At 62.0% G+C, this 57,671-nt stretch carries 46 protein-coding genes and 2 pseudogenes (2 of these 48 cut by a window edge); 21 read left to right on the plus strand and 27 right to left on the minus strand.

The genetic code is table 11. The features are described from left to right. Both exaA and ACF8EA_RS13330 read left to right on the plus strand, forming a co-directional pair. On the plus strand, positions 1–1,283 hold the 3' portion of the coding sequence (exaA, locus tag ACF8EA_RS13325; protein WP_367250412.1) for a quinoprotein ethanol dehydrogenase. Its footprint begins 613 nt before the window's first position; the window shows 1,283 of its 1,896 coding nt (coding positions 614–1,896); the start codon falls outside the window, past its left edge; it ends in the stop codon at positions 1,281–1,283. Between the two features lie 66 nt (positions 1,284–1,349). Next, the gene (locus tag ACF8EA_RS13330; RefSeq protein WP_392522271.1) at positions 1,350–2,009 is read left to right on the plus strand and encodes a pentapeptide repeat-containing protein; all 660 of its coding nucleotides are present in this window, start codon (positions 1,350–1,352) and stop codon (positions 2,007–2,009) included. 295 nt (positions 2,010–2,304) lie between these two features. Here the strand turns inward: ACF8EA_RS13330 and ACF8EA_RS13335 are convergent, their stop codons facing one another. Continuing rightward, complete coding sequence (locus tag ACF8EA_RS13335) at positions 2,305–2,943, minus strand: response regulator transcription factor (RefSeq protein ID WP_003254098.1); 639 nt, start codon at positions 2,941–2,943, stop codon at positions 2,305–2,307. Then, positions 2,943–4,217 carry a histidine kinase gene (locus ACF8EA_RS13340; RefSeq protein WP_103444559.1) on the minus strand — a complete coding sequence of 425 codons (1,275 nt, stop codon included), beginning with the start codon at positions 4,215–4,217 and terminating at the stop codon, positions 2,943–2,945. Before ACF8EA_RS13340 ends, ACF8EA_RS13335 begins: the two co-directional genes overlap by 1 nt. Before the next feature lie 150 nt (positions 4,218–4,367). Here ACF8EA_RS13340 and ACF8EA_RS13345 point away from each other — a divergent pair, with 150 nt between their 5' ends. From ACF8EA_RS13345 to ACF8EA_RS13370, 6 genes are all read left to right on the plus strand, one after another. Beyond that, on the plus strand, positions 4,368–5,561 hold the full coding sequence (locus ACF8EA_RS13345) for an ABC transporter substrate-binding protein (protein ID WP_103444560.1): 1,194 nt from the start codon (positions 4,368–4,370) through the stop codon (positions 5,559–5,561). Between the two features lie 30 nt (positions 5,562–5,591). Beyond that, positions 5,592–6,581 (plus strand): YVTN family beta-propeller repeat protein, encoded by a 990-nt coding sequence (locus ACF8EA_RS13350; RefSeq protein ID WP_209966628.1) that lies wholly within the window; start codon positions 5,592–5,594, stop codon positions 6,579–6,581. Continuing rightward, positions 6,578–7,318: an ABC transporter ATP-binding protein gene (locus tag ACF8EA_RS13355; protein ID WP_103462386.1), complete on the plus strand. Its 741-nt coding sequence runs from the start codon at positions 6,578–6,580 to the stop codon at positions 7,316–7,318. The genes ACF8EA_RS13350 and ACF8EA_RS13355 overlap by 4 nt, the downstream gene beginning before the upstream one ends. Continuing rightward, entirely contained in the window at positions 7,315–8,106 is a 792-nt protein-coding gene (locus tag ACF8EA_RS13360; protein ID WP_010953586.1) for an ABC transporter permease, read from the plus strand. The genes ACF8EA_RS13355 and ACF8EA_RS13360 overlap by 4 nt, the downstream gene beginning before the upstream one ends. A gap of 153 nt (positions 8,107–8,259) precedes the next feature. Then, complete coding sequence (locus ACF8EA_RS13365; RefSeq protein WP_103462385.1) at positions 8,260–8,808, plus strand: PQQ-dependent catabolism-associated CXXCW motif protein; 549 nt, start codon at positions 8,260–8,262, stop codon at positions 8,806–8,808. A gap of 54 nt (positions 8,809–8,862) precedes the next feature. Continuing rightward, positions 8,863–9,528 carry a response regulator transcription factor gene (locus tag ACF8EA_RS13370; RefSeq protein ID WP_003254108.1) on the plus strand — a complete coding sequence of 222 codons (666 nt, stop codon included), beginning with the start codon at positions 8,863–8,865 and terminating at the stop codon, positions 9,526–9,528. A gap of 45 nt (positions 9,529–9,573) precedes the next feature. Here ACF8EA_RS13370 and ACF8EA_RS13375 read toward each other — a convergent pair whose 3' ends face one another. From ACF8EA_RS13375 to ACF8EA_RS13425, 11 genes are all read right to left on the minus strand, one after another. After that, positions 9,574–11,472 (minus strand): NahK/ErcS family hybrid sensor histidine kinase/response regulator, encoded by a 1,899-nt coding sequence (locus ACF8EA_RS13375; protein WP_021784014.1) that lies wholly within the window; start codon positions 11,470–11,472, stop codon positions 9,574–9,576. After that, positions 11,441–12,604 carry a nitric oxide-sensing protein NosP gene (gene nosP, locus ACF8EA_RS13380; RefSeq protein ID WP_003254110.1) on the minus strand — a complete coding sequence of 388 codons (1,164 nt, stop codon included), beginning with the start codon at positions 12,602–12,604 and terminating at the stop codon, positions 11,441–11,443. The genes ACF8EA_RS13375 and nosP overlap by 32 nt, the downstream gene beginning before the upstream one ends. Positions 12,605–12,744: 140 nt before the next feature. Further along, complete coding sequence (locus tag ACF8EA_RS13385) at positions 12,745–13,932, minus strand: porin (RefSeq protein WP_021784015.1); 1,188 nt, start codon at positions 13,930–13,932, stop codon at positions 12,745–12,747. Between the two features lie 392 nt (positions 13,933–14,324). After that, complete coding sequence (locus tag ACF8EA_RS13390) at positions 14,325–14,924, minus strand: hypothetical protein (RefSeq protein WP_392522272.1); 600 nt, start codon at positions 14,922–14,924, stop codon at positions 14,325–14,327. Next, positions 14,924–15,622, minus strand: a complete 699-nt coding sequence (locus ACF8EA_RS13395; RefSeq protein ID WP_392522273.1) for a hypothetical protein — start codon at positions 15,620–15,622, stop codon at positions 14,924–14,926. The genes ACF8EA_RS13390 and ACF8EA_RS13395 overlap by 1 nt, the downstream gene beginning before the upstream one ends. A 94-nt stretch (positions 15,623–15,716) precedes the next feature. Beyond that, the gene (gene pstB / locus ACF8EA_RS13400; protein WP_021784018.1) at positions 15,717–16,502 is read right to left on the minus strand and encodes a phosphate ABC transporter ATP-binding protein PstB; all 786 of its coding nucleotides are present in this window, start codon (positions 16,500–16,502) and stop codon (positions 15,717–15,719) included. 50 nt (positions 16,503–16,552) lie between these two features. After that, positions 16,553–17,446 carry a phosphate ABC transporter permease PstA gene (pstA, locus tag ACF8EA_RS13405; protein ID WP_064491590.1) on the minus strand — a complete coding sequence of 298 codons (894 nt, stop codon included), beginning with the start codon at positions 17,444–17,446 and terminating at the stop codon, positions 16,553–16,555. Then, on the minus strand, positions 17,443–18,411 hold the full coding sequence (gene pstC, locus ACF8EA_RS13410) for a phosphate ABC transporter permease subunit PstC (RefSeq protein WP_004574212.1): 969 nt from the start codon (positions 18,409–18,411) through the stop codon (positions 17,443–17,445). Before pstC ends, pstA begins: the two co-directional genes overlap by 4 nt. A 70-nt stretch (positions 18,412–18,481) precedes the next feature. Then, the gene (pstS, locus tag ACF8EA_RS13415; protein ID WP_014591398.1) at positions 18,482–19,513 is read right to left on the minus strand and encodes a phosphate ABC transporter substrate-binding protein PstS; all 1,032 of its coding nucleotides are present in this window, start codon (positions 19,511–19,513) and stop codon (positions 18,482–18,484) included. Positions 19,514–19,730: 217 nt separating this feature from the next. Beyond that, positions 19,731–19,964: a hypothetical protein gene (locus tag ACF8EA_RS13420; protein ID WP_021784019.1), complete on the minus strand. Its 234-nt coding sequence runs from the start codon at positions 19,962–19,964 to the stop codon at positions 19,731–19,733. 71 nt (positions 19,965–20,035) lie between these two features. Next, the gene (locus ACF8EA_RS13425) at positions 20,036–20,461 is read right to left on the minus strand and encodes an MAPEG family protein (RefSeq protein WP_392522275.1); all 426 of its coding nucleotides are present in this window, start codon (positions 20,459–20,461) and stop codon (positions 20,036–20,038) included. Between the two features lie 156 nt (positions 20,462–20,617). Between ACF8EA_RS13425 and ACF8EA_RS13430 the strand changes: the two genes are divergently transcribed. The 3 genes from ACF8EA_RS13430 to ACF8EA_RS13440 all read left to right on the plus strand — a co-directional run bounded on the left by ACF8EA_RS13430 (position 20,618) and on the right by ACF8EA_RS13440 (position 24,037). Then, the gene (locus ACF8EA_RS13430) at positions 20,618–21,436 is read left to right on the plus strand and encodes a helix-turn-helix domain-containing protein (RefSeq protein WP_274147465.1); all 819 of its coding nucleotides are present in this window, start codon (positions 20,618–20,620) and stop codon (positions 21,434–21,436) included. Positions 21,437–21,642: 206 nt separating this feature from the next. After that, positions 21,643–22,518 carry a universal stress protein gene (locus ACF8EA_RS13435; protein ID WP_392522277.1) on the plus strand — a complete coding sequence of 292 codons (876 nt, stop codon included), beginning with the start codon at positions 21,643–21,645 and terminating at the stop codon, positions 22,516–22,518. 292 nt (positions 22,519–22,810) lie between these two features. After that, the gene (locus tag ACF8EA_RS13440) at positions 22,811–24,037 is read left to right on the plus strand and encodes an MFS transporter (protein WP_330509230.1); all 1,227 of its coding nucleotides are present in this window, start codon (positions 22,811–22,813) and stop codon (positions 24,035–24,037) included. Between the two features lie 100 nt (positions 24,038–24,137). Here ACF8EA_RS13440 and ACF8EA_RS13445 read toward each other — a convergent pair whose 3' ends face one another. From ACF8EA_RS13445 to ACF8EA_RS13460, 4 genes are all read right to left on the minus strand, one after another. After that, positions 24,138–24,515 carry a DUF2493 domain-containing protein gene (locus ACF8EA_RS13445; RefSeq protein WP_330509229.1) on the minus strand — a complete coding sequence of 126 codons (378 nt, stop codon included), beginning with the start codon at positions 24,513–24,515 and terminating at the stop codon, positions 24,138–24,140. Between the two features lie 21 nt (positions 24,516–24,536). Further along, a complete protein-coding gene (mgtA, locus tag ACF8EA_RS13450; protein ID WP_392522280.1) occupies positions 24,537–27,251 on the minus strand; it encodes a magnesium-translocating P-type ATPase in 2,715 nt (904 codons plus the stop codon). Between the two features lie 741 nt (positions 27,252–27,992). Next, positions 27,993–29,618, minus strand: a complete 1,626-nt coding sequence (locus ACF8EA_RS13455) for a methyl-accepting chemotaxis protein (protein WP_392520035.1) — start codon at positions 29,616–29,618, stop codon at positions 27,993–27,995. Between the two features lie 270 nt (positions 29,619–29,888). Next, the gene (locus ACF8EA_RS13460; protein WP_392522282.1) at positions 29,889–31,385 is read right to left on the minus strand and encodes a PLP-dependent aminotransferase family protein; all 1,497 of its coding nucleotides are present in this window, start codon (positions 31,383–31,385) and stop codon (positions 29,889–29,891) included. Between the two features lie 78 nt (positions 31,386–31,463). Between ACF8EA_RS13460 and ACF8EA_RS13465 the strand changes: the two genes are divergently transcribed. Both ACF8EA_RS13465 and ACF8EA_RS13470 read left to right on the plus strand, forming a co-directional pair. Then, a complete protein-coding gene (locus tag ACF8EA_RS13465) occupies positions 31,464–33,152 on the plus strand; it encodes a M24 family metallopeptidase (protein ID WP_392520036.1) in 1,689 nt (562 codons plus the stop codon). A gap of 139 nt (positions 33,153–33,291) precedes the next feature. After that, a pseudogene (locus tag ACF8EA_RS13470) lies at positions 33,292–33,501 on the plus strand (GNAT family N-acetyltransferase); the annotation flags it as partial. A gap of 46 nt (positions 33,502–33,547) precedes the next feature. Here ACF8EA_RS13470 and dapA read toward each other — a convergent pair. Beyond that, the gene (gene dapA, locus ACF8EA_RS13475; RefSeq protein ID WP_392520037.1) at positions 33,548–34,414 is read right to left on the minus strand and encodes a 4-hydroxy-tetrahydrodipicolinate synthase; all 867 of its coding nucleotides are present in this window, start codon (positions 34,412–34,414) and stop codon (positions 33,548–33,550) included. Positions 34,415–34,864: 450 nt separating this feature from the next. Here dapA and ACF8EA_RS13480 point away from each other — a divergent pair, with 450 nt between their 5' ends. After that, on the plus strand, positions 34,865–36,724 hold the full coding sequence (locus ACF8EA_RS13480; RefSeq protein WP_392522285.1) for an ABC transporter ATP-binding protein: 1,860 nt from the start codon (positions 34,865–34,867) through the stop codon (positions 36,722–36,724). Positions 36,725–36,802: 78 nt separating this feature from the next. Here the strand turns inward: ACF8EA_RS13480 and tssM are convergent, their stop codons facing one another. The 3 genes and pseudogenes from tssM to vasI form a co-directional block, all read right to left on the minus strand. Next, complete coding sequence (gene tssM / locus ACF8EA_RS13485) at positions 36,803–40,423, minus strand: type VI secretion system membrane subunit TssM (protein WP_392522287.1); 3,621 nt, start codon at positions 40,421–40,423, stop codon at positions 36,803–36,805. Further along, positions 40,420–41,883: a type VI secretion system protein TssA gene (gene tssA / locus ACF8EA_RS13490; RefSeq protein ID WP_392522289.1), complete on the minus strand. Its 1,464-nt coding sequence runs from the start codon at positions 41,881–41,883 to the stop codon at positions 40,420–40,422. The genes tssM and tssA overlap by 4 nt, the downstream gene beginning before the upstream one ends. Next, a pseudogene (gene vasI / locus ACF8EA_RS13495) lies at positions 41,871–42,362 on the minus strand (type VI secretion system-associated protein VasI); the annotation flags it as partial. The pseudogene vasI and the gene tssA, both read right to left, overlap by 13 nt. A gap of 566 nt (positions 42,363–42,928) precedes the next feature. On the opposite strand from vasI, the gene ACF8EA_RS13500 reads away from it, so the two are divergent. The 6 genes from ACF8EA_RS13500 to ACF8EA_RS13525 all read left to right on the plus strand — a co-directional run bounded on the left by ACF8EA_RS13500 (position 42,929) and on the right by ACF8EA_RS13525 (position 47,447). Continuing rightward, on the plus strand, positions 42,929–43,822 hold the full coding sequence (locus ACF8EA_RS13500; protein WP_392522291.1) for a DUF6708 domain-containing protein: 894 nt from the start codon (positions 42,929–42,931) through the stop codon (positions 43,820–43,822). Further along, entirely contained in the window at positions 43,819–43,950 is a 132-nt protein-coding gene (locus tag ACF8EA_RS13505) for a hypothetical protein (RefSeq protein WP_392522292.1), read from the plus strand. Before ACF8EA_RS13500 ends, ACF8EA_RS13505 begins: the two co-directional genes overlap by 4 nt. 2 nt (positions 43,951–43,952) lie before the next feature. Next, positions 43,953–44,846 (plus strand): DUF6708 domain-containing protein, encoded by an 894-nt coding sequence (locus tag ACF8EA_RS13510; protein ID WP_392522294.1) that lies wholly within the window; start codon positions 43,953–43,955, stop codon positions 44,844–44,846. Continuing rightward, entirely contained in the window at positions 44,843–45,100 is a 258-nt protein-coding gene (locus ACF8EA_RS13515; protein WP_392522296.1) for a PAAR domain-containing protein, read from the plus strand. Before ACF8EA_RS13510 ends, ACF8EA_RS13515 begins: the two co-directional genes overlap by 4 nt. A 321-nt stretch (positions 45,101–45,421) precedes the next feature. Continuing rightward, a complete protein-coding gene (locus ACF8EA_RS13520; RefSeq protein ID WP_392522298.1) occupies positions 45,422–45,835 on the plus strand; it encodes a histone-like nucleoid-structuring protein, MvaT/MvaU family in 414 nt (137 codons plus the stop codon). Positions 45,836–46,121: 286 nt separating this feature from the next. Next, positions 46,122–47,447 carry an MFS transporter gene (locus tag ACF8EA_RS13525; RefSeq protein WP_103469077.1) on the plus strand — a complete coding sequence of 442 codons (1,326 nt, stop codon included), beginning with the start codon at positions 46,122–46,124 and terminating at the stop codon, positions 47,445–47,447. Positions 47,448–47,595: 148 nt separating this feature from the next. Here ACF8EA_RS13525 and ACF8EA_RS13530 read toward each other — a convergent pair whose 3' ends face one another. The 3 genes from ACF8EA_RS13530 to ACF8EA_RS13540 all read right to left on the minus strand — a co-directional run bounded on the left by ACF8EA_RS13530 (position 47,596) and on the right by ACF8EA_RS13540 (position 50,408). Next, positions 47,596–48,411, minus strand: coding sequence for a sugar phosphate isomerase/epimerase family protein (locus tag ACF8EA_RS13530; protein ID WP_392522300.1), 816 nt, complete (start codon positions 48,409–48,411; stop codon positions 47,596–47,598). Between the two features lie 29 nt (positions 48,412–48,440). Further along, a complete protein-coding gene (locus tag ACF8EA_RS13535) occupies positions 48,441–49,493 on the minus strand; it encodes a Gfo/Idh/MocA family protein (protein WP_392522302.1) in 1,053 nt (350 codons plus the stop codon). Between the two features lie 138 nt (positions 49,494–49,631). Then, positions 49,632–50,408 (minus strand): IclR family transcriptional regulator, encoded by a 777-nt coding sequence (locus ACF8EA_RS13540; RefSeq protein ID WP_392522304.1) that lies wholly within the window; start codon positions 50,406–50,408, stop codon positions 49,632–49,634. 194 nt (positions 50,409–50,602) lie between these two features. Here ACF8EA_RS13540 and ACF8EA_RS13545 point away from each other — a divergent pair, with 194 nt between their 5' ends. Beyond that, a complete protein-coding gene (locus ACF8EA_RS13545) occupies positions 50,603–52,315 on the plus strand; it encodes an FAD-dependent oxidoreductase (RefSeq protein ID WP_392522306.1) in 1,713 nt (570 codons plus the stop codon). Positions 52,316–52,423: 108 nt separating this feature from the next. Here the strand turns inward: ACF8EA_RS13545 and ACF8EA_RS13550 are convergent, their stop codons facing one another. The 3 genes from ACF8EA_RS13550 to ACF8EA_RS13560 all read right to left on the minus strand — a co-directional run. Continuing rightward, positions 52,424–55,330, minus strand: coding sequence for an HD domain-containing phosphohydrolase (locus tag ACF8EA_RS13550; protein ID WP_392522308.1), 2,907 nt, complete (start codon positions 55,328–55,330; stop codon positions 52,424–52,426). 152 nt (positions 55,331–55,482) lie between these two features. Then, positions 55,483–56,976, minus strand: coding sequence for an aldehyde dehydrogenase (locus tag ACF8EA_RS13555; protein ID WP_392522310.1), 1,494 nt, complete (start codon positions 56,974–56,976; stop codon positions 55,483–55,485). A 197-nt stretch (positions 56,977–57,173) separates the two neighbouring features. After that, positions 57,174–57,671: the 3' end of an aspartate aminotransferase family protein gene (locus ACF8EA_RS13560; RefSeq protein ID WP_392522312.1), read on the minus strand. 885 nt of this gene lie beyond the right edge of the window; 498 of the gene's 1,383 nt are visible here — the last part of the coding sequence; its start codon lies off the right edge, out of view — the gene reads right to left on this strand; the stop codon is at positions 57,174–57,176.

Consider the following 57,671-nt stretch of genomic DNA (forward strand, 5'->3'; position numbering starts at 1 on the left):
ACAAGACCAGCGGCAAGGTGCTGCTGATCCATGGCAGCTCCGGCGATGAATTCGGCGTGGTCGGCCAGCTGTTCGCGCGCGACCCGGACACCGGCGAAGAAGTGTGGATGCGGCCCTTCGTCGAAGGCCACATGGGCCGCCTAAACGGCAAGGACAGCACCCCGACCGGTGACGTCAAGGCGCCGTCCTGGCCAGACGACCCTACCACCGAAACCGGCAAGGTCGAAGCCTGGAGCCACGGCGGCGGTGCTCCTTGGCAAAGCGCCAGTTTCGACCCCGAAACGAACACCATCATTGTCGGCGCCGGCAACCCCGGCCCGTGGAATACCTGGGCGCGCACGTCGAAGGACGGCAACCCGCACGACTTCGACAGCCTGTACACCTCCGGCCAGGTCGGCGTCGACCCGAGTACCGGCGAAGTCAAGTGGTTCTATCAGCACACCCCCAACGATGCCTGGGACTTCTCCGGCAACAACGAACTGGTGCTGTTCGACTACAAAGGCAAGGACGGCAAGGTGGTCAAGGCCACCGGCCACGCTGACCGCAACGGCTTCTTCTATGTGGTTGACCGCAACAACGGCAAGCTGCAGAACGCCTTCCCCTTCGTCGACAACATCACCTGGGCCAGCCATATCGACCTGAAGACCGGCCGCCCGGTGGAAAACCCCGGCCAACGCCCGGCCAAGCCGCTGCCGGGTGAAACCAAGGGCAAGCCGGTGGAAGTCTCGCCACCGTTCCTGGGCGGCAAGAACTGGAACCCCATGGCCTACAGCCAGGACACCGGGCTGTTCTACATCCCCGGCAACCAGTGGAAAGAGGAATACTGGACCGAGGAAGTGAACTACAAGAAGGGCTCGGCTTACCTGGGCATGGGCTTCCGCATCAAGCGCATGTACGACGACCACGTCGGCACGTTGCGCGCCATGGACCCGACCACCGGCAAGCTGGTGTGGGAACACAAGGAACACCTGCCGCTATGGGCCGGTGTGCTGGCGACCAAGGGCAACCTGGTGTTCACCGGCACGGGCGACGGCTTCTTCAAGGCCTTCGACGCCAAGACGGGCAAAGAGCTGTGGAAGTTCCAGACCGGCAGCGGCATTGTCTCGCCGCCCATCACCTGGGAACAGGACGGCGAGCAGTACATCGGCGTGACCGTGGGCTACGGCGGTGCGGTACCGCTGTGGGGCGGCGACATGGCCGAGCTGACCAAACCGGTGGCTCAGGGTGGTTCGTTCTGGGTGTTCAAGATCCCGAGCTGGGACAACAAGACTGCACAGCGTTGACCTGCAGCGGGGAGCGGCTTGCGCCCCTCCCCGCTTCTGCCCTTCTCCTGACCGGAGGCTTTCGCCATGAATTACCTGCCCTTTACCTTGCTGCTGGTGCTATCCCCTGCCCTGGCAGTGAACGCCGACGACGCCGGCAACGATGCCCCCTTGACCATCAACGGCTGCGTGATTGCCGAAGCCAGCCAGTGCCCGGGGGCCAACCTGCGCGGCGCCAACCTGGCCAACCAGGACCTGCGCAAGATGAACCTGGCCGGTGCCGACCTGCGCGATGCCGACCTGCGCCATGCCCAGCTGGACCTGGCAAACCTGGAAAAAGCCCGCCTGCAAGGGGCCAACCTGACCCGCGCCAGCCTGCAACAGAGCAATCTGCGCCTGGCCGACCTGAGCAACAGCAGGCTGGTGGCCATTCAAGGCTGGGGCTTGTTCGCCCAGGGCGCACAGTTTGAAAAGGCCGACCTGCGTGCAGCCTACCTGCAGTTCGCCAGGCTGTCCGGGGCAAAGCTGCAGCGGGCCAACTTGCAGGCGGCGGACCTGGAGATGGCCTGGTTGAGCAAGGCTGACCTGCAAGAGGCCAACCTGGGCGATGCCAACCTGCAGGAGGCCAAGTTTGGCCAGAGCAACCTGGCACGCGCCGATTTGCGCGGGGCGCGGCAGCATTACGGGAATTTTCAGGAGGCCAACATGGAGGGGTGCAAGGGGTGCCCTGAAACCTGGGACAAATGAGCGAAGGGTTCGCCGTGGCAGGTTCGGCGCCTGTGAGATCGAGCGCCGCCCGCGCGGCGCATCGCGAGCTGTGCTCGCTCCTACATTTGTTTCGGGCCAGTTATTCCTGTGGGATTTGCGCGCGAGCGCCTGGGTGCATGGCTCGACATCGCGTCGGACGAACAAGGCGGTCGCGCGCGCTGGCACAGACGATAATGGCCCGAAACAAATGTAGGAGCGAGCACAGCTCGCGATGCGCCGCGCGGGCGGCGCTCGATCTCACAGGCGCCGAACCTTCAAAACCAGAACACTTACCTCACCCCGCCACCCGCACCACCCCCAGGTCAATCCCCAGATGCACCAGCTCGGCATGCGAACTGACCTGCAACTTGCTCTTGAGCAAGGTCAGGTGGTTGGACACGGTCTTGGCACTGATACACAACTGCTCGGCAATCACCCGCGCCGGGGTACCCTTGGCCAGCATCGTGAATATCTCCAGTTCGCGCTGGGTCATGCGCTGCAACCGCGGGTCACTGGTGCTTTGCTGTGACAGGCAAGCCAGCTGGGTGGCCAGGGGCTGCTCGATGTAGGCATGTCCGGCCAAAACCCGCTGCACCGCCTCGATCAGTACCTCGGGCGCAGAGTTCTTGGTCAGGTAGCCCGAAGCCCCCGCATCCAGCGCCTGGCGCACCAGCGGCAGCTCGTCGTGCATGCTGAAAAACAGCACCCGCAACTGCGGCAGGCGCTGGCGCAGGCGACGGGTGGTTTCCAGGCCACTGATACCGGGCAGGCCAAAGTCCATGATCACCAGATTGGGTACCTGCTCCTGGACCCTGGCCAGCGCCTCTTCACCACTGGCAGCTTCGCGCACCTGCACCAATGGCAGCACCGCCCGAAGCAGGCTGGCGTAGCCCTGGCGGACCACGGCGTGGTCATCGACCAACACGATATTCATCACACCTCCTCGGGAATGTTAAGGGCCAGCGCCCAGCCACCGCCCGGGCGGCTGAAAATGCGTAGCTCGCCCCCAAGGCTGCGGGCGCGCTCGGCCATCGAGTGCAGGCCTACCCCTGGGCGCTGGGGCTGGTGGGCGCCGCAGCCGTTGTCGCGAATGAACAGGCGCAAGCCCTTGGTACTGCGCTGCAGGCGTACCCGCACCTGGCTGGCACCGGCATGCCGGGCGACGTTGGTCAGGGCCTCCTGCAACAAGCGGTACAAATGCGTTCTGCTCGGCCCAGTCAGCGCCGGCAAGTGCTCGCCAACCCGCAGCCGGCATTCGATACCCTGGCTGGCCTGCCACTGGCCCACCAACAGCCCGAAGGCCTCGGCCAGCGGCATGTAGTGCAGCGCCACCGGATACAAGTTGTGCACCAGCGCGCGAAAACCTTGCTGCAGGCGCTCGCAGTTGAGTTCAAGGGCCTGCGCCGTCTGCGTCACCACTTCAGGCTGTTCGGCCACCATACGCAGCAGGCATAGCTGGGCACGCATGCCTGCCAGGTATTGCCCCAGATCATCGTGCAGGGTCTGCGCCAGCAGGGTACGCTCCTGCTCCTGCACTGCCAGCAGGGCCTGGGTCAGTTGGGCATTGTCGGCCTGGGCCTGCTCCAGGGTTGCGGCCATGCGGTTGAAGTGTTTGGCCAGTCGGCGCGCTTCCGGCAGGCCGGCTTCGCGCAGGCGTGCCGTCAATTGCCCGCCTGAGACCTGGTGCAAGGCGCCCAGCAGCTCATCCAGCAGGCCCATGGCCCGCCGTACCGCCCAACGGATGGTCAACAGGCTCAACAACAATGCCAGGCCACAAACGCCAAGCAGTTGTTGCAGGGAGTCCCAGACTTCATCGATTTCATCCCGCGCATCCACGGCAATCAACACGCGGCGGCCATCACTCAAGTCCAGCAGCCGGCTGCTGTGGTAGCGCTCGCCGAATAACTGGCGGCCCAGCCAGGCATCCATACCGGCCTCCTGCGGCAGCCTTGGCACCTCACCCGGTGCCAGCCAGTGCACCCGCACATGGCGCAGGCTCTTGGTCAGGCCGGGCTGCAGGTTTGCCGGGTCGCGTTCGGCGGTGTCGCCCAGGTACGCCACCACGGCTTCGGCTGACTGCAACTCACGCTCGACGTCGGCCACCGCCTGGTGCAACAGCACCCCGGCACAAGCCAGCGTGACCAAGGCGAAGCATAACGTGACCCAGAGGTTGACTCGCCACAGGGCCGACAAGTTGACAAGGCGCACAAGCGGTTCTCCTCAGGCCGTTGTGGACCATCGTAAAACTGCGGCCCCCGCACTGAATTACTACCTTGGTACCGGCCGAGCGCTACTTTCTGCATATTTCCCCCTCCCGGCGGGCTTCCTATGCTGGCGCCATCTGCCGTGGAGTGTGTTATGCGCCAGCCTGCCCACCTTGCCTTGACCTGCCTGCTGGCCCTGGCCGCGACGCTGGCTACGCCCTTGGCGCCCGCCGCTCAGGGCCCGGGCGCTGCACCGCTGCACATACGCATCGGCTACCTGGGCTATCGCCCCGCCACTGGCCCGCTGCTGTCCAATGTCATCCCCGAACCCGGCGATGCCGGGCTACAAGGCGCCGAACTGGCCATTGTCGACAGCAACAGCACCGGGCGTTTCCTGAAGCAGCAATTTCAGCTGACCAGCGCCAACGTCGACAGCCCCGAGGCCCTGCTGCAAGCCGCCAGGGCTCAGCATGACCAAGGCCTGCGCCTGTTCGTGGTGAATGCCCCGGCCGCCAGCCTGCGCGCGCTGTCTGCCGCCCTGCCCGACAGCCTGTTGTTCAACGCCGGCAGCCCCGACGACAGTCTGCGCAGCAGCCAGTGCCTGGGCAATGTCCTGCACAGCCTGCCGAGCCGGGCCATGCTGGCCGATGCCTTGGCGCAGTTCCTGGTACTGCGCAAATGGCAACGGGCACTGCTGGTGGTCGGCCAGACCCCGGACGACCAGGCGTACGCCGCTGCCCTACGCCGGTCGGTGAAGCGTTTTGGCGTGCAACTGGTCGCGGAAAAAACCTGGACCTTCGATAACGACCAGCGCCGCAGCGCCCAGGCCGACATGCCGTTGTTCACCCAGACTGCCGAATACGACGTGGTGCTGGTGGCCGACGAGCGCGGTGACTTCGGCGAGTACCTGCCCTACCAGACGTGGTATCCGCGCCCGGTGGCCGGTACCCAGGGCCTGACCCCCACGGGTTGGCACAAGACGGTGGAAACCTTCGGGGCGGCGCAGTTGCAAAAACGCTTCGAGGCCCAGGCCGGGCGCTGGATGAATGACCGTGACTTCGCCGCCTGGATGGCTGTACGCAGTGTCGCCAGTGCGGCCAGCAAGCTGCGCCTGGCCGAACCTCGCGCGGTTCAGCAACTGCTGCTCAGCGAGCAGTTGCCGCTGGACGGCTTCAAGGGGCGCAAGCTCAGCTACCGCCCGTGGAACGGCGAACTGCGCCAGCCGATCCCGTTGGTTCAGCCCCGCGCCCTGGTCAGCACCTCGCCGCAGGAGGGCTTCCTGCATCCCTTCAACGAAATGGACAGCCTGGGCTATGACAAGCCCGAAGTGACGTGTAGCTACCCCTGACCCGACAACCACAACAATAAGGAATTCGCCATGCGCCGCCCCCTCTTCCACCGGGCCCTGATCTACCCCAGCCTGCTGTCGGGCGCCCTGGCGCTGGCCAGCAGTCACGCCATGGCTGCCACCGCCTGGGTCTCCAACGAGAAGGACAACAGCCTCAGCCTGATCGACATGCAAACGCTGGAAGTCACCGAAACCCTGCCGGTGGGCCAGCGCCCGCGTGGCTTGCTGCTGTCGCACGACAGCAAGCTGTTGTATATCTGCGCCAGCGATTCGGACCGGGTGCAGGTGATGGACGTGGCCACCCGCAAGATCATCAAGGAGCTGCCTTCCGGCAAGGACCCCGAGCAGTTCGCCCTGCACCCCAACGACCGCTGGCTGTATGTGTCCAACGAGGACGACGCGCTGGTGACCGTGATCGACACCGTCACCGACAAGGTACTCGGGCAGATCGACGTTGGCATCGAACCCGAAGGCATGGCGGTCAGCCCTGACGGCAAGTGGGCGGTCAACACCAGCGAAACCACCAACATGCTGCACTGGATCGACACCAGCACCCAGACCCTGGCCGACAGCACGCTGGTCGACCAGCGCCCGCGCTTCGTCGAGTTCAGCAAAGACGGTTCGCACCTGTGGGCCTCGGCAGAGATCGGCGGCACGGTGACCATACTCGACGTGGCCACGCGCCAGGTGCTGAAAACCCTGAACTTCCAGATCAAGGGCGTACACCCCGACAAAGTCCAGCCAGTGGGCATCAAGCTCAGCGCCGATGGCAAGTACGCCTTTGTCGCCTTGGGCCCGGCCAACCACGTGGCGGTGGTCGATGCCAAGACCTTTGATGTGCTCGACTACCTGCTGGTCGGGCGGCGGGTCTGGCAGCTGGCATTCACCCCGGACCAGCGCCAGTTGCTGGCCACCAACGGTGTCAGCGGTGACGTTTCGGTCATTGATGCAAAGAACCTCAAAGTGCTCAAGTCGGTGAAGGTCGGGCGCTACCCCTGGGGTGTGGTGGTGACACCATGAACGCCCTCGATGTCAGTGACGTGAGCTTTGCCTATGGCCAGCGCGAGGCACTCAGGCAGGTCGGTTTCAGCCTGGCACCCGGGCGCTTCGCCGCATTGCTGGGCCCCAATGGTGCCGGCAAGTCGACCTTGATCGCCCTACTCACGCGCCTGTACGACCTGCAGCATGGCGACATCCGCGTGTGCGGCTGCTCGCTACGCAACGCTGCACGCCCGGCCTTGCGCCAGCTGGGCGTGGTGTTTCAGCAAAGCACCCTGGACCTGGACCTGAGCGTTGAGCAAAACCTGCGCTACCACGCCGCCTTGCATGGCCTGTCGCGGCGCCAGAGCAGCCTGCGGGTCGAAGCCGAACTGGCCCGCCAAGGCCTTGGCGAACGTCGGCGCGATCGTGTGCGTGAGCTGAACATCGGCCATCGGCGGCGGGTGGAAATTGCCCGCGCGCTGCTGCATGAGCCGCGCCTGCTGCTGCTGGACGAAGCCAGCGTCGGCCTCGACCCGGCCAGCCGCCTGGCACTTAACCAGCACCTGCGCCGGTTGTGCTGCGAGCAGCAGCTCAGCGTGCTGTGGGCCACTCACCTGCTGGACGAAGTGCAGCCTAGCGATGACCTGTTGATTCTGCATCAGGGGCGCCTGGTGGCCAGTGGCACCGCCGATGCGCTGAGCCTTGAGCATGGCGGTGACCTCGATAACGCCTTTGCCCGCTTGACCAACGCCCCCTCAGGAGCCAACGCCCGATGAACGCTTACTGGCAATGTTTCAACGGCATCATGCTGCGCGAGTGGCTGCGCTTCGTGCTGCAGCGTACACGCCTGCTCAGCGCGCTGGTGCGTCCGCTGCTGTGGTTGCTGGTATTCGCTGCCGGGTTTCGCGCAGCGCTGGGCATTGCCATCATCGAGCCCTACGACACCTACATCCCCTACGAGGTGTACATCATCCCCGGCCTGGCCTGCATGATTCTGCTGTTCAACGGCATGCAGGGCTCACTGTCGATGGTTTACGACCGCGAGATGGGCAGCATGCGCGTGTTGCTGACCAGCCCGCTGCCACGCCCATTCCTGCTGGGCAGCAAACTGCTGGCAACTTCGTTGATTTCCCTGCTGCAAGTCTATGCCTTCCTCGCCATCGCCTGGTTATACGGGGTACAGCCACCGGCTGCGGGCTTGCTGATGGCACTGCCAGCGTTGCTGCTGGTAGCCTTCATGCTCAGCGCCCTGGGGCTATTGCTGTCGAACGCGATTCGCCAGCTGGAGAACTTTGCCGGGGTGATGAATTTCGTGATCTTCCCGCTGTTCTTCCTGTCTTCGGCGTTGTACCCGCTGTGGAAAATGCGCGAGGCCAGTCAGTGGTTGTACTGGCTGTGTGCTGTGAACCCGTTCACCCATGCCGTAGAGCTGGTGCGGTTTGCACTTTATGAGCGATTGAACCTGCTGGCGCTGGCGGTATGCCTGGGCTTGACCGCATTGTTCACCCTGCTGGCGATACTCACCTTCAACCCCCAGCACGCGGCGCTGCGCAAACCACGCTGAGCGGCCACAAGCAGAAGGTTCATGTGGAGAGGCGCGCAGCGCCCTTTGCGCCCGGCCATCTACTACTTTAGTACCGCCTTTGCTGTCTAATCGTCGCATTCACAACGCACCGTCCCTGGCATGTAATGGGCCTATAACAAGAAGGATAAAACCATGCCACGTGCCCCGCGCCCTTTGTTGGTTGCCCTTGCGCTGAGTCTGTCGCTGGGTATCGCCCACGCCGACACCACGCCGCTGTTCTCCGCCGACGGCTATCGCACCACGCACTATCGCAGCCCGACCCCGCAACAGGTCGAAGGCGGCCAGGTCATCGACACCGCCACACTGCAAGGCCTGCTGGGCCAGACGCCCAGGCCGGTGCTGATCGACGTCTATCGCCGTCAATGGCTGCAAGGTCGCTTCATAGAAGACGAACCGCACAGTAACCTCCCCGGCAGCCTGTGGCTGGCCAACACCGGCGACGGCGCACTGAGCCCGGCATGGCAGGACTACTTCGTGCGTAACCTGCAAAAAGCCACGGCCGGTCACCCGGACCAACCGCTGGTCTTTTACTGCCGCTCCGATTGCTGGTTAAGCTGGAACGCGGTAAAACGCGCGAAAGCCTTGGGCTATAACAACCTGTATTGGTACCGCGACGGCCTGGATGCCTGGCAGCAAGCCAACCTGCCATTGCAGCCGGCACAACCGGTACCGTTCCCCTGAAACGCCTGCATATGCGTGCCCCGCTCCATCCAATAAAAACAAGGTGAAAAGGCCATGTACAAAATTCTGATTGCCGACGATCACCCCCTGTTTCGCGAAGCCATCCACAACGTCATCAGCGATGGTTTCCAGGGCAGCGAGGTCATGGAGACCGCCGACCTTGAAAGCGCCCTGGCCCTGACCCAGGCGCATGACGACCTCGACCTGATCCTGCTCGACCTGAACATGCCCGGCATGCACGGCCTCAATGGCTTGATCACCTTGCGCAACGAGGCGCCGACCACGCCGGTGGTCATCGTTTCGGCCGAGCAGGAAAAGCAGATCGTGCTGCAGGCCATTACCTACGGTGCCGTGGGCTTCATCACCAAGTCGTCGCCACGTTCACAGATGATCGAAGCGATCGAGCAGATCCTCAATGGCAATGTCTACCTGCCGCCAGACATCATCCGCGCGCAGAAAAGCAGTACCAGCCGGCGCCATAACGATGCCCCGAGCTTCCCGCCGGAAATGCTCCAAGCCCTGACCCGTAAGCAACTGCTGGTGCTCGAGCGCATGACCAAAGGTGAATCGAACAAGCAGATCGCCTACACGCTGGACATCGCCGAAACCACGGTCAAGGCCCATGTTTCGGCGATCTTGCGCAAACTCAATGTGCACAACCGGGTACAAGCCATTCTCAGTGCCGGCGATATCGATTTTGCTGATTATCTGCGCCGTTGATCCCTGCCCGCCGTTTCGCGGATAAACCCGCGAAGCGGCCACCCGTTATGCCACGCCACTGGCCAGCAGATGGCTCATCGCCGTCTTGAGTTTCATCGGCCTTACGGGCTTGTGCATCAGCGTGTGACCCAGCTCGCGGATCTGCTGCTTGAGATCGTTGCTGTAGTTGGCAGTGATCATCAGCGCCGGTAGCGGCTGGGCACGGCGGGCATTGATCCGCGCTACGGCGTCGACACCATTGCAGTCGTTGTCCAGGTGGTAGTCGGCAATCAGCAGGTCGGCCTCGGCGTGGTAGTTGTCGACCTGGCGCGCCAGGTCTTCCTCCGACAGCGCAGTGACCACCCGACAGCCCCAGCCTTCCAGCAAGGTACGCATGCCCGCACAAATCGCCGCATCGTTATCCAGCACCCACACCCGCGCCCCGCGCAGGCGTTCGAGCATCGGCTCGCATATCGCCTGGCTCGGCTGGGCTTTGGGGGCGGTGGCGCTCAGCGGTACCTCGACTGCGAACACTGACCCTTTGCCCAGCCATGACCGCACGCGGATCCGGTGGCCGAGGATGCCGGCGATCTTCTCCACGATCGCCAGGCCCAGGCCCAGCCCACGGTCCTGGTCCGGGCGCTGCACATCACCACGCTTGAACTCCAGGAACATGTCTTCCAGGTGTTCTTCGGCAATGCCGATGCCGCTGTCCCATACTTCAATCCGCACGCCACCGCGCTGGCGCCGACACCCCAGCACCACGCGCCCACTGCGGGTGTAGCGAATGGCATTGCTGAGCAGGTTGCGCAGGATGCGCGCCAGCAGCTGAATGTCACTGCGCACCACGGCAGAACACCCCACAAAGTGCAGCGCCAGCCCTTCGCTACGCGCCACCTGGGCGTATTCGGCGGCCAGGTTGTCCATAAGCTCGCTGAGGGCGAACGGGGCGACATCGGCCTTGATCACGCCAGCATCGAGCTTGGAAATATCCACCAGCGTGCCCAACAGGTTTTCCACATCCTCCAGCGAATTGCTGACATTACGCACCAGGTGGGCAGCGTTTTGCGGCTCGTCGCGTTCGAGCAACGCGCTGGTGAACAACCGCGCCGCGTTCAGCGGTTGCAACAGGTCATGGCTGACCGCAGCAAGGAACTTGGTTTTCGACAGGTTGGCCTGCTCGGCCTCGCGCTTGGCCTCGCGCAGACGCGACTCGGCCTGGCTGCGCTCTTCAATTTCACGCAGTAACTGGTCGTTGAGGCTGGTCAGTTCGGCAGTGCGTTCGCGCACCCGTTGCTCCAGGTGCTGATAGGCCTGGTGTAAGGCCTGTGCGGTGTTGCGGCGCTCGGTGATGTCGCGGATCAACACGAAGATACCCACCACTTCGCCACTGGCCAGGCGGTTCGGCACGTAGGAGCGCAGCATGTAGCGTTCCTGACCGTTGATATTGGTTTCGGCAAATTCAAACGTCACGCTCTCCCCCGCCAGCGCCCGTACCACGTAGCCTTCCAGGCGCTGGTAGTGCTGCTCGCTGTGGGCCGCGCGCAGGCTCTGGCCCAGCATCACGCCATGCGGCCAGCAATACCACTCTTCGTAAACCTTGTTGGTGAATTCGTAGACCAGATCGGCGTTCAGGTAGGCGATCAGTGCCGGGACGTTGTCGGTAATCAGGCGAATCTGGTGCTGGTGGGCCGTCTCGGCCCGTTGCCTGGCCTCGCTGAGCAGGCGGTTGACGGCCTTGAGCTCGGCCATGGCCTGGTTCAGCGCATCAGTGCGTTCGCGCACCTGCTCGGCCAGCACCACCGAATGCTGGAACGCGGCGTATGGGTCATTGCCCCGGGTCACACCCGACTCGATGCGCTCGATCAATGCGTCATTGATGCGCTGCAGCTTGTGGTTCTGGTGCTGCAGCCGAGTCAGCTCAGCCTGCAGTTCAGCGACCGACAGGAGGCCGGTTGCGGGCAATGGCGACCCCGGTGAAGGTCTGGTTGATGTGCATGCCATTGAACTGTTCTCCGTAGGTGTTGAAACCGATCACCCGTTGCTCGCGCAGGAACGCGCCGACCGGCTCCAGGCCGTGATGGGCCTCCAGTTCCAGCCGCCGCAGGAAACAATCACAACCGATGGTCAGCAACAACGGGCCGAGGCGCTGGTGCAGGCCATCGAACAGCTGGTGCAGGTTCGGCAACAGCGGGCCCGGAGTCATGGCCGTGAGCACGATGCCGTTCTCCACCGCGCAGTAGAAGCTCAGGCTGAGGTCAGGATGCATTTGCTGGATCGCCCGCACGTAGTACTGATCATGAATGCGCACGGCTAGCGGGTGGGCGGCGAACACCCGGTGATCGAGCGCAGCCACAGGCACACCGATGTGGCGGGCATATTCCTCGGCCGCCGGCTCGGCATTCAGTTCGAAAACCCGGCGCTGGGCGCTGTCGGCACCGGTTACCACCAGCTTTTCCTGGCGCGGCAGGATGTGATGCGTGGTGAACACTTCGAAGTCGAGCCAGGTGTTGACCAGCACCACCACGGCTGCGCCGTTGTGGAATGTACCGCCGTAATACACATGGGTGCGGTTCAGGTAGTTGTCGTCACCGGCCGAGCCGCCGAAGTGCGGGATATCCCCCAGTGCTGCGCTGAGTGCGGCAAGCACCATCTCCTCGCGGCTGGACAAGCCATCGAGCAGTGTGAGTGCAAAGCTGTGGCCCTTGATTGGCGCCAGGGTATTGCTGCGGCAGGTGCCGACCAAACGCTCGACCATCTGCTGCGCGTCGATCAGGCTGAAGCGCTCCATTTCATCGATCAACGCGGTGGCGATCGAAAAGTGTCGGTGATCGAAGCCCACCGCCGTCACGCAATTGCGGCCGTAGCCCAGCGGGGTGATTTCACCGGCGCTGGTGCAGCCGACCAGGCGTATGCCGCCAAAATCCTGCTCCAACGCTTCGCCCAAAGCCTGCAAGTCGTATTCGGCGGAACAGAAGAACAGCACGAAACCCAAGTGCGGGTGCAGCAACTGCCGCGCCAGGTCCTGGGCGGCCAGCCGTGCGTCGGTAGCCTGAGACATGGCACTGACCACACCGTCGTTATGAGCCTGCTGCATCGTGGTCTCCGGCACGGGGTGGCTGAGCGATCAGTTTAAGGAGGTGGTGGCGGGTGACGAATGCTACTTGGGTAGCGGGTGGGCGGTTCCATGGGCGTAAAAGAGCGCGTCAATCGGGGCCGCCTTGCGGCCCCGGGCGCTTACCAGGTCAATACCGCGCCCACCGCAAAGGTATCGGTGTCTTCGTTCTGCGCACTGGTGTCATGCCCGTCGATGGAAAACTGGTTGTACTCGGCCACCAGTTTCAGGTTGTCGTTGATGTCATGGAACAGCGCCACACCCCGGGTCTCGTAGTCCGCACCGCTGTCAACCGCACCATTGCCATCGTCCTTGGTCTTGCCATAGGACAGCGCCACGCGGTTCTTGCCGAACTTGTACGAGCCCTGCAGCAGGTAGCCGTCACTGTCGACATTGCGCAAAACCGGTTCGCCGGCATTGTTGGTGAAGAACGGGTTGATGCCCTTGGCCTGGAACCCCGAGCCGGTCAGCGACCAGCCGCCCATCTTTGCCTGCACCCCGTAACCCACCCCCTTGGAAGTGACCGTTTCTACCGTGGAGTCAGTATTGTCCGAGGTCTGGTAACTGCCGTTTATCCAGCTGTAGATCTGCGCCCCACCCAGGTCGAACTGGTAGGTGATCTCGCTCTCGGTGCGTGGGTTTTCCTGGTAGGCCTTTCCGGTCGGGCTGCTGTCGTTGGTGTCCACCGGGTCCATGATGCCCACCGCCACCCGCAGGCCGTCCATCACTGGCGTGCGGTAGGTGATCTGCGAGGTTGGGAACGGGTACGGGTAACCGCTGCCAATGTTGCCGAATGACACCCCGCCGCCGTCCACCAGCCCCAGGGTGTCGCTGACCTGGCCATAGCCGGCCAGCAGTTCGTCGAGCAGGATGTTGGAACGGGCGAACAGCCCGAAGTCCTTGCCGATCAGCACCTCGCCCCACTCAGGGTTGGCCACCGTGCCGTAAAACTGGCGTACGTCGATGGCGGTGTCGGTGCCGTTGGTTTCACTGTCGTTGATGGTTACCCAGAACGAGGCACGCGCGCCGAGCTTCAGGTCATCCACCTGCTTGCCCATGTTGAAGCCCAGGTAGTTGGGCAAGAAGCCCATCTTCACCCGCGACTGGCGGCGGTCAAACTGCTCGCCCTCGCGGTCGACCTTGCTGTTGACGTAGAAGGCGTTGATATAGCCATCGGTGGAAAACGTCGTCTGGTCCTTGTCGTACAGCATGATCTCGGCTTCGGCGACGCTGCTCAGGCCCAGCGCAGAAAAGCTGGCGATGGCGGCTGCGAGAAAACGAGGCGGCAGGTGCTTATTGTTGTTGTGCATGGCGCGCTCCAAACGGGGACGGGATGTCGGAGGCGATTATCAGAAGTGGGCAAATTGCCAGGAACGCTGCTTTGGCGTGGGGTGGCGAGTGCTTTGGGGCGGGAGGGTGTGGCCCGGTGATTTGGTCGCGGGACCTGCTCGGGTCTGGGTTCGAGACTTAGGACTTAGGCATGAGTGGTAGGCAGGTATCAGTACCGCTGCATGAGCGGGTTAGTACGGTCAATTGCAAGCGTGGATGTGTTGAAGATGTGCTGGGGATGGCACCGGCATTGCCGGTGTTCGCGGCTAAAGCCGCTCCTACAGATGCCGCGCAAGACCCGAAGGTTGTGAGCGTCCTGTGGGAGCGGGTTTACCCGCGAAGGGGGCTACGCGGTCGCTGGCATTGCGTCCGTTCAGGAAGCCAGTGCCTGCGAACGCTGGCAAGCGGGCATTTCATAACGGTGCGGTTGCTGCCAGGCCAGCCGTGCCTGCACATCCACCACCGCGTCCTTCACCTTCTGCGCCCAGTGCTCATCCTTCGGGCACACCACCACCACGCGGAAACCGTGGTCGACACCTTCCAGGCGCACCCCTTCGGAATCATCTACGTGCAGATCAATATCAAAAGCCGAAGGCAGCTTGGAGGGAGAGTTTTCCAACCCACGTTGGGCCAGGATATGCTGGTGCCGATCGCTGTTGACCACGCCATCGACATGAATGCCGTAAAGCATCAGCCACCGGCGGATGTAAGCCGGGGTGCGCCCCGACGAGGTGTAGATCCAGATGCTGCAGCCCTGGCGGCGCAGGTCGCGGATCAGTTCGCGGGTGCCGCTGCGCAGGGGCTCACCCAGCCAGCGATGGACGAACCCCGGCAGCTTGCTGTCCTCGGCGGCGGCGTGCTCGGGCAGGCAGGCCAGCGTGTCGTCGATATCGAACGAAATGCGTACCTGGCCACGCTTGAGCTTGCGTTCGATGGCTTGCCGCCCTCGTGCGAACAGGGATGAACCTTGCATCAGCGGCTCCCCTCGCAGGCAGGCACGGGTGCGCCGTTCAGGAAGAACTTGCCGGGCTCAGGCGCCGTCGCTTCCAGGAAAGCGGCGTACTTTTTCTTGATCTTGGGGAGTTCGTACAAAGCCTTGACACCGTGTTTGGCGGAGTTGCGTATGACCGAGGACGGGTTGAAGTAACCCTCGGCGTTGTCCAGCGACAGCACGAATGGCGGCAGCCCGGCACGCATCAGCAGATAGCTGACAATAAGCGAACCCGTGCGGTTGTTGCCTTCGATGAACAGCTGCGGCTTGCTGAGGATCCGTACATACACACCCGCGGCCCGCTTCCAGATCGAATCGCTGCGGTACGCGCAGTACCAGTTGTACAAATCCTTGATGCCACCTTCCACGTTGTTGAAAAAGTGCGCTTCGGTTGCCGCAAGGTGCGGGGCGAATTCCAGGCGACGGGCCGGATCGCTGCCGCATAGCACGGTGGCATTGATTTCCAGCATCAGGTTCAGCTGTTGCAGGTCGAACAGGTCGATACCGCGAGCGACATAGTCGTCAATCAGCGCATAGCCTTCAACCACATTCAGCAGCACCTCGTCGGTAAACGGGTCCCGCGGTTCGGTGAAATGCTGGCTGAGTTCGGCAAAACGGCCCTGCACCTCGCGCAGTGCGCGCTCTACCGCTGACAGATCAAGACGACGTGTCGCTCGCATTGGTAATCCTGGGTAACACTTTAACGGAAGGTAACGCGGCCAGGCGTCGCAACCATCCTGGCTGCAACACCTGGCCACCTTGGGCTTGCATGACTCAGCTGAACTTGCCGCTGATGTAATCGCTGGTCAGCTGCTCGCGCGGGTTCTGGAAAATCTGCGCGGTTGCGCCCATCTCGACCAGATAGCCGGTGCGGGTGCCCTGGGAAATGTCGACCGAGAAGAACGCGGTGGTGTCGGCCACACGAATCGCCTGCTGCATGTTATGGGTCACCAGCGCGATGGTGTAGTCCTTCTTCAGCTCGACCATCAGTTCTTCCACGCGGCGGGTGGCGATCGGGTCGAGTGCCGAGCAGGGCTCGTCCAGCAACAGCACTTCCGGCTCGGTGGCGATGGCACGGGCGATGCACAGGCGCTGCTGCTGGCCACCAGACAGTGACAGCCCGCTGACCTTGAGCTTGTCCTTCACTTCGTCCCACAGCGCGGCGCCTTGCAAGGCGTGCTTCACGCGATCGCCCAGGTCGCCTTTATAGCGGTTCAGGCGCAGGCCGAAGGCCACATTGTCGAAGATGCTCATCGAGAACGGGTTGGGCTGCTGGAACACCATGCCGATATAGCGGCGCACCACAACAGGGTCGACGCCCTTGCCGTAGACATCCTGCCCAAGAAAGTGCACATGGCCTTCGAAGCGGAAGCCCTTCACCAGGTCATTCATACGGTTCAAGCTACGCAGCACGGTACTTTTGCCACAGCCCGAAGGGCCGATAAAACCGGTGATCTCGTTTTTCCTGATCGGCACATGGCTGTCACGCACGGCCATGAAGTTACCGTAGAAAATCTTGTCGAGCTTGCAGTCCATGACAATGGGGGCTTCGCTGACCATGGGAGCGGCTCTTTGCGCAGTGGATACGTTCAAGTTGGATGCTCCCTTTCTCAATACTTGGGCTTGCCGAAGACTCGGCTCAAAATGTTGATGACCAGCACGATCATGACCAGCACCAGCGAGGCCGCCCAGGCGAGCTCGAGCTGGTTGTCGAACGGCATGCCGGAGAAGTTGTAGATCAGTACCGCAAGCGAGGCTGTGGGGTTCATCACCGCCAGGTCGCCGTCGTGGTAGATCCAGTAGTTGCTGAACAACGCGGTGAACAGCAGTGGCGCGGTTTCGCCAGCGGCGCGGGCCACGGCCAGCATCACCCCGGTAAGGATGGCCGGCAGGCCGGTAGGCAGCACGATTTTCCAGATGACCTGGGCGCGGGTGCAGCCCATGCCGTAGGCGGCGTCCTTCATGATCTTGGGCACCATCTTCATCGACTCTTCGGCAGTCAGCACCACGATCGGCAGCATCAGCACCGCCAGCGCCACGCCGCCTGCCGGTGCCGAGTAGGTACCGGTGGTCATCACCACCAGGGCGTAGGCAAACACACCGGCCAGGATCGATGGCAGGCCAGTGAGCATCTTGGCGGCAAAGCGCGCAGCATTGGCCAGCTTGCTGTCGGGGCCGAGCTCGGCCAGGAACACCGCTGCCAGGATACCGACCGGCACAGCGATGGCGGCGGCAATGCCGACCATGACGAAGGTACCGGCCATGGCGTTACCGAAGCCGCCGCCCATTTCGAAACCGGTAGGTGGCAGTTCGGTGAACACTTCCAGGTTGAGCCGTGCGCCACCACGGGTGATCAGCATGTACAGCACGGAAATCAGCGGCACGCTGGCCACCAGTGCCGCGAACCAGGCCAGCGTGGTCAGGATCAGGCTGCGCAGGGCACGGCCTTCCAGCTTGCGCTGCAGGCTGGGCAACGCGGCTACAGGGGTCGTCAGGTCAGTCATTGTTTGTTACCACGCTGGGCGTAGAGCATGATCATCGAGCCGAGGACGTTCACCAGCAGGGTGATGAACATCAGTACCAGTGCCGCGTACATCAGCACTTCGACCTCGTTCGGGCCGGCTTCCGGGAAGTTCAGCGCCAGCAGCGCCGCCAGGGTGTTAGCCGGTGCGAACAAGGACAGGGAAATGGTGTTGGCGTTGCCGACCAGCATGGCCAGCGCCATGGTTTCACCGAGTGCACGGCCAAGGCCCAGCACCAGCGAACCGAAGATGCCGGTAGCCGCCGAGGGCACCATCACCTTGAGGATGGCTTCCCAGTGGGTGGTGCCCATACCGTAGGCAGCCTGCTTGGTTTTCATCGGTACGCTGGTCAGCGCATCCTGGGAAACCGCAGCGATGGTCGGCAGGATCATGATCGCCAGTACCAGCGCCGCAGGCAGCAGGCCTGGGCCACTGAGGGAGGTGCCGAAAAACGGGATCCAGCCCAGCTCGCTGTTCAGCCAGGCGGTCAGCGGGCGAATCGCCGGGATGACCACATAGATGCCCCACAGGCCGTACACCACGCTGGGGATGGCGGCGAGCAGCTCGACGATGGTGCGAAACACCGCGGCAAGCTTGGCCGGAAGGAAATCCTGGGTCAGGAAAATGGCCATGCTGACGCCGAAGAAACCGGCGATCAACAGGGCGATCAAGGCGCTGTACAGCGTGCCCCAGATCGCTGGCAGAATACCGTACTTGCCTTGGTTAACGTCCCAGACACTACCGAACAACACGTCAAAACCGTGCTTTTCAATGCCGGGCAGTGCCTTGCGGCCCACTTCGTAGACCAGCGCGAAGACCAGCGCCAGTACCAGCACCACGCCAATGCGCGCAAGCGCACGGAAGGTGCGATCGACCAGAAAGTCTTTCGCAGACGGTGGCTGGCACGCGGAGTCGGGGTTATCCGGTATGGCAAAAGGTGTGTTCATTGGCGAGTTCCGGGACAAAGGACAAACACCCCCGGCATGGCTTCATGCCGATACCGGGAGCGCCTGGGTATTACTGGATGTTGGCAGACGCTTTACGCACCTGGTCGACTACCGACGGCGGCAGCGGGATGTAACCCATCGAGTCGGCGATGGTCTGGCCTTTGGTCAGGCTGTACTCGACCATTTCACGCATGGCCTTGGCTTTTTCCGGGTTGCCGTTGTCCTTGCGGAAAATCATCCAGGTATAGGAAGTGATCGGGTAGGACTTGGCACCGTCCGGGTCAGGCAGCCAGGCCACCAGGTTTTCCGGCATTTTCACCGCAGCCAGTGCTTCGGCACCGCTCTCGGCATTCGGCACGACGTATTGGCCAGCCTTGTTCTGCAACATGGCGAAGTCGACCTTGGCCAGCTTGGCGAAGCCGTACTCGATGTAGCCGATAGCGCCCGGGGTCTGGCGGACGGTGGCGGTTACGCCGTCGTTCTTCGGCGACTTGATGAACTTGTCGGTGGCCGGCCAGTTGACGGTGTTGCCTTCGCCCAGCCCTTGCTTGAAGTCAGCGTTGATGGCCGACAGGTGCTTGGTGAAGACGGCAGTGGTGCCGCTGGAGTCGGCACGCACGACCACGGTGATCGGGGTGGCAGGCAGCTTCAGGTCAGGGTTGGCCGCAGCGATTTGCGGGTCGTTCCACTGGGTGATCTTGCCGAGGAAGATATTGGAGTAGACGTCGCGCGGCAGCTTCAGCCCTTTAGGGTTACCCGGCAGGTTGTAAGCCAGGACGATTTCACCGGCGGTCATTGGCAGCAACTGCACGCCTTCGCCAACCTTGGCAATGTCTGCTTCGCTCATGGCCGAGTCGCTGGCGGCGAAGTCGACGGTCTTGTTCAGGAAGTCCTGAACGCCCGCGCCGCTGCCCTTGGACTGGTAATCGACGGTGACGCCAGCCGTGTTCTTGCTGAAGTCCTTGAACCAGGTCAGGTAAATCGGTGCAGGGAAGCTGGCGCCCGAACCGGTCAAGCGGACGTTTTCTGCAGCAAAGGCTGCCGAGGTGGCGCAAAGGGAAACCGCAACGGCGAGTGCAGCAGACTTCATCAGGCGTTTCATCAAAAAAGTGCTCCGTGTGATGGCCAGCACACTTTGCATCAGCTGTGTTACAACTTTGTGACTGTTGAATGGCAAGCCGCGCGGTAGAGCTTTTTGCCTGTGCCATCAGCCGCTGAGCCGGAACCCTGAAACGGTTCCAGCCTCATCGCAAACGCTTGAATGTGGCGATAGACCCTGCAAAGCAGCACCAGAAACAAGAACGGGCCACAGCAGGCGATCAACCAATACTGGCGAGATCTGCATCACCGGCATCCCCACAGCGGTTGCGGCATGCACATTCGAACTCGGCTTGGGCACGGGTGGAAAAGTTCAGGCTCAGACGCATCTTGTCTTGCGTGTCATAGAGGTCGTACCCCTCCGCCAGTGCGGCAGGAAAGCCAAGCCGTCGAGGATAAGCCTCTTTCTTGGGTGGCACTGCGGGAACCACAACGAAGCGTGTCTGCATGATCATCCCCTTCGGCAGTGCTTAAGTATTAGTACTGCTATGTGAAAGCATCAAGATGACTCATGCAATATTTTGGGTCAGCCGACTATTTTCGCTGCGATGAGTGAGCAGAAGCCCAGCAGGCAAATGACCCCGATGCCATAGAACAACGTTCTCCATGGCTGCAGGCTCCGCAGATAGGCCAGCGTATGCAGGACCCTGGCAACCGTGAACACCGTACTCAGCCACAGCACCGGTTGCGTGGCTGCTTCCAACGCGACAGCCAGCCCGCCGAGGGCAAAGAATATGGGAATGTTCTCCAGATCATTGGCCCATACCTTGGCAGCACGTGTCACCTGCGGGCGTTCAACGGCCTGGGCGACGCGCCTGAACACGGCAGCGTCCTCCGGGTTGGTGAACGCGACGAAGCGCAAGCGGTGATAGCCCTGATAGCAGGAAACCAGGAACATCTTGAGGAACAGCACCACCACGCACAGCGCATAGACCTGCAGAGCACCGCTCATGGCTGGCGCCCCTCGGCAACGCCTCTGGTTACCAGGTTATGCAAGCCCATATGGCTCTCCTTGATAGGGTTTGCCGGCACAGTAGTGATAGGGTTGCTTGCACTCAATGACCCGTGAGGTCATGGACATTGCACTCAAGGACGATCAGGGCAACGCATGAATCATCATCTGTTCCATCGCAGCACCCCTGCCCCACACATCTCAGCGGGCCAGCATCTTCGCGAACTGCGCCGTCAGGCCAAACTCAGCCAGCTGGAACTGGCGCTGCTGACGGGACTGTCGCAGCGTCATCTGAGCTGTGTGGAAACAGGACGCGCCAAAGCCAGCCCAGGCACCTTGCATGCCCTCCTGTCGGCCCTGGATGCACCGCTGGAGCGGTGCAACGAAGTGTTCGTTGCTGCAGGATACGCGCCCCGCTACGCCGCCACACCACTCGATGCGCCTGAACTGGCCTTGGTGAATACTGCCATCGAGCATATTCTGCAGGTGAACAACCCCGCTCCGGCGATCGTCATCGACAGCAACTGGGATGTCATCGCCGCCAATGCCAGTACCGGCCTGCTGCTGGCGATGGCCGGTGTCAGCGCACAGCCGGCGACCGGCCTCAACCTGCTGCAGACACTGCTGTGCCCCGGTGGTCTGGGTGATCATATGGCCAACGCGCCGGAAATCCGCGCTGCTGCCTGGCACCGCGCATCCAGGGAGGCCGCAGGCAATCCGGCACTGGCAGCGCGCTTGCGCGACTTGCCGGCCCCGGCAAGCCCGTGCCAGATGGCAACAGCCACCCCTTTGCTGCTGACCCGCGTGAACACCCCGTATGGCGAGCTGAGGTTCCTGTCCACGTTCACCACCTTCGGCATGCCGCTGGATGTCACCGTACAGTCATTGCGCATCGAACACCTGATCCCCGCCGACGCACAGACCCGGCAAAGCATGCAGGCAGCGTTCGAGCAATGGTCGGCCGTTACTGCCTGAACGTCAGGGTCTGGCTGCGCCCGGTTGCGTGCTGTTGCCGGCATGATCCGCCGCCGCACCTACACGCCATTGACCCAGATCAAGCCCTCGCGCCGAGTTCGCGCGACGATGGCTGCACGCAAGGAACGACTCAAGTACCGCCAGGCGCACTGTGCTCAAGGTTTACCGCTTGATCACGGTGCGCAACCTTGGACAAGGAGCCCCACATGAACCCGCTGAAACACATACTGGTTGCCACCGACCTTTCCCCACACGCCCGCAACGCAGCTGAGCGCGCTGCCTACCTGAGCGATGCGCAGCAGGCCTCGCTGGACCTGCTTTACGTTACCAACCCGGCACCCTTCGAGCGTCTCAAACAGTTGATGACGCCTGATGACGACCTGCTGAAACGCGTACTGGATAGCGCTGGCGAAAAAACCCGCGCACTGGCAGCCATGCTGTTCCAGCGCTACGGTATCTCCGCTGGCGTGCAGGTCGCCAGCGGGTCGGTGATCACGGAGATCAACCGGGTGGCGCAGGACAAGCACAGCGACCTGCTGGTGTGTGGCGCCAGGGGCCAGAGCGTGGCGCGGCGCCTGCTGCTGGGTTCAACCGTGCAGAAAATGCTCAACCACATGCCCTGCCCTTTGCTCGTGGTCAAGCCGGCCCCTCGTGATGCCTACCGCACTGTGCTGGTGCCGGTCGATTTTTCGCCCGTTTCACTGCGCACCCTCAAACTGGCCAAGGCCATTGCCCCGCAAGCGGAGATCATTCTGCTGCATGTGTACGAAGCCCCGTTTGAAGCCAGCGTGCGCTTCGCCCATATCGACCACAGCACCCTCACCCACTACCGCAATGTCATTCGCAAGGATGCAGAAGCACAACTCGCGGCGTTGAGTGAGGCTGCCGGCATGGCCGATGCACGGCAGGTCCTGGTGCACGGTAACCCGGGCTGGTGCATTGTCGAGCAGGAGCAGGAGCTGGAGTGCGACCTGATTGTGGTCGGCAAGCAGGGGGCAAGCGCGCTGGAGGAGCTGCTGGTCGGCAGCGTCACCAAGCATGTGCTGAACGAATCACTGTGTGATGTGCTGGTGGCACCATAGGCGGCATAAGCACGCTGCACTGCCGCCTGTTGCACCTGTCCGGGTCAAGCACAAGCGCCCTTGGCTAGCCTGACGGCGAACGGGTTAGGGAATAAAGCCCCCGCCCATAGCATTCGCAAGCGGGACGCCATTGCTCAGAGCAGCCGCTCTACGCAGGACGTTTCATCGATTGCGCTGATGATTACTATCGAGCGGCCTGCCTGTCGGCCAGGCAAGGCCGTCTCTACAATCGCCTGCAAATCCCCCCGCTCTTGCGCCTGCTACAGGCGAGATCCCTCATGGAACCTATCCCATGCCAAGCAACAGCCAGGCCCCTCGCGGCCTTCCCGAACACAATCAACAGAGTATCACCCAGCAATGGCTGGCAATCCTCTCGGTAGCCGTGGGTGCGTTCGCCCTGGTCACCAGTGAGTTCCTCCCGGTGGGGGTACTGAACGATGTGGCCAGCGACCTTGGCATCAGTGCAGGCCTTGCCGGCCTGATGGTGACCTTGCCCGGCATCATGGCTGCATTGGCCGCCCCGTTGATTTCCGTAGGCGTGGGCGCGCTGGACCGGCGCTACCTGCTGATCGGCCTGACGCTGATCATGATCATCGCCAACGCCATCGTGGCCTACGCCGGCGACTTCAACCTGCTGTTGGTCGGCCGTGTGCTACTGGGTATCAGTATTGGCGGCTTCTGGGCCACAGCCATCGCCCTCAGCGGCCGCCTGGCACCTGACGGGATGGGCGTAGCCAAAGCCAACTCCATCATCATGGCGGGCGTAACCCTGGCGACGGTAGTGGGCGTGCCTGTGGGCACCTGGCTGAGTGGCCTGATGGGCTGGCGCATGACGTTCCTGGTCACTGCACTGGTAGGCGTACCGGTGCTGCTGGCACAGGTATTCCTGCTGCCGCGGCTGATGCCGGAAAAGGCCATCCGCATCCGCGACCTGCCGGCGTTGTTCATCAACCCGCAAGCACGGGTCGGCTTGATCGCCGTATTGCTGATCGGCCTGGCACACTTTGCTGCGTACACCTATGTCGCACCGTTCTTCAAGCAGAATGCCGGCTTTGACGGGCCTACGATCGGTTCATTATTGCTGTTGTATGGCGTGGCCGGCTTCATGGGCAACATCTTCGCCGGCTTTGCTGCCAACCGCAGCGTGCGGCATACGCTGATGCTGGTCGCGCTCATGATCGCAGTCAGCACCGCCCTGTTCCCGCACTTCGCCACCGGCATGACGGGTGCCGCGATGCTGATCGCACTGTGGGGCTTTGCCTTCGGTGCGTTCCCGGCTTGCGCCAATATCTGGATGTTTGTCGTGGCGCCCAAGGACGTCGAGCGTGGCATGCCACTGTTCGTGGCCATGTTCCAGGTAATCATTGCCGTGGGCTCGTTCTTCGGCGGGCAAGTCGTAGACCATATGGGCACTGCGGTACTGCTGAGCCTGGCCACGGCGCTGGTGGGCTGTGGCTTTGTCACCGTGCTGGTGCTGGGGCGCAACGTCAGCAACGATCTGGCGGCGCAGCCAGGCTGAGCAGCCGCCGAGGGCGGCTGCGCAATGCTTGAGGCCGTGAAACCGAGGCGCCTGCTTCGCGGGCAAGCCCGCAGGTACCGTACGGCCCCAGGCGCTTGCATTATCTGCAATCGCCCCGCTCGGGCTGACGTGGTTGCCTGACGCACATCACCTGAACCTCGGCACCACGGGCCCTGGCCAGCAGCTCCTCGGTGTCATCGCCACCGGGCAAGGCAAGCAACAGGTCAGGGCGGCTGTCATTGAGCATGAACAGGTTGCGCAAGCGTTCGGCCTGCTTGCCGTGCAGCTGCCAGTTTGGCGGGTAGCGCACCAGATCGGCGCCATGCTCGCGCGCCCAGCTTTCGATTTCCCCGCCAAGGAACTGGCTGCCACCGTGGATCAACACCCGGATCGGCCGCTGGCGCTGGACGTCGTCCAAGGCCTGGCGGCAGCGTCGGGTGTCTGCGTAATTGCGTCCTGCACAGATCAGTACTCGCATGGTCGGCTCTCCTTGAATGACTCAGAACCACTGGCCGAAACGGCAGATGTAGAGTGTCTTCATGGCCTGGGCGACCACGCAGTAGCCCAGCAGGGTAGCCACCAGCCAAGGGAAGTACTCCCACGGCAGCGGCACCAGGCCAACCATCGCGCCCACAGGAGAGAACGGGATATAGATACCCAATACCATGACCAGCCCTGTTGCCAATACCACCGGCAATGCAGCGGTGCTCTGGAAGAACGGCACCTTGCGGGTGCGCAGCATGTGCACTACCAGCGTCTGGGACAGCAACCCCTCGATGAACCAGCCGGACTGGAACAGCGCCTGCATTTCGACGCTGTTGGCGGCGAACACGTACCACATCAGGGCGAACGTGGTGATGTCGAAGATCGACGACGTAGGACCTATCCACAACATGAATCGGCCGATGTTGCGGGCATCCCATTTGCGTGGCTTGCTGAGGAACTCCTTGTCCATGCGGTCCCAGGGCAACGACAGCTGGGAAAAGTCGTACATCAGATTCTGTAGCAACAAGTGAATCGCCAGCATCGGCAGGAACGGAATGAACGCACTGGCCACCAGGACCGAGAACACGTTGCCGAAGTTGGAGCTGGCAGTCATGCACAGGTACTTCATGATGTTGCCGAAGGTTTCGCGGCCTTTGAGCACGCCCTCCTCAAGCACCATCAGGCTCTTTTCCAACAAAATGATATCAGCCGATTCCTTGGCGATGTCGGTGCCGCTGTCTACCGAGATGCCGACGTCAGCATCGCGCAGGGCTGCGGCGTCGTTGATGCCGTCGCCAAGGAAGCCCACGGTGTGACCATTGGCCTGCAGGGCCTTGAGCACCCGTGATTTCTGCAGCGGGGTGAGCTTGGCGAAGACGGTGCGCTCCTCCACCTGAAGCTTCAGGGTGGTGTCGTCCATGCCCTCGATGTCCTGGCCGAGCAAGGGCTGGCCTGGCGCCAGGCCCACTTCACGGCAGACCTTGGACGTGACCACCGGATTGTCGCCGGTCAGTACCTTTACCTGCACGCCCATGTCGCGCAAGGCGGCAATGGCCGGGCCGGCAGTTTCCTTGGGCGGGTCGAGGAAGGTCAGCATGCCCTGGATGACCAGATTGCGCTCATCTTCGGTGTGATACTGCGCCTTGCCTTCGGCCGCCGGGATCTCGCGGGTGGCAACCACCAGCACGCGGAAGCCGTCCTGGTTGAAGGCGTCGGCGCTGGCCAGAAGCTGCTGGCGGCGGCACGGATCAAGGGTAACGACCTTGTCGCCTTCCTGCACATGGGTGGCGATGGCGAGCATTTCCTCGACTGCCCCTTTGCTTACCAGCAGGTGATCGCCCAAGGCATTCTTAACCACCACTGACAGGCGGCGGCGGATGAAGTCGAACGGCAACTCGTCGACCTTGGCGTAGGCGTAAGGCGCCTGAAACTGGCGATCCTGGCCGGCGAAATGCAGCACGGCCTGGTCCATCAGGTTGCGGATGCCGCTCTGGTGATGGCTGTTGAGCCAGGCCAGCTCAAGGATGTACTTGTCGGTTTGGCCGTCGAAGCGCACGTGGTGCTCGAGGATGATCCGGTCCTGGGTGAGCGTGCCGGTCTTGTCGGTGCACAGTACGTCCATGGAGCCCAGGTTCTGGATGGCGTTCAGGCGTTTGACCACCACCTTGCGCCGGGCCATGGCCACGGCGCCCTTGGCCAGGTTGGCGCTGACGATCATCGGCAGCATTTCCGGGGTCAGGCCCACTGCCACGGCAAGCGCGAAGAGGAAGCCATCACCCCAGTCGCCTTTCACCACTCCGTTGATCATGAATACCACTGGCACCATCACCAGCATGAAGCGGATCAACAGGCTGCTGACGCTGTTCACGCCGCGGTCAAAAGCGGTCTGGCTGCGCGAACCGGCAATGGCCTTGGCCAGCGAGCCAAAATAGGTGCGTCGGCCGGTGGCGACCACCACGGCGCGGGCGCGGCCACTGACCACATTGGTACCCATGAAGCAGATGTTCGGCAACTCGAGCAGGTTGTCCTGGCGGCCGCCATGCTCGGCGGCGGACTTCTGCGCGACATTGCCCAAGGTGTCGTACTTTTCGACCGGCAACGCTTCGCCAGTGAGCACGGCCTGGCTGATAAACAGGTCACGCGCTTCGAGCAGGCGGATATCGGCGGGAATCATGTCACCTGCAGAAAGCTGCACGATGTCGCCGGCCACCAGTTCGTCCATGGGCACTTCGCGCAGGCGCGGGGCTTGCCCGATCTGCTCGCGGCGCAACACGGTGGCTGTAGTGCGCACCATTGCCTTGAGCGCGTCGGCAGCCTTGTTCGAGCGGTACTCCTGCCAGAAGCGCAGCAGGCTGCTGAGGCTGACCATGGTCATGATGATGATGACCTTGGTCAGCTCGGCGTCGTCTGCTTCGCCTGCGCTGACCGGCAGCCAGTAGTCGGTGACGAAGCTGATACCGGCCAGGGTCAGCAGTACATAGATGAACGGGTTGTTCAGGGCCTTGAGCAACTGCACCAAGGCGTGGGGTTGCGGGCCGTGGGCGACCTGGTTGGCCCCATCGCGCGCCAGGCGCTTGGCGGCTTCGTGCTCGGTCAGGCCCTGTTCGCTGGCATCGAGGTTGGCGAGGGTGACCGCCAGGCCATTGCGCGCTTCACGGGCGGCGCGGGTGGACAAGCGGGTTTCGCGTTCGGCCTTGGCCGATGAGGTGTTACGGTGTTTGACAGTCATGTTGCTGTGCTCCTGCCGCTGCGGCGGCACGACACACAGACGTTTCACTCAGGCGGTGAACGACGGCATGTCGGGTCGCTGAATAATGCTGGTTCTTTCCGACAGTTGTCTGTCCGCTGCCGAGAGTCGGAAGTTGTTTCGGCAGCGAACTTTCTACTCGCGCAATCCATGGTTTAATCCCTTTTAATAAACACAGGGCAATAGTTATCCCGCGAACTTTTAACGTGAAAAGTCCGAGCAAAAAGATACCGTTTAATATCTGTTATTCAGTGAGAAGTGCGGAGGCTCAAGCGTGCATGAAGACGCGACAGCACCCCGCACCTACTGGGGGGGTCCTGGTGGTGGTCAAGATAGCCGTGCAGACGCAGCGGCCAGGCGCGGGCCTGCTGTGGCGCAAGGCACGCAGGCTGGCGATGTGAAACGAATGAAGTGAGGTTCATGAGCTTGCCTCCAACCGGCCAACACCGGCGGCGGCAAGTCACAGCGGAGCATCAGGCTCTGGCGCGGCTTGCCCGACCGGGGTGTCGGGACCGGTGTTCCGGTTCAAGTGCCTGACCGGGCCATACGGCAGGGGTCAGACAGCGACTAGATACTGTGTCCATTGAATTCTTCAGTGAAGGGAAAAAAGGCCCCGCGCTCGGGGCGGTCGAACTTTATTCAAGCGTAGTATCGAAGTCAACCCGCAAAGGGAACTTTGAATAAGTTTAACCTTATCTTAATGTTCCACGCAGGCGCAGCGGCTCAAACCTTGAACCGCCCCACCAACGCCGTCATCTCCCCCACCAGCCCCGACAACGCCTTGCTCGCCTCGCTGGTCTGCTGCGCACCTGCCGCGGAATGGTTCGACAGTTCGCGGATGTTCAGCAAGTTGCGGTCTACTTCCCGCGCCACCTGAGCCTGCTCTTCGGCCGCACTGGCAATGACCAGATTGCGCTCGTTGATTTCGCCGATCGCACTGTAGATGCCCTCCAGCACTTGCCCCGAGGCCAGAGTCACGTCCAGTGTCGACTGGGCGCGGTTGGTGCTGGCCTGCATGGAAGCCACCGCAGCTTCGGTCCCCGCCTGTACGCTGCCGATCATCTGCTCGATTTCCTGGGTCGATTGTTGCGTGCGGTAGGCCAGTGTGCGCACCTCATCCGCCACCACCGCAAAGCCGCGCCCGGCCTCACCGGCACGGGCCGCCTCGATGGCAGCGTTGAGCGCCAGCAGGTTGGTTTGCTCGGACACCGAGCGGATCACTTCCAGCACCTTACCGATGTCCCGCACCTGCCCCACCAACTGCTGCAGGTGCGCACTGCTGGTCTGGATTTCGCGGGTCATGGCTTCGGTGCCGTCTATGTTTTCACTGACTTGCCGGCGGCTTTGCGCGGCCAGCTGGTTGGACTCACTGGTGGTTTGCGAGGTGGTGATCGCGTTGCGCGCAACCTCCTCCACTGCTGTGGTCATTTCGGTCACGGCAGTCGCGGCCTGCTCCAGCTCCTGCCCCTGCTGACGCAGGTTGTTGGCGCTTTCCTCGGTGACCGCGTTCAACGCCGTGGCAGCGGCGTCCAGCTGCCGGGCACAGTTGTTGATCTGCCCAAGGGTGTCGCGCTGGCTTTGCTGCATGCGCTGCAGCTCATGGAACAGTTGACCGATCTCGTTGTTACCCTGCCCTTGCACCGGCACACTCAGGTCGCCACTGGCAATGCGCTGGAAATGCCCACCGGCTTCACGCAGTGGGTGCAACACACGCTGGGCAATGAAAGCCCAGCACAGCACCGCCAGCACCACGGTCATGCCCAGCAGGCACACGCTCAGCAATTGTGCCCGGGCCAGACGCCGGTCCGACTCGAGCATGATTTGCTGGCCGCGCTCGCTCAGTGTGCCCACCAGTTGCTGGCGCAGGGTTTGCAGCCGCCCCATGGCATTACCGGCATCGCTGTTGACCTTGAAATACTGCTCCAGCGAACGCTGGCGAGTCGCTTCACGCTGCCCGGCCACCGCCTTGGCGTATTCGGCAAAGGTTGCCTGCAGCTCGGTTGCCAACCCGCGAAGGGCGGGTTCGCGGGCGTTTTCGACAAATTCGTCGACCAACACCTGGCTCTTGTTGTTCAGCTCCACCGACAGCGCCATGCGCTTGCCTGCACTCTCGTCATGGCCACCCAACTGCTCGATAAAGCCCGAAGACACATTGGCGCTGGAGCGAATCGCCATCAGCAACGCATTGTTCAACCGGTCCGACTGGTGCGCAGTCTGGTCCAGTTCAGTGATCTGCTGGTCGCTACCCATGGCAGCCCACCAGGCACTGGCAGTCGAAAACAGCAGGGTCAGGCTGAACAGCGACAACACCCAGAACATTCCGGTGCGAATTTTCAGGTTTGCAAGCATGCGGGCAGTACTCCTTGTTGGCACCACTTCTGATCGATGATTCGAGGGTGGGTGTGCTGCTATCGGAGGTACTGGCGCAGGCTTGAGGCGCCGAGATACGGTTATGTGCGGTAACCGAACGGAATGCGTTGAGGCCCAGAGGCCTCGCGCCCCTTGGGGGCGTAACCCTCCTGCACAAATCCTGAGCCCACCGCGATCACTGTGGGAGCGGGCTTGCCCGCGAACACGGGCGAAGCCCGTGCCATCCCCTGTCGCGACAGAAGGCCATGCCTACAGCCACCGCGCCTTGCCAATCGCTTTTGCGGCGTCTGCCAGGCGTTGGGTCGCCTGCCGAATCTCATCCGCATCCAGCGAAGCAAACCCCAGGCGCAAGGCATTCTCGGCATGGCCAAACGGTGAAAACTGTCGCCCACTGCGCACCACCAGGTCCCGTTCCAGCGCTTTGTCGACCAACTGATCCACATTGATCTCATCGGCAAACCTCACCCACAGCGCCAGGCCACCTTCTGGCGCCTGCACGCTGATCTGTTCGCCAAACGCATCGCGCAAGCACCCCAACAAGGTCTCACGCCGGCGCCGGTACTCGCGGTTGACCCGGCGCAAGTGTTTCTTCAGCTCGCCATCATTGATCAGGTCCGCCAACATCTGCTGCATGACTGCATCGCCCTGCCCCTGGGTTAGCATCGCCCTGCGCTCCAGCACGGTTGTCACTTCCACCGGTGCCACGATATAGCTGCAACGGAACGTACTGCCCAAAGGCTTGGACAGTGAGCCGATGTAGATCACGTGCCGTTGCTGGCGGTCGCTGGCCAACGGCAGATAGGGCCGCCCGGCAAAGTGGTACTCGTAGTCGTAATCTTCTTCGACCACGCAAAAGGCATGCTGGCGCGCCAGCTCCAGCAGCTGTTGCCTGCGCCCGGCTGGCAGGCTGACCGTAGTCGGGAACTGATGATGGGGCGTTATGTACATCATCCGCACCTTGTGCTGCCGGCACAGGGCATCGAGCTGGTCGACCCGGCAACCCTCATGGTCCAGCTCCACGGTCACCAGGTGGGCACCCAACTGACGGAAGATCTCCCACGCTGGGGGGTAACTCAGGCGCTCGACCAGCACAACGTCACCCGGCTTGAGCAACACACTGGCCACGAGGGACAGCGACATCTGCACCCCTTGGGTCAGGCAGATATGCTCGGCGCCAACGTTCAGGCTGCGATTGTGCCGCAGCATATCGGCCAGGGCGCTGCGCAGATTGCGGCTGCTGCACTCGCTGCCATGGCGCACGCTGTTGCTGGTGAAGCTGCTGCGCAAGGCATTGCGGTAATAACGGTGCAGTACAGCCTGTGGCAGCAGGCGGTGGTCACAGGCGCCGTTGTCGAAGAACAAGGCCCCTGGCCGCCCTTGCTGCGCTACAGCCTGTTCGTTCGCCTTGAAGTAGGCAACGGCAGGCTCCTCTGGCAGCGCCAGAGCAAAAGGCCGCACGGTACCGGGCACGGCCGCGGTGCCTGGCGCCAGTTGCTGGCTGACGAAGGTGCCCCGGCGTTGCACGCTTTGCAGCCAACCCTTGGTTTCGGCTTCCTCATAAGCAAGGATCACGGTCTTGCGATTGACGTTCAGCAGTTGCGCCATCTCCCGCGTGCCCGGCAACGGCGTGCCAGGGCGCAGGCGACCCTCGCTGATTGCGGCCACCAGCCCTTCGACGATCTGCCGGTACGAAGCTTGCGCCCCATCGAGCTTGAGCAGAGGCTGCCATTTACGAAGCTGGACCATACGAAATATCCAAAACTGGAGGTTCTGCTGGTCCTGGACTATAGCAACAATCGAACCTCCATTTGCCCCGAGGTGTTCATGCAAAGCCGCCACGTCATTGAATTGTCGCCCTCGGGCAAAACCTTCGAAGCCAGCCAGGAGTTGCTGCTCGATGCCATGCTCGCCAGCGGCCTGCCGGTACCCTTCTCCTGCCGCCGCGGCGCCTGCGGCTCGTGCAGGGTCAAGGTGGTGTCGGGGCACCATCAGGACAAGCAACGGGATGTGGACACACCGCCGCCTTCCTACCCCCTGGCCGCCGACGAGATGTTGCTGTGCCAGAGCCACGCCTGCAGCGACATGCGCCTGGAAATACCCGGCTGGTCACTGGACGCCCCGGCACTGGAAACCCAGGCACAGGTGGTTGGCAAGCGCGCGCTGAGCGCAGATATCGTCGAGCTGGTGTTGCAGCCTGCTCAGCCGCTGGACGTGCGGGCGGGCCAGTACATGCGGTTTCAGTTGGACAACGGCGACAGCCGCTGTTTCTCCATTGCCAACCTGCCTGCCCAGGAACAAGGGCAACTGGTGTTTCACATCCGCAAGGTCAGCGGTGGCCTGTTCACCGAAGGCTTGCTGCCCACCCTGCAAGCAGGTGCAACGGTAAAGCTCGAAGGCCCGCTGGGCGCCTGTACCTGGCAGCACGATGACCAGCGCCCGCTGATCCTTTTCGCCACCGGCACAGGTTACGCCGGCATCAAGCCGCTGCTGCTGACGGCCTTGGCCGGCGATGCCGAAGTCACGCTGTACTGGGGCGGCTCTTCGCCGGCGGATTTCTATGACCGCGAATTTCTCGATGTGTCCAGCCGTGTGCACCCGCACTTTCGCTGGCAACCGGTGCTCTCGGCCCAGGCACGTATACAGCAGGTGGCGCTCAGCCAGACGCATCGGTGGGACGAAGCCCAGGTCTATGCCTGCGGCAATGCCACGATGATCACCCAGGCCCGCGAGCAATGCCTTGCGGCAGGGGTACAGCCCCATCGTTTTGTGGCCGAGGCCTTTGTCGCCAGCGGTGCACTGACAACGCAGGCTTCAGCAGCCAGCACGCTGCACCCTAAGCTGGAAAAGGTCGGCCCACGTTATTCGCTGGACGGCATGCTCGCGGCCCGCGAGCAGTCGGTACGGGCCGTGGCCGCCATTGCCAGCCAACTGCAGGTCGGCATGACCACCGCCCAGGCCCTGGAGATGGCCGCGCATACCCTGCAGGCGATGGGCGCCTCACACACCTGGCACCCCACCTACATCCGTTTTGGCGACGATACCGTGCGTACGCCACGGCAAGGCATTGACCTTCAACGTGTGCTACGTACCACGGACATTGTCGTGGTCGACGTTGGGCCGGTATGGGATGGCTATGAAGGTGACTATGGCGATACCTTCGTGTTTGGCCAGCACGCTTTGCACCACGCCTGCGTGAAGGCACTGCATGAAGTGTTCGACGAGACCCGTCAGGCCTGGGGTCGCGGGTTGACCGGGCGTGAACTGTATGACTTCGCCGAGCGCAGTGCCCAGGCCAAAGGTTGGCAGCTGGAGCGCAACCTGGCCGGGCATCGCATCGCCGACTTCCCGCATGTGTTGTATAGCCAGGACAAGCTGGCCGAGGTGGAGATTGTCCCGAGCGAGGTGGTGTGGGTGCTGGAGATACAGCTGTGCCACCCTACCGAACCTGTCGGGGCATTCTTCGAAGACATCCTGATTGGCGAACGCAAGCCGGGCGCTGCCACGGCAGCTTGATGCCGCCAATCAACGCACACGCTGTGTGCTTCGGGTTAATGCCTCAGGCTCGGCCCTTGAACCAGGTTAAAGTTGGCAACCAGACAAGGACGATTACCACGCAAGTACGCGCTCTCACCCCTGACAACCTCCCCCAGGGTTGTTCATTGCACCAGGCCTGCAACGCCAGGGCATAGGCAAGCGCCTGATGAACGCGGCACTGGAGCATGCCAGAGCTGAGGTGGTGACGGTAAAGGCGTCATTGTCTTCTGTACCCGCCTACCAACGCTACGGCTTCACCCTGGCAGGCAACGTGGGTGAGTTTGCCGGGCTGGTGTATCAGCCGGTGGAAAAGCGCCTGCCGGCCCAGGCCCAGAGCGTGGCTGCTTTTCAACCCGCCATCAACCGCAGCCGCTTCACGCGTCGAGTGAACACAGCACGCTTTGCAGCTTGCTTCGGGTGGGATCCGTGCACGCCTGCATGGGCTCGCGCAGCTCGTCTGCAATCAGGCTTTGCAGCTGCAACGCCGCCTTGACCACAGCCGGGTTGGGCTCGGCAAAGGCCACCTTGATCCAGGGCAGCAACTGGTAGAACGTGCCACGCGCGGCGGCCCAATCGCCGCTGTCGACCTGCTGCACCATGCGTACGTACAGGTCGGCGCGCACATGTGCGGAGGCCGAAATGGCCCCTGCCCCACCCAGGCACAGGTTATTGAAGATTTGCAGATCTTCACCGGCCAGCACCTGGGCGTGGCCGTCTTCGATCAGGGCCATGGTCGTCTCGCTGTCACCGCCACAGTCTTTCACCGCCGCAATGCGTGGATGGCGCACGATACGGCGCAGGGTTTCGCGTTCGATGCGCACGCCGGTGCGGTAGGGAATGTCGTAGACGATTACCGGCACGCATGCGGCATCGGCCACGGTGGCGAAGAAGGCTTCGATACCAGCCTGCGAAGGGCGAATGTAGCAAGGTGCGGGAACCAGCAGCCCGCCAATGTCACGCTGCTGGATTTCAGCCTGGAAGGCCAGCAACTCACGCAGGTTGTAACCTGACAGGCCCATCACCACCCTGCCAGGCTCCACCCAGGCCAGCATGGCATCCAGCACCGCCAGTTGCTCGGCCTTGGACAGCGCCGCCGCCTCACCCGTGGTCCCACACACCACAAAACCGGTCACACCGTCTTCGAGCAGCTTCTTCACCAGCTTTTCCAGGCCTGGGAAGTCAATTTCATTAGCGCGCATTGGCGTGACGAGGGCGATCCAGATACCACGGAAATTCGACATGCAAAAACTCCTGATGTTGACCGAAAGTCAGCGTCAGCAGGGCGAAGAGTGGAAGTGGTGGCAGGGATACCTGGCGCCTTCTGTCTCGTCAGCCCACCTGACGAGACAGCGCGCCTCGGTCAGATGAGCGGCTGTTTCTTGGATTTCTTGGCAACGGCAACGCACGCGTCTGCCTGGGCGATGAAGCCCGAAGCGGAAATGGCGTGGTTGGATGTGGACATGCTGGCAAGCCCGTTGCGTAGGTATGGCTGGATAATGGCGGGAAAAGTCGCCACAGGCAAGCCCGCAGTCGCACGCTTCAAATCAGGCCTTGCTTCACCGCTATAGCAATGCAGTGGGTTTCAGGCGCCAGCCACACGGACCTGCTTCAGCGGCGTCTACCTACAGGCGAATGCTTTGATGTGCTGTATGGTTACCGGTTAAGCAAAAACCGTTTTTTCGGAGACAAACATGCTGCGTATCTTTGAACGTAGGCTCGACCCTTTCCCACCCGACGAGGTACCACCGCCGCCCGTTGGCCTGTTGCGCTTCATGTGGGCTTGTACCCGCGGCGCCCGTGGCTACATCCTGGCGCTGGCGCTGGCACTGCTCAGTGCCGGGGTGTCGATATACGAAGCCTGGCTGTTCGCGTTCCTCGGTCAGGTGGTCGACCTGCTCGCGTCCTGGCAGGCCGGCGGTACTGTTAGCCCCGAGGAAAGCCGAGTGCTGTGGGGTATCGGCATCGTCCTGCTGGTCAGCATCGGACTGGTGGCACTGCGCACCATGGTTCAGCACCAGGTGCTGGCGATCAACCTACCGCTGCGGTTGCGTTGGGACTTTCACCGGCTGATGTTGCGCCAGAGCTTGTCGTTCTTTTCTGACGAGTTTTCTGGTCGGGTCACTACCAAGGTGATGCAGACGGCACTGGCAGTGCGCGATGTGCTGTTCACCCTTATCGAAATCCTGCCCGGGATTGGCGTGTATTTCATCGCGATCATTGCCCTGGCCGGCGGCTTTGCCCTGAAACTGATGCTGCCCTTCATTGCCTGGGTCGTGCTGTTCGGTTTGGCCATGCTGTATTTCGTACCCCGGTTGGGCAAGGTCGGCCAGGAGCAGGCCAATGCCCGGTCGTCGATGACCGGGCGGGTTTCTGACGCTTACACCAACATCACCACGGTGAAACTGTTTTCGCACTCCAACCGCGAAGCGCACTTTGCGCGCGCAGCCATGGAAGACTTCAAGCAGACCGGTTTTCGCCAGATGCGCCTGGTGAGCCAATTCGAAATCGTCAACCAGGCGCTGGTGGTGGGCTTGATCTTTGGTGCCGGTGGCTATGCACTGTGGCTGTGGCACCAGGGCCAGGTCGGCACCGGGGCCGTGGCGGCAATCACCGCCATGGCCTTGCGCGTCAACGGTATGTCGCACTGGATCATGTGGGAAATTACCTCGCTGTTCGAAAACATCGGCACCGTGCAGGACGGTATGGCCACCCTCACCCGCGGCCCCAAGGTGCAGGATGTGCCGGGTGCTGCAGAGCTGGTCACCACGGGTGGCGCGGTGAGCTTCGACAAGGTCAGTTTCAACTACAACGGTGAGCGCCAGGTGCTCAATGAGCTGACGCTGCACATTCGTCCGGGCGAGAAAGTCGGCCTGGTCGGCCGCTCCGGCGCCGGCAAGTCCACCTTGATCAACCTGTTGCTGCGCTTCTACGACGTGGACAAGGGGGAAATACGCATCGACGGTCAGAACGTCGCCAAGGTCACGCAGGATAGCCTGCGCAGCGCCATCGGCATGGTCACGCAGGACACCTCGCTGTTGCACCGTTCGATTCGCGACAACATTGCCTATGGCCGCCCCGATGCCACCGAAGCACAAATCCGCGCCGCTGCGGCCAGTGCCCAGGCCGATGGTTTCATCAGCCAGCTCAGCGACCGCCAGGGCAACAGCGGTTACGACACCCTGGTGGGTGAACGCGGCATCAAGCTGTCTGGTGGCCAGCGCCAGCGCATTGCAATTGCCCGGGTGATGCTGAAGAACGCACCGATCCTGCTGCTTGACGAAGCCACCAGCGCGCTGGACTCGGAGGTGGAAGTGGCCATTCAGGAGAGCCTGGATGAAATGATGCAAGGCAAGACCGTTATCGCCATCGCCCACCGGTTGTCGACGATCGCCGCCATGGACCGGCTGATCGTGATGGATGAAGGGCGCATCATCGAGCAAGGCACCCATGCCGAACTGTTGGCGAAAAACGGTACCTATGCACGGTTGTGGCAGCATCAGAGTGGCGGATTCCTGGGTGAGGATCAGGGCGTGGCCGAGGCTGTGGAGTAAGCAAAGGTCGGGGGGCAGCCAGCGCATACCCAGGCTTCGAAAGCTTGCCCAGTCAATCAACTGCGCCCCTGACGATGCTCACGGTCGCTGCCCATCCGATAGCACTGCCTGCACCACACTGGCTGGCTGTTGCAGCAAGCCTCGGGGCAAGCGGAAGCCTTTGAATGGTTGCTGGGTAATGGGATTGAAGGCTTTTTCAGCGTTAAGCCGATAGCGCATCACGCCATCTCCGGTCCTGAAGCTCAGATCCACGCTGGTCGCAGTCCGGCCATTGAGCGCGCCGCGGCTGAGCAAGCGGAACATTGACCACGGGCCACGGTATTCCAGGCTGCTGCTGTTGCCATTTTGCCTTAGCAAGGTGAGATTGCTACGGACCTGCTGCCCCAGGGTATTGGGCCAGACAATACCCGTGATATGGCTTGGCCCATGGGTGTAGGCAATCAACTGGCCATCCAGGTCCAGCAGGCTGGTACGCTGGTTCGCACTGAGCCCCAAGGGCTCGATGCTGAACTGCACACTCAGCTTGCCACGCTGATCGAAGAAGGTTTCGCGAATGCGATCCGCCAGCTCGAGCTGCTCGATTACGTCGGCACGAATCAGGGATTGCCCGTGCTGAGTGGACTGCAAGGCCTCAAGGTTGTCCTTCAGGAAAACCTTGAGATACCGATCATTAAACTGCTGCAGGCGCCCTTTCGGCCCGAAGAACGCCTCGAAGTCATCCAAAGAAGCATCGGGTGCCTTCACCACAAAGGGGTAGCGGCCTGCCAGGCGTTGCTGGAAAAAACTGTACACGTCAGCATCCCAACGTCGCTCCAGTTCGCGCAGTGCTTCAACGTTCAGCACCTGGGCAGTCTGGTCGGCGAGCTTTCTTACCTGGTGGCTGATGGGCTCCGGTAAACCTGTGGCAACACGTTGCAGGGTGCCGATCGGGTCCTGCCCTGTCATCGCAAAGCGCTGATGCACGGCTTGCAACGCGGCCTTGCCGCGCTCCGGGCTGTCCTGTACGGCCTTGGCGTAGTCCAGCACGGCCGCAACAGCGCCCAGGGTTTCATCGTAGTAGCTCGGCTTTTCTCCTGTCGCCTGCAGCATGGCGCCCAAGCCTGCAAACGCCCGCTGGATGGCCAACGCTTGCTGTTGCTCGGGTTTTCCGGTTGCTACCCGCAGCGTACTCAGCTCACCCGGTGATTCAACAACTGCAGGAGACGCAAGCGAGGTGTTATCCCTGACCGTATCCAGCAGCCGTTGCAACGGTGCTGCGGGGCCGGTCAACTGCTCCAGGACCGCAACACCATGGTCCAGATCACGGAAGTCAGCCACCGTAAAAGCGTTCAGGGCGCGCCGCCAGCTGTCAATATAATCGGCGCTGTAGAGGTTATAAAGCCGCTCGGTCAGCGCATCGCGGTCAACGTCCGAATAGTCGAGTTGACTGCGCTCCCCCAATGCCCATTGATCAACCATCGCCATTTCAGCGAACTGCTGGCTGCGCGGCGCGAAGTATTCCCTGAAACCTTTGGCGGTGAGCATGGCGGCCAGCCTTACATCCTCATCCCCTTGCCTGGACCCGGAAGACGGCTGGTACACCACATCGAACGCAGGCCCTACCTGGTGGCGCAGGTCCAGCCCGGCGTGCAACTGCTGGTACGATTGTTGTTTCAGCCCTGCATAGATCCGCTGTGGCAACGGCAATTCGCGCAACGTCTGCTGCACTTCGCTGACCCGCTGGCGGTACTGCGGCAAATCGGTATCGGCATAGGCCAAGGCGTATTTCAGGTGCTGCATGAGGTCACGCTGCAGCTGCCCCTGGCCAGGAAAGGCGCGTTGCCACTGACGGGCCATCCAGTCCTCGACCCATTCGGGCCGGCGGCTGTTACGGTCCTCGATCATCCGGTAAACCCTGAGCGCGGCCATTTGTTGCTCGCTGCCAGGTGGTGCTGCGTTCATGGCATCGATCACACCACTGGCCAAGGCCGGCAAAAAACGTTTCGACAACAAGCTGAGGTACGCCTCATCAACCAAGGGACCAATGTTGCGCCCTTGATACAAACCCAAATCGGCAACCACCGGCCAGGCTGCACGATAGTCGCCAAACACCGCCACCGCGTCGCGAATCTGGTCCAGTGGCTCCAGCAGGTTGCGCCCGGTCGGATCAAGACGCATATCGACTTCGTGACCGCTGTACTCCTGGCTTTTGGCGAGCACACTGGCAGCCTTGGCGCCATTGATATCGGCGTAACGCTGCCAGCTGGCAATGGCGATACTGAACGCCAGGATGCCTACACCAGAGCCCACCCACAGTAAGTGGCGCTTGCTGCGCGCAACCCGAACATTGTCGCCCGCCAGCCCGGCTTCCTGGTATATAACCCGCTTGAATGCTTGCTGGATGAAATAGACCAACGCCTTCCCCTGCGCTTTACCTTCACGCAGGGGAAGCTTCGTCGTGTAGGGCTGAGCCGCTTCACGGACAAAGGCATTGCGCATGTCGCCCTGCTGTACCACTGACGACCAGTACACACCACGTACCAGGGGGGTCGTGGTGAACCGGTCACTCGCCAAGGTTTCGCGCAGGAATGCCTGCAGTATGGGGCGCAACCCGATCAACTGTGCATACAGTGAGAACAGGCGCCCGCACGGTGCTGTCTTGCCCAGTACATCCAGCCGGTCGATGACCTGCTCATGCAATTGGGTGAGAAGCCGCCCGTAGTGCTCGTCATACTCATCCAGCCAGGCGTCAAACGCGTCAACCGCATCCAGCTTGAAGGTGAACCCCAACAGGCTTTCACGCTTGGCGGCCGGAAGCTGGCTGTAGAACTGGTCGAAGCCGTCCAGCAGATCGAATTTGGTCAGTACCACGTACAGCGGCAGGCGCGCCCCCAACTGACTACTCACTTCGTACAGGCGGGTGCGCAACCCATGGGCCAGCGCGACACGCTGCTCGGGCTTGCCATGCAGCAGCGCCGGCAGGTCGACCACCAACAACACACCATTGAGCGCCCGCTGGCTTCGCTTTCGCTGCAGCCAGCCCAACAGGTGCTCCCACAACCGGGCCTGGATGCCGGGCGGCGCGGAGGCGTCAGAGGGATCGTTGGCCGCCGAGCCCGCCAGTGGTTCTTGACTGATGAAAACACCGGGCGGGTCGATAATCACGGCATCGTCGCTGACCCACCAGCCTACCGGGTAGGCCAGTGCTTCAGCCTGTCGGCCCCGCGCCTGGGCCTGGTCGATACGCGTCAGGGTAAAGCGCTGATCGGTGCGGTCGATGAAGCTGCTTTTACCGGACTGTTCGTCGCCCAACACCAGGTACCAAGGCAGCCGGTACAACGCGCGTCGCCCACCGGCATTGTCGAGGTACCGCTCAAGCCCCTGGCTCAAGGCCCGCTCTTGCGCCTGCACGAACGGTAGCGCGACATCCTGTTCGGCGGCCAGTGCCTGGCGGCGCTCCGCTTGCAGGCGGCGAAAGCGCGTGCGCAGTACCCCAAGCCAGCACAGAAGCGGCACCAGCACGAGTAACAGGCTTGCCACGCTGCGATGAGCCACACTTGCCAGCGGCTGCTGATCACGCCACGTCCATTGCGGGCCAAGCCACCAGATGGCGACCAGCATCAGCAAAGCGCCAAGCCCGAGCAGCAGCGGCAGCGCCAGGCCAATGCGCGTTACCCACGGCCAGCCCCAACGTTTGAGTTGCGTCCATACTTGATTCATCGAGGTTCCTGATCCTTGTCTTGAACTGCCAACACTGGGGATGCCGCGTACTGCTGAAGCCGCTCAAACACCTCGGGCTCCCACGCACTGGCGGTGGTTTGCTGCATGGTTCGGGCAACGTTGGCGCACAGGTCCTGGGCCAGCCAGGACACACCCCGCGCAGCCAGCAGATCAGCTGCAATCACGGTGGTGTGGCAGCGCTCACGGGGAGCACGAAAGCCGGCTTGCAGCCCTTGCAGCCGAAGGAGCAGCGGCTCTATGCCACCGGTTTCCAGCTGGCTGACAAGCTCCTCGCGCAGGCCGCTGAACTCCTGGGGGGTTGCACCTTGGCCAGACGGCCCTTGGGTGCCCTTGAGCCAGGCCAGGCATTGGTCGTCGACAAATACCATGCCGTCGCTGAAGCACAGCTGCTGCAGCGCCGGCATGCGCTGTACAAACCGGGCGGTGGCACAACGGATGGCTTCGGCCACCTCGCACATCGCCAACCGTGTGGCGACGGTCGCAGCCAGAAAGCTGCCACGAATCCAGAAGGGGCAAGCCGTCAGGCTCTTTTCAATGCGCTGAAGCAAGGCGGGGTCAACCGCCTTACTGGCAATGGCCTCTTCATAGACCCGCGTGATATCCAGTGGAACCGCCATCAATTCCGTACGGTTGCCCTGCCTGACTTGGGGAGCAACCTGAATGTGCGCCCACAAACCGAAACGCCGTAACTGGTAGCCGGTAGCGTCGTAAGGGTCCTGCTGGTTGATGAGCTCGGCCATGGACAGCACGGCCCGCCGTGTCTCACGCTCATTGCCCATCGACATGCGTGACACGGGTGTGGCGATGACATCGGCCAACGGCGCCGGCTTCTCGGTTGCAGCCGGCGTTTTGGGCACAGCAGCCTCGCCAACACCGTTGGCAAGTTCCGAGTGTTTGCGCAGCAGGCGCTCAAGTTCGACGAGTGCTGCCGTGTCCAGCTGCACCGTTTCCTGTTGTTGCAGGCGTTTCAAGGCAGCCTGCGCTGCCGCTGCGTGGGTCGGGGTGTAGGTAAAACGATCAAGACGCGGGAGTGCCTCGGCCAAGCGATTGATCACCAGGGCAACCAGCTTGCGCTTGCCAAGGAAGCCTTTCGGTCCCGGCTTGGGATGAGCGGCCTCCCAGTAGCACTCGAGCATGCCGGCCAGCAACGCCAAGGTGCATCCCCACCGCTGCCAGCAGCCGCTACGCAACCATGCGGCACTCAGGTGCGCAACGATTCGCAGGTGCTTGCATTGCTCGCTAAGGTACTGACGGGACGCTTCATCGATAAAGCCCCAGTCGATCGAGGCGTCCTGCAGCCCACCCAGCTTGACCATCTCCTGATCAATGGCCTGATAGGTTTCGTCCTCGACATCGAACAGGCCAGCCGGAACTGCCGGATCAATCGGCGCGAGCAACCGAGTGACCTCTTCCCCGGATACCTGCGCTACCACCGACATGTGCTTCGCGCCCGGCTGATCAAGGGGTCCAGGCCTTGAGCATCGAAGATCAGCCCGTCGACCTCACCGTGATCGCTCACAACCTCGATACGCTGGGCACCGATCAGCTTCCTGATCTGTTCGATGGCGGGCAGGCCCCGCCCGGCATCGAGCACTTGGCCGTTCTCCATCACTTGCCAGGGCGTCTCACGGGTAGACCAGCCCTCCCCGCTCAGCCGTACCTTGACCCAGCTTGCTTCGATCGGGCGCCTGGCAATCAGCTGTAGCCGGGAGATGGCCTGGATGCAACTGATTGCCATGTAAGCATGTTCATCACCCGATGCGATGGCGGGCGCCGAAATCACAAGCGCTGGTGCGCCTGCCCCGTCCTGGGTCTGGCTCCCGATGCGAAACGTCAGGTCATCCGGTGCCCGTTCAGCTTCATTTGCCATCACACGCAACACAGTGGGGGCCTGCTGCTCCGGTGAAGCACATGAGCGCCTCCATACTCCGATAGAGCTTTGGGCAAGCAGAAGTATTTTTGGCACAAGAGAGAACGATGGCGAAATCCGTTCTGGGATTAAGTTAGACCACCAGAAACTTCTCCCAAGCTTCACCAATATCAACGAAGAGCTTGAAGCCTGGCATACTCAGATCTACGCCCCCATTGCTCTGACTACTGAACAAACAGCACGCCTAAATCTTGAAGGGCTTACTACACGATTGAGTATCAAAAATCAGTGGCCAACACCAGATTGGGCAACAATCATCCATAGCCATGTAGACGAGGGCATGGCCATCATTGAACTAACCGTACTCCTAAAAGACTTCATTATAGGGCAGAGCTTATGGCATGGCACCTTAAGCACCTTGGACTTCGACAGCAAGGCAACCCCCTCAAAGACTGAGCCGACCTGCCACTTAACTTGCGCAGGCCTTGTTCTACATTACAGAATCGATAGAGCCAGAGCAAAAAGTGGCACTCTATTAATAAGTTTTCTACCAAACCAAGGCTTATCCGCCAACACTCATTCAACCTCAACCCTTCATGTCGAGAGGTAGCACTGTGGCCACAACATGGTTATTTAGCCCACACGAAAACACTTATATCAAACCAAAGATCCACGGACAGATCAGCAAAATAACCACTACATTAGCGCAGCTCAGAAATCCATGGGTTTCCGACTCAGTCTTCATGGCCAAGATGTATACCGCCACGATTTTAGCCATCGCAATTGTATCCTACACAGGATTTTTCACCCACTCAATCAATTACCAACAAGAAGGGGCATATGCATTTATTGCAATACAGCTCCTCGGACCATTTATTTTTACTCCATTCTTAGCTTACCGTGTTTTCTTAATAAAAAAACTTTCTGAAATATACCTCAATAGAGCCACCAAAAAAATCTATTACAAACGCATAAACACACTCATGGTTATCGATTGGAATAACACAAGAGGCGGTATTTTCAAACGCACAGAATTCGGCGGCTCCTCCTTCACCACCAGCTATGCCCTCGCCTTCGCCCCCCGCCGGGAAGACGGCAGCCTGCACCAAAAAGACTGCCTGTGGGTGGACAGCAACGAACCCACCGAACCCGGCGTCAAGCATGTCGCCGAAGTGTGGGAATACCTGCGCCACTTCATGGACCACGGCCCGGACAAACTCCCCCCGCCCGGTGAACCCAACTGGTGGCACAAGCCACTTCACGCCATCTGCCTGACCCCGGCAGAAGCCTGGCGCCACTATGCCCCCTGGCGAACCGGCGAGCCCGGTGAAATGCAGGGTAAAAAGAACTGGCAATTGCCGTTCTGGGCCGTGCTGTTCCCCTACAACCTCTCCGTCGCCCTCTGCTGGTATGGCATCTGCCGCCTGTTCAACGTCCGAGCAGCGCCACCGCCTCCCGAAGCATTTGAGGAGGCCCCAGCGCATTCAACCCAAAGGAAACGCACATGAGCGATACCTCTGTCAGCAGCACTACCTCCGGACCCTGCCTGCAGCTAACGCGTATCCATCCCTACAACGCCAATCAAGGCCTGGACGAAGACAATGAGACCCTGTCAATTTTTCGTCTGGAGCGCTGATCATGGCAACCATCTGGATATTCAACTCAAGCTCAAGTTCAGGGCATAAGCCCGCTATTGGCGGGCAACTATCAAGCTTGTCAAAAACCACCTTATGCCTGAGAAACCCCTGGATAACAGACTCAGTCTTTATGGGAAAGCTGTACTGTGCAATGACCATTGCGCTCGTTATCTTCACCTACCCTTACCTACTAACCAGTGAAGCCTGGAACCCATACACCTTTAGTTATACCTTTATCCTCCTTACACTAATTGCACCTTTAATCTTCCTCCCATTCTTAGCCTATCGAATATATTTCATAAAACGCTTATCAAGCTTCTGCTTCAATCGGGCGACCCAAAAAATCTACTATCAACGTTTAAGCAAGGTACTGGTCTTTGAGTGGAGCAATACCGGCGGTGGTATTTTTAAGCGTACGGAATACGGCGGCTCATCATTCAGCACCAGCTATGCCCTCGCCTTCGCCCCCCGCCGCGAAGACGGCAGCCTGCATCAAAAAGACTGCCTCTGGGTCGACAGCAACGAACCCACCGAACCCGGCGTCAAGCATGTGGCCGAAGTGTGGGAATACCTCCGCCACTTCATGGACCATGGCCCAGACAAACTCCCCCCGCCCGGTGAACCCAACTGGTGGCACAAGCCACTTCACGCCATCTGCCTGACCCCGGCAGAAGCCTGGCGCCACTATGCCCCCTGGCGAACCGGCGAGCCCGGTGAAATGCAGGGCAAAAAGAACTGGCAATTGCCGTTCTGGGCCGTGCTGTTTCCCTACAACCTCTCCGTCGCCCTCTGCTGGTATGGCATCTGCCGCCTGTTCAACGTCCGGGCAGCGCCACCGCCACCAGCGGCCTTCGAAGAAGCCCCCGTTCAACCCGGCAAAAGGAAGCGCAAATGAAACCCATCGTACTGGTAGGCCATCGTCATAGCTGCCCGCTCCATGGTGAAGGCACTGTGGAAACCGGCGCAAGTGCAACATTAGTAGATGGCAAGGCCGTCGCACGCGTGGGCGATCGCATCAGTTGTGGCGCCGTTATCGAAACCGGCGCTGCCTGCACGATTATCGAGGGCCAACCCGCAGCAAGGCTGGGTGACACTACCAGTCATGGAGGGACTTTGATCGAGGGGGACCCGGGTTGGCTCATTGATTGAAGCAACTACCGGCCGCGGAGCCAAAGGCGGTTAAACGTCAGAGTTCATACAAAACCACTCCTTTGATGACGAAGCCTGTGAGTAAACAGTTATGGGGCGTCCCGTAAAATAGCGGGCAAGCGCTTACAGGCACGAGACACCAGTGACATCATTAATGCCAAAAGTGTGGGAATATTCTTACACAGAGCGCCTGGCACCAAACAATCACACGCTTTAAAAAGCATCGTGAGCCACCAAGAAAAATTCATCAAATTATTTCACCGCTTGCATTCACGCTCGACAACCACTAACACTAAGACCATCACCCGATGGAGATAAGCCATGTCCCGACTCGCAGAGTTTCGCGCCCTCGAGCGACTACTAGCGGCAAAAAAAAACGAGCTTTCCTTCATTAAAATCGACCCTCGCCTCATCCGCGAATTCGAGTTTGAAAGCAAGCTGCACAACCTGCTGGCCGAATATCAATTCAATCTGTCGAATGTACTGGCGATCATCGAGAGCGAACACATGAGCAATGATGAGGATGTCTATCAACAATGCCGCCCTGTCGCACCGCCCCCACGTTACAGGGCTCGGCAAAGCAAATACTATATAAACCCTTACACAGGGGAGAAAGTGGAAGCAAAAAGCACCCTGCATAAAACCGTGCGGTCCTGGATTCAGCAGTACGGCCGCGCCGAAGTCGAAAGCTGGGCAACTGCATGGCCTCTGTACCCACACAAACCTGGCCTGTAGGCATCCCATACCCTGTGCGGCACAACCGTCACAGCCTGCCCTCACCTTCCTGACCTGCGCCCACCAGGCAACCAGGGCTAAAGCCTTCTACCCTTCAGTGACGTGAATACCTGCCGCGCCCGCCGGCCAACGCAACCGTTCGATAACCGAACAGTAGCCCGTCTCTTGAATTGACGCTGCTGTCTTCACTGCTCACCATGCACCGGCCTTGCGTGCCCCCTGCCTGGGAAACGATCACGCACCCGTAGCACCGCAGCTGAATACAATTTCAAGAAACGAGCAGTCTATGAACCACTCCAAGATCCCCCCCGCCGCGCCCCGGATGTCCCAGGGCTCGATCGGCGACAAGCTTCGCGGCGCCTTCGGCGTCGGCAAGACCCGTTGGGGCATGCTCGCCCTGGTGTTCTTCGCCACCACCCTGAACTACATCGACCGCGCCGCCCTCGGCATCATGCAGCCCGTGCTGGCCAAGGAAATGAGCTGGACGGCGATGGACTACGCCAACATCAATTTCTGGTTCCAGGTCGGCTATGCCATCGGCTTTCTGCTGCAAGGCCGGCTGATCGACAAGGTTGGGGTCAAACGGGCCTTCTTCTTCGCTGTACTGCTGTGGAGCCTGGCCACGGGTGCCCACGGCCTGGCCACCTCGGCGGCAGGTTTCATGGTTTGCCGCTTCATCCTCGGCCTGACCGAGGCCGCCAACTACCCAGCCTGCGTCAAGACCGTGCGCCTGTGGTTCCCGGCGGGTGAGCGGGCCATTGCAACGGGGCTGTTCAACGCCGGTACCAATGTTGGCGCCATGGTCACCCCCGCGCTGTTGCCGCTGATCCTGGCTGTGTGGGGCTGGCAGGCTGCATTCATCGCCATGGGCAGCCTGGGCCTGGTGTGGGTCGTGCTGTGGGTATTGAAGTACTACAACCCTGAAGACCACCCCCGCGTGCGTCAGAGCGAGGTGCAGTACATCCAGCAGGATGATGAGCCCGAGCCGACCCGCGTGCCGTTCAGCCGTATCCTGCGCCTGCGTGGCACCTGGGCTTTTGCAGTGGCCTATGCGATGACCGCGCCAGTGTTCTGGTTCTACCTGTACTGGCTGCCGCCGTTCCTGAACCAGCAATACAGCCTCGGCATCAACGTGACCCAGATGGGCATCCCGTTGATCATCATCTGGCTGACGGCAGACTTCGGCAGCATCGGGGGTGGCATCCTGTCGTCGTGGCTGATCGGCCGTGGCGTGCGTGCCACGACAGCGCGGCTGGTGTCCATGCTGATCTTTGCCTGCACCATGCTCAGCGTCATCTTTGCCGCCAACGCCAGTGGGCTGTGGGTCGCGGTGGCGGCCATCTCGATCGCGGTAGGCGCGCACCAGGCGTGGACGGCGAATATCTGGAGCCTGGTGATGGACTACACACCCAAGCACCTGGTGAGCACCGTATTCGGCTTCGGCAGCATGTGTGCGGCAATTGGCGGGATGTTCATGACGCAGATTGTCGGCAGCGTGCTGACCGCTACCAACAACAACTATGCCGTGCTGTTTACCATGATCCCCGCCATGTACTTCCTGGCGTTGGTGTGGATGTATTTCATGGCACCGCGCAAGGTCGAGAGCGCCTGAGAGCGCTAGCCACTTACCTCTACGGGGCCCTTGCGGGCCCTTTTTTTGGCTTGGAGATTCTTGAGAAGCGGACAACGACAATGCAGCCTTCGGTGTGGGTTCACTCGCGAACGTGGCGTAGCCGGTGCCATGCGCCACGTTCGCTCGATCAGACCGCGGCCAACACCGCCTGGGCTTTCTCCAGCGCCATGCGCGCGCGCTGCTCGCCGCTGATGCCCTGCTCCAGCAATTGCCGCGTGGGGACTTCCAGGCTCAGCGGCACGCTCGGCGGCAAGGCGCGCAACAGGCCAACCAGGTCGGCATCGCCATCACCCGGGAAGCGTCGCTCGTTACGCGCCTGGCGCAGGATCTCATCCATGTCGGCCGGCACCGGGCCAGCAACGTCACACAGTTGGGCATAGCGCATGCGCTGCGGCTTCAGTTGCGCCAGGTCGTCCAGCGAAGAGCCGGAGCGGTTGAAGTGGAAGGCATCCACCAGCACGCAGCCATTGGCGCAATCGGCGTTGGCCACCACCCGCATGGCCTGGCGCAGGTCGCGTACGTCGGTCCAGGGCATGAACTCCAGGTGAGGGTGAATGCCGTATTGCACCGCCAGCTCGCACAATGCGGCAAAGCGTTCGGTCAGGCGCGCTTCGTCGGGGTCGTTGCCCGCTACCAGCAATTCAGTGCCACCCAACCCGGCGCCCACCGCCAGGATCGCTTCGAAATCGGCCACACAGGTTGCCGGTTCAAGGCGCAGAATCTCCAGGTCGAGCACCTTGATACCCGTGTCGCGCAGGCGCGCCTGGGTTTGCCGGCGCAGTTCGGCATCGGCTACCAGCGGGAAATGCCGCTCCTGTTCGGTGGCTGGCACCAGCCGCAGGCCGACATGGCTGTAACCCGCTCGGGCGGCGGCCTCGATCATGTCCGGTGGAGACAGCTCGAGCACCGTCAGGGCCGCGAGGGAAAAAATTCGATCAGTCATTTATCGTCACCAGCAATAGTAAGGTTGTATCAGCCAATGTGCGCGGGCGCGCAAGCCCGACCGCTTTGGGCTGCCTGCCTTATCGCTTCGATCAGCGCCAGTGTGCGCCCCCCGTCGGCAGCGTCGATCAGCGGCGCCTGTTCACCCCGGGCAACCCGCACAAAATGCTGCAATTGCAGGGTCAATGCCTCGCCGGCGGGGATGCTTTCCGAGCTTTGCAACAGGGGCGTATGCCAGCCCGAGCCTGCCTCGGCGTAATGCCAGCGCTTGAGCTGGGGAATGCTCAGTGCTCCTTGGGTACCGGCCAGCAGATAGCACGGCTGGCCATCTTGGCGCGGGTACACAGGGCTTTCGCCAGTGTCCAGCTCCCAGCTCCACGGAGCAGCCACCGCGTCAGACCCGGTCAGGCTGCCCAGGGCACCGTTGGCAAACTGCAACAGCACTGCGGCGCTGTCTTCGTTGGCAAAACCGCGTACATCGTTGCGGGTGAAGGCCTGCACCTGCACCACCTCGCCGCACAGGTAACGCAACAGGTCAAGGTCGTGGATCAGGTTGGTCAGCAAGAAGCCGGCCCCTGGCTCGCGACGCCAGGGCGTTTCGAAATAGCTGTCGGGCTTTTGCAGCTGCCACAGCGCAGTGACGTTGATCAATCGGCCCAGTTTGCCTTCGTTGATCACCTGGTGCGCCTTGGCGATCAGCGGATTGTGTCGGCGATGGTGACCTACAAGCACCGGCACACCCTGGCGGTTTGAAGCTTCCACCAGTGCACGCACTTCATCCAGGTGCACCCCCACCGGTTTTTCCACCAGCACCGGCACCCCGGCCTCGACACAATCCAGGGCGGTGGCGACATGCAGGTTGTTGGGGTTGGCGACAATCACTGCCTCGGGGCGAACTCGCTCCAACATTTGCCGGTGGTCGGCAAAGCAAGGCACGCCGCAGTCGGCGGCGAAGGCCTCGGCCTGCGGGCCGGGGTCGGCTACCGCACACAGTTGGGCTTGCGGCACATTGCGCAAGTGCTGGTAGTGCTGCCGGCCCATGATGCCGGCGCCAATCAAGGCAATACGAAGGGGTGCGTTCAACAGCCTGTCCTCTTGTCATTGTTGTTATGAAATTCTGAAACCGGGTTCCAAAATTCACACTCGACAATTTAGAACCAAGTTCAGCTTTTCAGAAGAACGGGCGCAACAGACTGTGCGGTAATCGACCGGAATATCCCCTCAGGCAAACAGCTCGCTGGCTGGGCTGGCCGCCGACAGCTCTTCTGCCGCCGCCAGCAATAGCGGTGCCAGCGCTGTAAGGCGGCTCTGTGCCAGCCGCGCGCTGGGCCCGGCGATGCTCAGCACGCCGATCACCTCGTCACTTTGCGGGCAGCGTATCACTGCGGCCAGGGCTGAGGTGCCGATGGCGGAGGTCTCCTCGACCCAGGCATAGCCACGCTCGCGGGCGCGGTGCAGGTAGGCGAGCAATTCATCGGTGGAGCGTGGCGCGTTCGGGCCGAACTGGTCGGGGTCGGCAATACCTTGGCGCAACACCATCTGCAGCGCCTGCTCATCGTCCAGGCTGGCCAGCCAGGCATGCCCGGAGGCGGTATAGAACAGCGGCGCGTCGCGCCCCATATCCGGGTCGTAGCGCAGCCCGGAGCGGGCCCCCTGGGACTTGGCGATCCAGGTTTGCCGGGCACCGTCGATCACCCCAAGGCGCACGAGTTCGCCGCTGTCCTGGGCCAGGCGGTCAAGAATCGGCTGGATGATGTCGGCACCGCTGCTGGCGAGGTAACGAAAGCCCAGCGCTACCAGCTTGGCCGACAGCTGATAGCGGCTGTTTTCCCGGTTCTGGCGCACGTAGCCCAGCCGCACCAGCTCAGTGAGCATGCGGTGGGCAGCGCTTTTGGGAATGTCCAGGCGCTCGGCCAGGGTTTGTAACGGCAGCCCTTGGGGTTCACCGGTAAGGCTTTCTACAAGACTGAAGGCGCGTTCGATCTGACTACCAGCCATGTCACAGGTCCCTGATTTTTTTGCGGATTCTAGAAGATGATTCCACATCGTCGCCAGCCAGCGCAGCTCGGGCCACCTCGAATGTCCGATGATCGCCCAGTTCTTGCCTGACATGCCCGACCTGACCTTGCAGGACCACCCGCCGCCGATAAAAATGTGGAACATTGTTCCAATAAAAACACAGGAAACCCGCAATGTCTTCCGCTCCTCTCGAAACCGCATGCGATGTACTGGTCATAGGTTCTGGCGCCGCCGGGCTGGCGGCGGCCGTCACGGCTGCCTGGCATGGGCAGAAGGTGATCGTGGCGGAGAAAGAACCGGTGTTTGGCGGTGCCACCGCCTGGTCCGGCGGCTGGGCCTGGGTGCCACGCAACCCGCTGGCGCGCAGGGCCGGCATCGAGGAAGACATCGAGCAACCGCGGACTTATCTGCGCCATGAGCTGGGGGCAAACTACAATGCCGAGCGCGTCGATGCCTTCCTTGAGGCGTGCCCGCACATGGTGGCGTTTTTCGAGAAGTACACGGCGTTGCAGTTTGCCGACGGCAACGGCATCCCGGACATGCATGGCGATACGCCGGGGGCAGCTCTTGGCGGCCACCAGGTGATCGCCGCGCCCTACGATGCCCGCGAGGTTGGCGCCCTGCTGCCACGCTTGCGCAAGACCATGCGCGAAACCTCGTTCATGGGCATGCCGATCATGGCCGGTGCCGACCTTGCCGCCTTCCTCAACATGACCCGCTCGCCCAAAGCCCTGCTGCACGTGTGCAAGCGTTTTGGCCGCCACCTGTACCACCTGGCCCGCCATGGTCGGGCCATGCACCTGGTCAACGGTGTGGCGTTGGTGGCGCGCCTGGCTAAATCGGCACAGGACCTGGGTGTGCACCTGCAAGCGTCGGCACCGGCCAAACGCCTGCTGATCGAGGATGGCCAGGTGCGCGGGGCGTGGGTCGCTACGCCACAGGACGAGCAGCTGATCCGCGCCAAGGCCGTGGTGCTGGCGGCCGGTGGTTTCCCCAATGACAACGCCCGGCGCCAGCAACTGTTCCCGCGCGATGCCAGCGGCCACGACAACCTGGCACTGCCGCCCAAGGGGTGTTCTGGTGATGGCCTGCGGCTGGGCGAGTCCGCCGGCGGCGTGGTTGCCACCGACCTGAAGTCACCGGTGGCCTGGGCACCGGTTTCACAGGTGCCGTATCGCGACGGCAGCGTCGGCCACTTCCCGCACATTATCGAGCGCGGCAAACCGGGCGTTATCGGCGTGCTGGCCAACGGCAAGCGTTTCGTCAACGAAGCGCATGGCTATTACGACTATGTGTCGGCCATGGTCGCTGCAGTGCCGCAGGGCCAGGAGGTGTGCTCGTGGCTGGTTTGCGATCATCGCTTCTTGCGCCGCTATGGACTGGGGCATGCCCGCCCGGCACCGCTGCCGGTAGGCCCGCATGTGCGCAACGGCTACCTGAAACGCGGTGCCACGCTCGAGCAGCTCGCCCAGGCCTGCGGCATTGACCCGTCCGGGCTGCGGGCCACGGTCACTGACTTCAATAGCCATGCCCGCAGCGGCCAGGACCCGGCGTTTGGCCGTGGTTCCACGCCGTTCAACCGCAAGCAGGGCGACCCACGGCACAAGGGCCCTAACCCGTGCGTAGCGCCCATCGAACACGGGCCGTTTTATGCGGTGAAAGTAAAGCCCGGCTGCTTTGGCACCTTTGCCGGGTTGCGCACCGACGGCAATGCCCGTGTGCTGGATGAGGCCGGGCAACCGATCGCAGGTCTGTACGCAGCAGGTACCGACATGGCCAGCGTGTTTGGTGGCTGGTACCCGTCGGGCGGTATCAACCTGGGGCCGGCACTGACTTTTGGCTACGTCGCCGGGCGGCACATTGCCGGGGTGCAGGGGTATGAGTGAGCTGACCCACAATAACCGGGTGGTCGGCGCTCTGCAGGAGGACGCAGGGAAAGGCCGTGGCGCTTGAATCGAGCGCCACGCGGTCTGATTTTTCAGCGCTGTCGTCCCTCAGCTCACTGGTCTCGCTGCGCTGCGCTCCTGAATCTGCGCCAGCCAGTAGGCCACATCCACCTCGTCGATCTGCTCGGTGCGCAGGAAGCGCTCGGCATATTGGCGGTATACCCCGCTGCTGAGGAACAGTTGTAGCAGTTGCCCGTCGACGTGCCCCTCGCGGGCCATGGACACCAGGATCTTCACCGATTCGGACAGGGTCTTCGGGGGTTTGTAAGGCCGGTCTGCTGCCGTCAGGGCTTCGAAGATGTCGGCAATCGCCATCACCCGCTCGGCGACGCCCAGGTCCTGCCCGCCCAGGCGGCGCGGATAGCCGCTGCCGTTCATCTTTTCGTGGTGGTTGCCGGCGATGTCGGGTACCCGCTTGAGCTGGCGCGGGAGCGGCAGCGCGCTGAGCATGATGATGGTCTGCACGATGTGTTCGTTGATCTTGAAGCGTTCTTCATCAGTCAGCGTGCCACGGCGGATCGACAGATTGTACAGCTCGCCGTAGTTGCTGGCGTGGCCTGGCAGATGCATGTCGAACCCCCAGATATTCCGCGGGTCGCCCTTCACCACCGGCGGCGTGCGGGTGCCCCAGGGCACGCAGTGCTCGGGGCGGTCGGCCAGCAATGGCTCCTCTGTCGGTAGTGCAGGCTGCGGCACGCCGACAAGGCGTTCCGCCTCGTCACGGGAGATGCCCAGGCGGTTATCGAAATGGCGCAGCCAGCGTCGCTTGCCGATCACCTGCAAGCGCTGGATATCGGTGTCCTGCATGAACTCGCCGCCGATGTTGGCCTGGGCGACGAAAGCGAAGTCGTCCTGCAGCTCGGCCTGGCTTCGGCTCAGTGCGGCTTTCAGTACCTGCTGGTCGACGCCGCTGACCAGGCCTTGCCAATAAGCCAGCTCTGCATCGCGCCACAGCACTTCGAAACGCATGCGTACTTCGTGAATGCGGTTGTACAGGGTCTCCAGCTTGGTCGCCTTGTCCACCACGTACTCGGGGCTGGTGACCTTGCCACAATCGTGCAGCCAGGCTGCCACACGGAACTCGTATCGCTCTGCCTCGGTCATGCTGAAGCTGGAGAACGGGCCGTTGTCGGCTGCCACTGCCTGGTCCAGCAGCATCTGCGCCAGTTGAGGCACCCGCTCGCAGTGGCCACCGGTATAGGGGCTCTTGGCGTCGATGGCGTCTGCCAACAGCTTGATCATGGCGTCCAGCAGGCGTTGCTGGGCTTCGACCAACTGCCGGGTCTCGATAGCCACTGCAGCCACACCGGACAACTCCCCGACAAAGCGCCGGAATGCCTCGCCTACCCGCTCAGGCGCCTGCTCTTCGTCCATTTGCAGGACCAGGATGCCCAACAGTGCCTGGCTACGGTCATTCAGCACGACGGCCAGACTGCGCTCATGCAGGCCGAGGGCCCGGGTCACTGCTGTAGCCAAGTGCTGCCGTGCGCCTTCATCCACTGCCAGTTCGCTTGGGTATTGCTCACCGCGGCACGAGGCGGCCAGGCGCAGCAAAGCCTGTTCGGCGTCGTACAGGTACACCACGCCGGCGTCGCCCGCGGCAGCTTCCACCAGATGGCTCAGCACGCCATCGAGCATGCACTCCAGGTTTCGCTCACGGCTGAGCGTAAGGGTAATCGCCTGATAGTGGCGAATCGTACCGGCCATTCGGCTCAACACGCGGCTCAGTTCACGCACCTCGGAAACCCGCGAGTGCACGCCCACCTCACGGCTGAAATCAAAGCTTGCCAAGCCTTGAACCTGCTCGCGCAACAGCCGCAGCGGGCGGCCAATACGCCGGCCAAGCACACCGCCGAGCACCAGCAACACAGCCATCAGCGCCACGGTCCAGAGCAACTGCTCGAACAAGACTTTGCGTGCCCCTACCAGCAGTTCGTGACCAGGTACGGCAATCAGCACTTGCAAGTCGTGCCCGGCCAGAGTGGTCAGCTGCACGCGAATGCCATACCAGGTCTGGCCGTCCACCTGATAAGGCTGGGGCTGGTTGCCCGTCGGCATGTCAGCGTATAGCCGCGCCAGGCTGGGAGCGCCCAGCTCGGCGATACGCGACAGGCGCACGCCTTGCCCTTCATGCACGATTGCCCGCTGCGGGTCCGGATAAGCCACAACATCGCCCCGGTCATCGACCACAACGATCTCGGTACCCGGGGTCATGCGCAGGTCCTGAATCTCACTGGCCAAGTCGTTGACCGAAACGTCCAGGCCGATCACGGCCCCACCGTCAACGCTACGTTGGGCCATGGTCAAGCCGACCTCGCGGGTGGTGAAGAACACATAAGGACGGGTCAGCACAGTAGCGGATTGTACCGTGGCTTCAGCGAACCAGGGGCGCAGGCGTGGATCGAAGCGATATTCCGGTTTGGCCTGGGCCTGCAACAGCTTCAGCGCCCGATCATAAAAGCGCCACTCGCCCTGCACCTTGGCGCCCTCGCCATGGCTGACGCTCTGCACCAGAAATGCCGTGCCCGGTGGGGCGGCGAAACGCTGCATCAGTTGCGGGTCACGCAGGCGACGCACCAGCAGGAACTCGCCGCTGGGGTAACCCAGATAGGCGGCGCTGAGCATGCGGTTGGCGTCCAGCATTTCCACCAGCTGTGGCAGCCGATCCATTCGCTGTGCCTGGGTGTGAAGCGTCGTGTTGTGGGCAAGCAGGCGGATGCTGCTTTGCGCCGGCTCGATCAGGCGCCTGGCGCGCTCATCGATGGTCTTGGCAACCTGCTGGGCGGCATCGCCAGCAGCAGCCACGAGGGTCTGGCGAATACCGCGATAGCCCTGCCAGGCCAGGGCAGCGCCGAGCAGCAGCATGCCCAGCACGATGGCCAGCGCCACCAGCCACTGCAGTGAAATACCACGTCCTGTATTGCCAACAACACGCCCCGTCGACACGCAGCCCATCCCAGGTACTCCATGTGCGGCACATTGCCTTGGCTGATTTCTGCAGCAGTGTAGAGTGCGCGTGAGCTTTCTGCCGGGCCGGCAACACGTTTACAGACGAGCGTGCAAGGCTTTGTACCGCGACATAGGCGACGTGGGCCATGACCAGGGCATCAGCCGCGCAACTGGTACCAGGTGGTCTTGAGCTGCGAATACTTGTCGAACGAATGCAGTGACAGATCGCGGCCAAACCCCGACTGCTTGCCCCCACCGAACGGCACCGTCACATCCAGCGCATCGACCGTGTTCACCGATACGGTACCGGCTTTCAACGCCCGCGCTACCCGGTGCACCTGGTTGAAGTCGTCGCTCCACACCGAAGCTGCCAGGCCATAGATGCTGTCGTTGGCAAGGCGCACCGCTTCTTCTTCCGTGTCGAAGGCGCTGACCGCCAGCACTGGGCCGAATACCTCCTCCCGCGCCAGGCTCATGCGGCCCTCGATACCGGCAAAAATGGTCGGTTCGATGTAGTTGTCCGAACCTTCGATGTTCAGGCGTCGGCCGCCACACACCAATTGCGCGCCCTCTTGCCCGGCACGCACGATGGCGGCCTCAATGCGGCCGGTCTGCTCGGCATCGACAATGGCCCCGGCGCGGCTCGCCGGATCCAGCGGGTTACCGGGCAGCCACTGGCGAGCCTTGGCCTGCAGGCGCTCGATGAACTCATCGTGAATGGCACGCTGCACGTACAGCCGCGAGTTGGCCGAACACACTTCGCCCTGGTTGAAGAAAATGCCAAAAGCGGCCTTTTCCGCAGCCAAGTCCAGGTCCTGGCAGTTGTCGAACACCAGGTTCGGGCTCTTGCCGCCGCACTCCAGCCAAACCTGCTTGAGGTTGGACTGCGCCGAGTACTGCATGAAGTACTTGCCCACCTGGGTGGAGCCTGTGAACACCAGGCAGTCCACATCCGGGTGCAGGCCCAGCGCCTGCCCGGCCTGCTCGCCAAGGCCTGGCACCACGTTCAGTACGCCTTCCGGCAACCCCGCTTCCAGCGCCAGTTGGGCCAGGCGCAGGGCCGAGAACGGTGATTGCTCGGCGGGCTTGAGTACCACGCTGTTACCGGCAGCCAGCGCCGGGGCCAGCTTCCAGGCGGCCATGTCGAGCGGGAAGTTCCATGGCACCACGGCAGCGACCACGCCGAGGGCTTCGCGGGTGATGGTGGCCAGCGCATTGGCAGCAGTGGGCGCCACCTGGTCATACAGCTTGTCCAGCGCCTCGCCGTACCAGGCGAACACATTGGCAGAACCCGGCACGTCGATGTTGTAGGCGTCCATCACCGGCTTGCCCATGTTCAGCGAGTCCAGCAAGGCCAGTTCTTCACGATGGGCCATGATCAGCTCGGCCAGGCGCAGCAGCACTTTCTTGCGCTCGCCCGGCGCCATGCGCGGCCAGGGGCCGTGTTCGAAGGCCCGACGGGCGCTGGCGACGGCCAGGTCGACCTCGGCCTGGCCGCAGGCGGCTACCTGTGCCATCAGGTTGTTGGTGGCGGGGTTGATGGCTGCGAAGGTGGCGCCATCCTGTGCATTGACGGGTTTGCCATTGATCAGCGCTTTGGATGGCAGGTACAGGTCCGAGGCGCGTTGTTGCCAGAATTCGAGGGTGTACATTTGTACTCCAGGCGACCGCGGTGGCGATCATTTTTTGCGGAAGTAACAGGTACCACACAGTCCGCAAGCGCGCCGCGCCTCCTCTGTGGGAGCGGACGTGCCCGCGAATCAGGCGACACGGAGGATGGCACCGGCTTCGCCGGTGTTCGCGGGCATGCCCGCTCCCACAGGGGAAACCGGTTGCCCTTGGCAACGGCTTAGAGCTTGCCGACCAACCGAGCGGTGCGGTCCACGGCAATGCGGGTTTTCTCTACCAGCTCATCCAGCTCGCTGTGGTTGGCGATCAAGGCCGGGGCCATGATCATTCGGCCCAAGGTCGAGCGTATGATCACCCCTTCCTCGAAACCAAAGGTGCGGCACTGCCAGGCCAAGTCGTTCTCGTTGGCAAAGCGCTTGCGCGTCGGCTTGTGCTCGGCGAACTGCAGCGCCGCCACCAGCCCGGCCCCTTGCACCTGGCCGATCAATGGGTGATCGGCAAACACTTCCCGCAGAATGCGCTGCAGGTACGGCCCCGTGTCGTCCTTCACCTGGCGCACGATGCCTTCGTCACGCAACGCCTTCAGGTTGGCGATGGCCACTGCCGCCGCCACCGGGTGGCCGGAATAGGTCAGGCCGTGGGCAAAGACCCCGCCGCGCTCTACCAATGCCTCGGCTATGCGTTTGCTCAGCACCAGGCCCCCCATGGGCACATAGCC

Source organism: Pseudomonas sp. YQ_5, assembly GCF_043103305.1.
Taxonomy (GTDB): domain Bacteria; phylum Pseudomonadota; class Gammaproteobacteria; order Pseudomonadales; family Pseudomonadaceae; genus Aquipseudomonas; species Aquipseudomonas putida_Y.

Bases quoted from the DNA above. Each gene is read 5' to 3' on its own strand.
- ACF8EA_RS13330 (WP_392522271.1), top strand. From the start codon at position 1,350: ATGAATTACCTGCCCTTTACCTTGCTGCTGGTGCTATCCCCTGCCCTG.
- ACF8EA_RS13335 (WP_003254098.1), bottom strand. From the start codon at position 2,943: ATGAATATCGTGTTGGTCGATGACCACGCCGTGGTCCGCCAGGGCTAC.
- ACF8EA_RS13345 (WP_103444560.1), top strand. From the start codon at position 4,368: ATGCGCCAGCCTGCCCACCTTGCCTTGACCTGCCTGCTGGCCCTGGCC.
- ACF8EA_RS13350 (WP_209966628.1), top strand. From the start codon at position 5,592: ATGCGCCGCCCCCTCTTCCACCGGGCCCTGATCTACCCCAGCCTGCTG.
- ACF8EA_RS13355 (WP_103462386.1), top strand. From the start codon at position 6,578: ATGAACGCCCTCGATGTCAGTGACGTGAGCTTTGCCTATGGCCAGCGC.
- ACF8EA_RS13360 (WP_010953586.1), top strand. From the start codon at position 7,315: ATGAACGCTTACTGGCAATGTTTCAACGGCATCATGCTGCGCGAGTGG.
- ACF8EA_RS13365 (WP_103462385.1), top strand. From the start codon at position 8,260: ATGCCACGTGCCCCGCGCCCTTTGTTGGTTGCCCTTGCGCTGAGTCTG.
- ACF8EA_RS13370 (WP_003254108.1), top strand. From the start codon at position 8,863: ATGTACAAAATTCTGATTGCCGACGATCACCCCCTGTTTCGCGAAGCC.
- nosP (WP_003254110.1), bottom strand. From the start codon at position 12,604: ATGCAGCAGGCTCATAACGACGGTGTGGTCAGTGCCATGTCTCAGGCT.
- ACF8EA_RS13385 (WP_021784015.1), bottom strand. From the start codon at position 13,932: ATGCACAACAACAATAAGCACCTGCCGCCTCGTTTTCTCGCAGCCGCC.
- ACF8EA_RS13390 (WP_392522272.1), bottom strand. From the start codon at position 14,924: ATGCAAGGTTCATCCCTGTTCGCACGAGGGCGGCAAGCCATCGAACGC.
- ACF8EA_RS13395 (WP_392522273.1), bottom strand. From the start codon at position 15,622: ATGCGAGCGACACGTCGTCTTGATCTGTCAGCGGTAGAGCGCGCACTG.
- pstB (WP_021784018.1), bottom strand. From the start codon at position 16,502: ATGGTCAGCGAAGCCCCCATTGTCATGGACTGCAAGCTCGACAAGATT.
- pstA (WP_064491590.1), bottom strand. From the start codon at position 17,446: ATGACTGACCTGACGACCCCTGTAGCCGCGTTGCCCAGCCTGCAGCGC.
- pstC (WP_004574212.1), bottom strand. From the start codon at position 18,411: ATGAACACACCTTTTGCCATACCGGATAACCCCGACTCCGCGTGCCAG.
- pstS (WP_014591398.1), bottom strand. From the start codon at position 19,513: ATGAAACGCCTGATGAAGTCTGCTGCACTCGCCGTTGCGGTTTCCCTT.
- ACF8EA_RS13420 (WP_021784019.1), bottom strand. From the start codon at position 19,964: ATGATCATGCAGACACGCTTCGTTGTGGTTCCCGCAGTGCCACCCAAG.
- ACF8EA_RS13425 (WP_392522275.1), bottom strand. From the start codon at position 20,461: ATGAGCGGTGCTCTGCAGGTCTATGCGCTGTGCGTGGTGGTGCTGTTC.
- ACF8EA_RS13430 (WP_274147465.1), top strand. From the start codon at position 20,618: ATGAATCATCATCTGTTCCATCGCAGCACCCCTGCCCCACACATCTCA.
- ACF8EA_RS13435 (WP_392522277.1), top strand. From the start codon at position 21,643: ATGAACCCGCTGAAACACATACTGGTTGCCACCGACCTTTCCCCACAC.
- ACF8EA_RS13440 (WP_330509230.1), top strand. From the start codon at position 22,811: ATGCCAAGCAACAGCCAGGCCCCTCGCGGCCTTCCCGAACACAATCAA.
- ACF8EA_RS13445 (WP_330509229.1), bottom strand. From the start codon at position 24,515: ATGCGAGTACTGATCTGTGCAGGACGCAATTACGCAGACACCCGACGC.
- mgtA (WP_392522280.1), bottom strand. From the start codon at position 27,251: ATGACTGTCAAACACCGTAACACCTCATCGGCCAAGGCCGAACGCGAA.
- ACF8EA_RS13455 (WP_392520035.1), bottom strand. From the start codon at position 29,618: ATGCTTGCAAACCTGAAAATTCGCACCGGAATGTTCTGGGTGTTGTCG.
- ACF8EA_RS13460 (WP_392522282.1), bottom strand. From the start codon at position 31,385: ATGGTCCAGCTTCGTAAATGGCAGCCTCTGCTCAAGCTCGATGGGGCG.
- ACF8EA_RS13465 (WP_392520036.1), top strand. From the start codon at position 31,464: ATGCAAAGCCGCCACGTCATTGAATTGTCGCCCTCGGGCAAAACCTTC.
- dapA (WP_392520037.1), bottom strand. From the start codon at position 34,414: ATGTCGAATTTCCGTGGTATCTGGATCGCCCTCGTCACGCCAATGCGC.
- ACF8EA_RS13480 (WP_392522285.1), top strand. From the start codon at position 34,865: ATGCTGCGTATCTTTGAACGTAGGCTCGACCCTTTCCCACCCGACGAG.
- tssM (WP_392522287.1), bottom strand. From the start codon at position 40,423: ATGAATCAAGTATGGACGCAACTCAAACGTTGGGGCTGGCCGTGGGTA.
- tssA (WP_392522289.1), bottom strand. From the start codon at position 41,883: ATGTCGGTGGTAGCGCAGGTATCCGGGGAAGAGGTCACTCGGTTGCTC.
- ACF8EA_RS13505 (WP_392522292.1), top strand. From the start codon at position 43,819: ATGAGCGATACCTCTGTCAGCAGCACTACCTCCGGACCCTGCCTGCAG.
- ACF8EA_RS13510 (WP_392522294.1), top strand. From the start codon at position 43,953: ATGGCAACCATCTGGATATTCAACTCAAGCTCAAGTTCAGGGCATAAG.
- ACF8EA_RS13515 (WP_392522296.1), top strand. From the start codon at position 44,843: ATGAAACCCATCGTACTGGTAGGCCATCGTCATAGCTGCCCGCTCCAT.
- ACF8EA_RS13520 (WP_392522298.1), top strand. From the start codon at position 45,422: ATGTCCCGACTCGCAGAGTTTCGCGCCCTCGAGCGACTACTAGCGGCA.
- ACF8EA_RS13525 (WP_103469077.1), top strand. From the start codon at position 46,122: ATGAACCACTCCAAGATCCCCCCCGCCGCGCCCCGGATGTCCCAGGGC.
- ACF8EA_RS13530 (WP_392522300.1), bottom strand. From the start codon at position 48,411: ATGACTGATCGAATTTTTTCCCTCGCGGCCCTGACGGTGCTCGAGCTG.
- ACF8EA_RS13540 (WP_392522304.1), bottom strand. From the start codon at position 50,408: ATGGCTGGTAGTCAGATCGAACGCGCCTTCAGTCTTGTAGAAAGCCTT.
- ACF8EA_RS13545 (WP_392522306.1), top strand. From the start codon at position 50,603: ATGTCTTCCGCTCCTCTCGAAACCGCATGCGATGTACTGGTCATAGGT.
- ACF8EA_RS13550 (WP_392522308.1), bottom strand. From the start codon at position 55,330: ATGGGCTGCGTGTCGACGGGGCGTGTTGTTGGCAATACAGGACGTGGT.
- ACF8EA_RS13555 (WP_392522310.1), bottom strand. From the start codon at position 56,976: ATGTACACCCTCGAATTCTGGCAACAACGCGCCTCGGACCTGTACCTG.